This window comes from Paenisporosarcina sp. TG-14, assembly GCF_000297555.1.
Lineage (GTDB): Bacteria > Bacillota > Bacilli > Bacillales_A > Planococcaceae > Paenisporosarcina > Paenisporosarcina antarctica.
The window spans coordinates 1-57,671 of the sequence record NZ_AMGD01000017.1 but is presented as its reverse complement, the minus strand read 5'-3'; the positions used below and the strand labels follow the sequence as shown (position 1 = coordinate 57,671).

Annotated in this window: 59 protein-coding genes and 1 pseudogene (1 of these 60 running past the window's edge); 21 read left to right on the top strand and 39 right to left on the bottom strand. The window is 36.8% G+C overall.

The window, feature by feature from the left end:
• On the top strand, positions 1-1,012 hold the 3' portion of the coding sequence (locus tag C406_RS0105925; protein ID WP_017379680.1) for a Glu/Leu/Phe/Val family dehydrogenase. 368 nt of this gene lie to the left of the window's left edge; 1,012 of the gene's 1,380 nt are visible here — the last part of the coding sequence; its start codon lies off the left edge, out of view; its stop codon occupies positions 1,010-1,012.
• A gap of 49 nt (positions 1,013-1,061) precedes the next feature.
• Complete coding sequence (locus tag C406_RS0105920; RefSeq protein ID WP_017379679.1) at positions 1,062-1,895, top strand: SDR family oxidoreductase; 834 nt, start codon at positions 1,062-1,064, stop codon at positions 1,893-1,895.
• A 90-nt stretch (positions 1,896-1,985) separates the two neighbouring features.
• Here the strand turns inward: C406_RS0105920 and C406_RS0105915 are convergent, their stop codons facing one another.
• Both C406_RS0105915 and C406_RS0105910 read right to left on the bottom strand, forming a co-directional pair.
• Positions 1,986-2,240: a hypothetical protein gene (locus tag C406_RS0105915; protein WP_017379678.1), complete on the bottom strand. Its 255-nt coding sequence runs from the start codon at positions 2,238-2,240 to the stop codon at positions 1,986-1,988.
• A 195-nt stretch (positions 2,241-2,435) separates the two neighbouring features.
• Positions 2,436-3,710: an acetyl-CoA hydrolase/transferase family protein gene (locus tag C406_RS0105910; RefSeq protein WP_017379677.1), complete on the bottom strand. Its 1,275-nt coding sequence runs from the start codon at positions 3,708-3,710 to the stop codon at positions 2,436-2,438.
• Between the two features lie 316 nt (positions 3,711-4,026).
• Here C406_RS0105910 and C406_RS0105905 point away from each other — a divergent pair, with 316 nt between their 5' ends.
• Positions 4,027-5,046: a fatty acid desaturase gene (locus tag C406_RS0105905; RefSeq protein WP_017379676.1), complete on the top strand. Its 1,020-nt coding sequence runs from the start codon at positions 4,027-4,029 to the stop codon at positions 5,044-5,046.
• 255 nt (positions 5,047-5,301) lie between these two features.
• Here C406_RS0105905 and C406_RS0105900 read toward each other — a convergent pair whose 3' ends face one another.
• A complete protein-coding gene (locus C406_RS0105900; protein WP_017379675.1) occupies positions 5,302-6,036 on the bottom strand; it encodes an urease accessory protein UreH domain-containing protein in 735 nt (244 codons plus the stop codon).
• A 543-nt stretch (positions 6,037-6,579) separates the two neighbouring features.
• On the opposite strand from C406_RS0105900, the gene C406_RS0105895 reads away from it, so the two are divergent.
• The 4 genes from C406_RS0105895 (at position 6,580) to C406_RS0105880 (ending at position 10,181) form a co-directional block, all read left to right on the top strand.
• The gene (locus C406_RS0105895; protein ID WP_017379674.1) at positions 6,580-6,918 is read left to right on the top strand and encodes a hypothetical protein; all 339 of its coding nucleotides are present in this window, start codon (positions 6,580-6,582) and stop codon (positions 6,916-6,918) included.
• A gap of 654 nt (positions 6,919-7,572) precedes the next feature.
• Entirely contained in the window at positions 7,573-8,238 is a 666-nt protein-coding gene (locus C406_RS0105890; protein WP_017379673.1) for a haloacid dehalogenase type II, read from the top strand.
• A gap of 207 nt (positions 8,239-8,445) precedes the next feature.
• Positions 8,446-9,582, top strand: coding sequence for a sensor histidine kinase (locus C406_RS0105885; RefSeq protein WP_017379672.1), 1,137 nt, complete (start codon positions 8,446-8,448; stop codon positions 9,580-9,582).
• Positions 9,579-10,181 carry a response regulator transcription factor gene (locus tag C406_RS0105880; protein WP_017379671.1) on the top strand — a complete coding sequence of 201 codons (603 nt, stop codon included), beginning with the start codon at positions 9,579-9,581 and terminating at the stop codon, positions 10,179-10,181. The genes C406_RS0105885 and C406_RS0105880 overlap by 4 nt, the downstream gene beginning before the upstream one ends.
• 43 nt (positions 10,182-10,224) lie before the next feature.
• Here the strand turns inward: C406_RS0105880 and C406_RS0105875 are convergent, their stop codons facing one another.
• Positions 10,225-10,908: a GNAT family N-acetyltransferase gene (locus C406_RS0105875; protein WP_155966702.1), complete on the bottom strand. Its 684-nt coding sequence runs from the start codon at positions 10,906-10,908 to the stop codon at positions 10,225-10,227.
• Between the two features lie 180 nt (positions 10,909-11,088).
• Between C406_RS0105875 and C406_RS0105870 the strand changes: the two genes are divergently transcribed.
• The gene (locus tag C406_RS0105870; RefSeq protein WP_017379669.1) at positions 11,089-11,391 is read left to right on the top strand and encodes a hypothetical protein; all 303 of its coding nucleotides are present in this window, start codon (positions 11,089-11,091) and stop codon (positions 11,389-11,391) included.
• 295 nt (positions 11,392-11,686) lie between these two features.
• On the opposite strand, the gene fumC is transcribed toward C406_RS0105870, so the two are convergent.
• Positions 11,687-13,069 (bottom strand): class II fumarate hydratase, encoded by a 1,383-nt coding sequence (fumC, locus tag C406_RS0105865; RefSeq protein ID WP_017379668.1) that lies wholly within the window; start codon positions 13,067-13,069, stop codon positions 11,687-11,689.
• A 125-nt stretch (positions 13,070-13,194) separates the two neighbouring features.
• On the opposite strand from fumC, the gene C406_RS0105860 reads away from it, so the two are divergent.
• Complete coding sequence (locus C406_RS0105860) at positions 13,195-14,157, top strand: calcium/sodium antiporter (protein WP_017379667.1); 963 nt, start codon at positions 13,195-13,197, stop codon at positions 14,155-14,157.
• 122 nt (positions 14,158-14,279) lie between these two features.
• On the opposite strand, the gene C406_RS0105855 is transcribed toward C406_RS0105860, so the two are convergent.
• From C406_RS0105855 to C406_RS0105845, 3 genes are read right to left on the bottom strand one after another with little or no spacing between them, the layout of a single operon-like run.
• Positions 14,280-15,014, bottom strand: a complete 735-nt coding sequence (locus tag C406_RS0105855) for an amino acid ABC transporter ATP-binding protein (RefSeq protein ID WP_017379666.1) — start codon at positions 15,012-15,014, stop codon at positions 14,280-14,282.
• Positions 15,015-15,049: 35 nt separating this feature from the next.
• Positions 15,050-15,751 carry an amino acid ABC transporter permease gene (locus C406_RS0105850; RefSeq protein ID WP_017379665.1) on the bottom strand — a complete coding sequence of 234 codons (702 nt, stop codon included), beginning with the start codon at positions 15,749-15,751 and terminating at the stop codon, positions 15,050-15,052.
• Positions 15,738-16,562: an amino acid ABC transporter substrate-binding protein gene (locus C406_RS0105845; protein ID WP_017379664.1), complete on the bottom strand. Its 825-nt coding sequence runs from the start codon at positions 16,560-16,562 to the stop codon at positions 15,738-15,740. The genes C406_RS0105850 and C406_RS0105845 overlap by 14 nt, the downstream gene beginning before the upstream one ends.
• A gap of 270 nt (positions 16,563-16,832) precedes the next feature.
• Between C406_RS0105845 and pepF the strand changes: the two genes are divergently transcribed.
• Entirely contained in the window at positions 16,833-18,653 is a 1,821-nt protein-coding gene (gene pepF / locus C406_RS0105840; RefSeq protein ID WP_017379663.1) for an oligoendopeptidase F, read from the top strand.
• A 56-nt stretch (positions 18,654-18,709) separates the two neighbouring features.
• On the opposite strand, the gene C406_RS0105835 is transcribed toward pepF, so the two are convergent.
• A complete protein-coding gene (locus C406_RS0105835; protein ID WP_017379662.1) occupies positions 18,710-19,663 on the bottom strand; it encodes a DMT family transporter in 954 nt (317 codons plus the stop codon).
• A 184-nt stretch (positions 19,664-19,847) separates the two neighbouring features.
• Between C406_RS0105835 and C406_RS0105830 the strand changes: the two genes are divergently transcribed.
• Entirely contained in the window at positions 19,848-20,339 is a 492-nt protein-coding gene (locus C406_RS0105830) for a winged helix-turn-helix transcriptional regulator (RefSeq protein ID WP_017379661.1), read from the top strand.
• Between the two features lie 142 nt (positions 20,340-20,481).
• On the opposite strand, the gene C406_RS0105825 is transcribed toward C406_RS0105830, so the two are convergent.
• Together C406_RS0105825 and C406_RS0105820 are read right to left on the bottom strand one after the other, a co-directional pair.
• Positions 20,482-21,108, bottom strand: a complete 627-nt coding sequence (locus tag C406_RS0105825; RefSeq protein ID WP_017379660.1) for an AarF/UbiB family protein — start codon at positions 21,106-21,108, stop codon at positions 20,482-20,484.
• Between the two features lie 306 nt (positions 21,109-21,414).
• Positions 21,415-21,864 (bottom strand): hypothetical protein, encoded by a 450-nt coding sequence (locus C406_RS0105820; protein WP_017379659.1) that lies wholly within the window; start codon positions 21,862-21,864, stop codon positions 21,415-21,417.
• Positions 21,865-22,097: 233 nt separating this feature from the next.
• Here C406_RS0105820 and C406_RS0105815 point away from each other — a divergent pair, with 233 nt between their 5' ends.
• Complete coding sequence (locus C406_RS0105815) at positions 22,098-23,108, top strand: EAL domain-containing protein (RefSeq protein ID WP_017379658.1); 1,011 nt, start codon at positions 22,098-22,100, stop codon at positions 23,106-23,108.
• Between the two features lie 75 nt (positions 23,109-23,183).
• Here C406_RS0105815 and C406_RS0105810 read toward each other — a convergent pair whose 3' ends face one another.
• Positions 23,184-23,447 (bottom strand): hypothetical protein, encoded by a 264-nt coding sequence (locus C406_RS0105810; protein WP_017379657.1) that lies wholly within the window; start codon positions 23,445-23,447, stop codon positions 23,184-23,186.
• Positions 23,448-23,740: 293 nt separating this feature from the next.
• Here C406_RS0105810 and C406_RS0105805 point away from each other — a divergent pair, with 293 nt between their 5' ends.
• A complete protein-coding gene (locus C406_RS0105805; protein WP_017379656.1) occupies positions 23,741-24,724 on the top strand; it encodes an NAD(P)/FAD-dependent oxidoreductase in 984 nt (327 codons plus the stop codon).
• Between the two features lie 65 nt (positions 24,725-24,789).
• Here C406_RS0105805 and C406_RS0105800 read toward each other — a convergent pair whose 3' ends face one another.
• The 4 genes from C406_RS0105800 to C406_RS0105785 form a co-directional block, all read right to left on the bottom strand.
• Positions 24,790-25,434: a YczE/YyaS/YitT family protein gene (locus C406_RS0105800; RefSeq protein WP_017379655.1), complete on the bottom strand. Its 645-nt coding sequence runs from the start codon at positions 25,432-25,434 to the stop codon at positions 24,790-24,792.
• A 257-nt stretch (positions 25,435-25,691) separates the two neighbouring features.
• A complete protein-coding gene (locus C406_RS19840; RefSeq protein WP_017379654.1) occupies positions 25,692-26,159 on the bottom strand; it encodes a hypothetical protein in 468 nt (155 codons plus the stop codon).
• Between the two features lie 19 nt (positions 26,160-26,178).
• Entirely contained in the window at positions 26,179-26,400 is a 222-nt protein-coding gene (locus C406_RS0105790; RefSeq protein ID WP_017379653.1) for a type II toxin-antitoxin system Phd/YefM family antitoxin, read from the bottom strand.
• 962 nt (positions 26,401-27,362) lie between these two features.
• Complete coding sequence (locus C406_RS0105785) at positions 27,363-28,019, bottom strand: type 1 glutamine amidotransferase domain-containing protein (protein ID WP_017379652.1); 657 nt, start codon at positions 28,017-28,019, stop codon at positions 27,363-27,365.
• Positions 28,020-28,508: 489 nt separating this feature from the next.
• On the opposite strand from C406_RS0105785, the gene C406_RS0105780 reads away from it, so the two are divergent.
• Positions 28,509-29,570 (top strand): YkvI family membrane protein, encoded by a 1,062-nt coding sequence (locus C406_RS0105780; RefSeq protein WP_017379651.1) that lies wholly within the window; start codon positions 28,509-28,511, stop codon positions 29,568-29,570.
• A 70-nt stretch (positions 29,571-29,640) separates the two neighbouring features.
• On the opposite strand, the gene C406_RS0105775 is transcribed toward C406_RS0105780, so the two are convergent.
• Positions 29,641-31,113, bottom strand: a complete 1,473-nt coding sequence (locus tag C406_RS0105775) for a SulP family inorganic anion transporter (RefSeq protein WP_026045621.1) — start codon at positions 31,111-31,113, stop codon at positions 29,641-29,643.
• Positions 31,114-31,267: 154 nt separating this feature from the next.
• On the opposite strand from C406_RS0105775, the gene C406_RS0105770 reads away from it, so the two are divergent.
• Positions 31,268-31,810 (top strand): recombinase family protein, encoded by a 543-nt coding sequence (locus C406_RS0105770; protein ID WP_017379649.1) that lies wholly within the window; start codon positions 31,268-31,270, stop codon positions 31,808-31,810.
• Positions 31,811-31,861: 51 nt separating this feature from the next.
• On the opposite strand, the gene C406_RS0105765 is transcribed toward C406_RS0105770, so the two are convergent.
• The 3 genes from C406_RS0105765 to C406_RS0105755 form a co-directional block, all read right to left on the bottom strand.
• Positions 31,862-32,281: a universal stress protein gene (locus C406_RS0105765; protein WP_017379648.1), complete on the bottom strand. Its 420-nt coding sequence runs from the start codon at positions 32,279-32,281 to the stop codon at positions 31,862-31,864.
• A 288-nt stretch (positions 32,282-32,569) separates the two neighbouring features.
• A complete protein-coding gene (locus C406_RS20480; protein ID WP_017379647.1) occupies positions 32,570-32,746 on the bottom strand; it encodes a hypothetical protein in 177 nt (58 codons plus the stop codon).
• A 34-nt stretch (positions 32,747-32,780) separates the two neighbouring features.
• Positions 32,781-33,398, bottom strand: a complete 618-nt coding sequence (locus C406_RS0105755; protein ID WP_017379646.1) for a class I SAM-dependent methyltransferase — start codon at positions 33,396-33,398, stop codon at positions 32,781-32,783.
• Between the two features lie 338 nt (positions 33,399-33,736).
• On the opposite strand from C406_RS0105755, the gene trhO reads away from it, so the two are divergent.
• Entirely contained in the window at positions 33,737-34,711 is a 975-nt protein-coding gene (gene trhO, locus C406_RS0105750; RefSeq protein WP_017379645.1) for an oxygen-dependent tRNA uridine(34) hydroxylase TrhO, read from the top strand.
• Positions 34,712-34,798: 87 nt separating this feature from the next.
• On the opposite strand, the gene C406_RS0105745 is transcribed toward trhO, so the two are convergent.
• Positions 34,799-35,686, bottom strand: a complete 888-nt coding sequence (locus tag C406_RS0105745) for an EAL domain-containing protein (RefSeq protein ID WP_017379644.1) — start codon at positions 35,684-35,686, stop codon at positions 34,799-34,801.
• 385 nt (positions 35,687-36,071) lie between these two features.
• Complete coding sequence (locus C406_RS0105740) at positions 36,072-36,800, bottom strand: SGNH/GDSL hydrolase family protein (RefSeq protein WP_237740519.1); 729 nt, start codon at positions 36,798-36,800, stop codon at positions 36,072-36,074.
• A gap of 654 nt (positions 36,801-37,454) precedes the next feature.
• Between C406_RS0105740 and C406_RS0105735 the strand changes: the two genes are divergently transcribed.
• Entirely contained in the window at positions 37,455-38,150 is a 696-nt protein-coding gene (locus tag C406_RS0105735) for a TraR/DksA C4-type zinc finger protein (protein WP_017379642.1), read from the top strand.
• A gap of 124 nt (positions 38,151-38,274) precedes the next feature.
• Here C406_RS0105735 and C406_RS0105730 read toward each other — a convergent pair whose 3' ends face one another.
• The 9 genes from C406_RS0105730 to C406_RS0105685 all read right to left on the bottom strand — a co-directional run bounded on the left by C406_RS0105730 (position 38,275) and on the right by C406_RS0105685 (position 46,918).
• Positions 38,275-38,682 carry an organic hydroperoxide resistance protein gene (locus tag C406_RS0105730; RefSeq protein ID WP_017379641.1) on the bottom strand — a complete coding sequence of 136 codons (408 nt, stop codon included), beginning with the start codon at positions 38,680-38,682 and terminating at the stop codon, positions 38,275-38,277.
• Between the two features lie 249 nt (positions 38,683-38,931).
• Positions 38,932-40,068: a glycerate kinase gene (locus C406_RS0105725; RefSeq protein ID WP_017379640.1), complete on the bottom strand. Its 1,137-nt coding sequence runs from the start codon at positions 40,066-40,068 to the stop codon at positions 38,932-38,934.
• Positions 40,069-40,594: 526 nt separating this feature from the next.
• On the bottom strand, positions 40,595-41,014 hold the full coding sequence (locus C406_RS0105720; protein ID WP_017379639.1) for a universal stress protein: 420 nt from the start codon (positions 41,012-41,014) through the stop codon (positions 40,595-40,597).
• A 291-nt stretch (positions 41,015-41,305) separates the two neighbouring features.
• Entirely contained in the window at positions 41,306-42,148 is an 843-nt protein-coding gene (locus tag C406_RS0105710) for a DegV family protein (protein WP_017379637.1), read from the bottom strand.
• A 319-nt stretch (positions 42,149-42,467) separates the two neighbouring features.
• Positions 42,468-43,112 (bottom strand): SDR family oxidoreductase, encoded by a 645-nt coding sequence (locus C406_RS0105705; RefSeq protein WP_017379636.1) that lies wholly within the window; start codon positions 43,110-43,112, stop codon positions 42,468-42,470.
• A 102-nt stretch (positions 43,113-43,214) separates the two neighbouring features.
• Positions 43,215-43,397: a hypothetical protein gene (locus C406_RS0105700; RefSeq protein ID WP_017379635.1), complete on the bottom strand. Its 183-nt coding sequence runs from the start codon at positions 43,395-43,397 to the stop codon at positions 43,215-43,217.
• A 274-nt stretch (positions 43,398-43,671) separates the two neighbouring features.
• Positions 43,672-44,571: a homoserine kinase gene (thrB, locus tag C406_RS0105695; RefSeq protein WP_017379634.1), complete on the bottom strand. Its 900-nt coding sequence runs from the start codon at positions 44,569-44,571 to the stop codon at positions 43,672-43,674.
• Positions 44,568-45,629 (bottom strand): threonine synthase, encoded by a 1,062-nt coding sequence (thrC, locus tag C406_RS0105690; RefSeq protein ID WP_017379633.1) that lies wholly within the window; start codon positions 45,627-45,629, stop codon positions 44,568-44,570. Before thrC ends, thrB begins: the two co-directional genes overlap by 4 nt.
• Positions 45,626-46,918, bottom strand: coding sequence for a homoserine dehydrogenase (locus tag C406_RS0105685; RefSeq protein ID WP_017379632.1), 1,293 nt, complete (start codon positions 46,916-46,918; stop codon positions 45,626-45,628). The genes thrC and C406_RS0105685 overlap by 4 nt, the downstream gene beginning before the upstream one ends.
• 125 nt (positions 46,919-47,043) lie before the next feature.
• Between C406_RS0105685 and C406_RS0105680 the strand changes: the two genes are divergently transcribed.
• Positions 47,044-48,408, top strand: coding sequence for an aspartate kinase (locus tag C406_RS0105680; RefSeq protein WP_017379631.1), 1,365 nt, complete (start codon positions 47,044-47,046; stop codon positions 48,406-48,408).
• 637 nt (positions 48,409-49,045) lie between these two features.
• Here C406_RS0105680 and C406_RS0105675 read toward each other — a convergent pair.
• The 5 genes from C406_RS0105675 to pxpB are packed head-to-tail and all read right to left on the bottom strand — an operon-like array spanning position 49,046 to position 53,531.
• Positions 49,046-49,822, bottom strand: coding sequence for a putative hydro-lyase (locus C406_RS0105675; protein ID WP_017379630.1), 777 nt, complete (start codon positions 49,820-49,822; stop codon positions 49,046-49,048).
• 15 nt (positions 49,823-49,837) lie between these two features.
• A complete protein-coding gene (locus tag C406_RS0105670) occupies positions 49,838-51,043 on the bottom strand; it encodes an NRAMP family divalent metal transporter (RefSeq protein WP_017379629.1) in 1,206 nt (401 codons plus the stop codon).
• Between the two features lie 19 nt (positions 51,044-51,062).
• A complete protein-coding gene (locus C406_RS0105665; RefSeq protein ID WP_026045619.1) occupies positions 51,063-51,833 on the bottom strand; it encodes a LamB/YcsF family protein in 771 nt (256 codons plus the stop codon).
• Positions 51,834-51,835: 2 nt separating this feature from the next.
• Entirely contained in the window at positions 51,836-52,846 is a 1,011-nt protein-coding gene (locus C406_RS0105660) for a biotin-dependent carboxyltransferase family protein (protein WP_017379627.1), read from the bottom strand.
• Positions 52,833-53,531: a 5-oxoprolinase subunit PxpB gene (gene pxpB, locus C406_RS0105655; RefSeq protein WP_017379626.1), complete on the bottom strand. Its 699-nt coding sequence runs from the start codon at positions 53,529-53,531 to the stop codon at positions 52,833-52,835. The genes C406_RS0105660 and pxpB overlap by 14 nt, the downstream gene beginning before the upstream one ends.
• A gap of 297 nt (positions 53,532-53,828) precedes the next feature.
• Between pxpB and C406_RS20665 the strand changes: the two genes are divergently transcribed.
• Positions 53,829-53,987, top strand: a complete 159-nt coding sequence (locus tag C406_RS20665; RefSeq protein ID WP_017379625.1) for a hypothetical protein — start codon at positions 53,829-53,831, stop codon at positions 53,985-53,987.
• A gap of 195 nt (positions 53,988-54,182) precedes the next feature.
• On the opposite strand, the gene C406_RS0105645 is transcribed toward C406_RS20665, so the two are convergent.
• The gene (locus C406_RS0105645; protein ID WP_017379624.1) at positions 54,183-54,368 is read right to left on the bottom strand and encodes a YfhE family protein; all 186 of its coding nucleotides are present in this window, start codon (positions 54,366-54,368) and stop codon (positions 54,183-54,185) included.
• A gap of 143 nt (positions 54,369-54,511) precedes the next feature.
• Here C406_RS0105645 and C406_RS20135 point away from each other — a divergent pair.
• Positions 54,512-54,646: pseudogene (locus C406_RS20135) on the top strand (winged helix-turn-helix transcriptional regulator); the annotation flags it as partial.
• A 68-nt stretch (positions 54,647-54,714) separates the two neighbouring features.
• Here C406_RS20135 and C406_RS0105640 read toward each other — a convergent pair.
• Positions 54,715-55,830, bottom strand: coding sequence for an NAD(P)/FAD-dependent oxidoreductase (locus C406_RS0105640; RefSeq protein WP_026045618.1), 1,116 nt, complete (start codon positions 55,828-55,830; stop codon positions 54,715-54,717).
• A gap of 283 nt (positions 55,831-56,113) precedes the next feature.
• On the bottom strand, positions 56,114-56,302 hold the full coding sequence (locus C406_RS0105635; RefSeq protein WP_017379622.1) for an aspartyl-phosphate phosphatase Spo0E family protein: 189 nt from the start codon (positions 56,300-56,302) through the stop codon (positions 56,114-56,116).
• Positions 56,303-56,515: 213 nt separating this feature from the next.
• Here C406_RS0105635 and C406_RS0105630 point away from each other — a divergent pair, with 213 nt between their 5' ends.
• Positions 56,516-57,595: a saccharopine dehydrogenase family protein gene (locus C406_RS0105630; RefSeq protein ID WP_017379621.1), complete on the top strand. Its 1,080-nt coding sequence runs from the start codon at positions 56,516-56,518 to the stop codon at positions 57,593-57,595.
• Positions 57,596-57,671 lie beyond the last annotated feature (76 nt).

The window sequence follows — 57,671 nt, the reverse complement described above, 5'->3', positions numbered from 1 at the left end:
TAAAGAATTTTCAGAAAAAGAATTACAACTCATTTGTGTAAATTACGTACGCTATTTCAATAACGTATTAGGACCAGATAAAGATATTCCAGCACCTGATGTTGGCTCAGGAGAACGTGAAATGGATTGGATGATGGCTGAGTATAAAAAAATTAATCCAGGAAGTCAGTACCTAGGCAGTTTCACAGGAAAAAGCATTGTAAATGGCGGCTCTTTAGGTCGTCGTGAAGCTACAGGGAAAGGCGTATACTTTTCATTCCGCTATTTATTGCATGACTATGTCATAGCAAATGAAAAGGCATTGGCAACTTCTACAAATATATTTGCCAAAACTGCTCTCGATTTCATGAATCGTCCCTTGACTGTGGCCGTCCAAGGATTTGGGAACGTCGGTTCAGTTACTGCATTAGAAGCATCTCAGTGTAAGTATATTCACAATAAAGTTGTCGCTGTTAGTGACCGCAATGTGACTTTATTTAACGCTGATGGACTAGATATCCCTGCACTTATTGACTTTATTGCGAAGAATCAAGGCGACTTGCCAACATCTGTAGAACAGCTGACAGAAATAAGCGTACATGCCGAAATTCAATCTCGCGAAGATATTTTAACAATGAATGTCGATGTATTATTTTTAGCAGCACTTGAAAACCAATTACATGATCATAATAAAACAGAAGTAAAAGCGCGCATCATTGTTGAAGGTGCAAATGCTCCAACTACTCAAGAAGCTGATGATTATTTAAGTAATAAAGGAGTAATTATCATACCTGATATTTTAGCGAATGCAGGTGGTGTCATTGTTTCTTATTTAGAATGGTTACAAGGTCGCGAAACACAATTTTACACAGAGGAACAAGTGCATAATCAATTATTCGACAAAATGAAGCACACTTTAGATGGTATTCTTCCACAATATTTCGGTGATCCTTTCCCACTTCGTCAAAATTGCTATATTCACTCAGTCACTCGCCTATCTACCGTTTTATACAAACAAGGGCAGCTATATTAAACGTCTATTTTAAGTACCTGCTCTTCCCTAATAATGAGGTGAACTTGAGATGAAGAAAATTGCTATTGTAACTGGCGCAAACTCTGGAATGGGTCTTGCCACAACGATTGAACTTGCTAAACAAGGATTTCATGTCGTAATGATGTGCCGTAACGAGCAAAAAGGACTTATAGCATTAAAAGATGCAATCTCACAAAGTCAATCAAGTTCAATCGAACTTATCCATGGAGATCTTGGTTCATTCGAAAGCATTCGGAAATTCACAGATACTTTCCATGCAAAGTTTGATCATGTAGATGTCCTCATTAATAATGCAGGTGTCGTAAATATAAAGCGTGAAATCACTTCAGAAGGACACGAAGCCCAGCTCGGGGTAAATCACTTAGGTCATTTTTATTTAACAAAATTACTGCTGGATGACTTGAAACTCTCAACACAAGGACGAGTTATCGTGGTCTCTTCTGGTGCTCACAAATGGGGTAAAATCGATATACAGGATATGGACATGTCCCGTGGATATAATGTAATGAAAGGATATGGTCGATCTAAATTAGCAAATTTACTCTTTATGCATGAGTTCACTAAACTACTAGAAGGAACAAACGTAACGATAAATGCGGTACATCCTGGAGCTGTTTCAACAAATATAGGGATTGATCGAAGGACAGATTTCGGACGCGTTCTAGTCAAATTGTTAAAACCCTTCTTTTTGACTCCAACACAAGGTGCACGTACAGCAGTTTTTTTAGCAACTAGCGAAGAGCTATCTACTGTAAGTGGACGGTATTTTTATCAAATGAAAGAAGCTCCTATGTCAAAGCTCGCACAAGACCCACATCTCGCAAAAGGTCTGTGGTTATGGAGTGAGCAACAAATTCGCTGATTTTCAATACAATATGTATCACGGTGACCTTAATAGTAAAAATGACTCAAAACGTCGTTGTATAACGATGTTTTGAGTCATTTTATTTAATTACAACATTTTTGTTTTATCTTGTTGTATCGCTAACATCACTGGATCTTCCGTCTTCGTATAATCCAATTTCATTTTTTCTAGTTCTAGTCTCATTTTTTCAGTTTCTACAACAAAATTCTGTTGCTTCACCTTTTCAAGTTCTAACTCCACATTTAGCATTTTAGCTTTCACCTTATTATTGTCTTTCATGTATTCCGTAATAATTCCAAAAATTGTAATTATAGAGAACATAACTATCGCGACGGTTACCATATTTCACCCCTTTTACTATTTCAAATAATTTCTGTGTCATAATTTGTTTTCACTTTTAAAATATCTTTACTTATTACTTGTATTTACATTTTTAATTGGAAATGGTTTCAAAAAGATAAATAAAGTGCTAGGCAAATTAGTTTACTTAACTCCAAGTTGCCTAGCACTTTATACTTCTATAAATAGTCATACTTTTTACTTTCTAATAATGCCTCTTTCAAGTGCTTGTTCAGTTAGTTCGTCTCTGAATTTTGGATGTGCGATACTAATTAATTGCTTCGCTCGATCACTAATAGATCGACCATGAAGACGCGCGATACCGTATTCGGTTACGACGTTATCAACATCATTTTTACCAGTTGTCACAACCGAGCCTGGTGTCAAATCCAGTTTAACTCTTGAAATCGTGTCATTTTTGGCTGTGGAATGCATGCAAATAAAGCCTTTTCCATTTTCCGCAAAACGTACTCCTCGCGCAAAATCAATTTGTCCACCACTGGATGAATAATATTTTCCACCGACCGTTTCAGATGCACATTGACCAAATAAATCAACTTCTGTAGACGCGTTAATGGATACAATATTCTCTTCTTTGGCAATTTCACGAGGATCGTTGACTAAACTTACAGGTAAAAACTCTACAGAAGAGTTGTTATGAATAAAGTCATACAAACGCTTTGTTCCATATGCAAATGTTGCAACAATCTTACCTTTATTGGTGAATTTTTTCGTGCCATCAATAGCACCTGCTTCGACTAAGTCTACAATTCCGTCTGGCAACATTTCTGTATGTATACCGAGATTTCTATGGTTTTTCAATAAACTCATGACTGCATTTGGAACCGATCCTATTCCGATTTGAAGTGTGTCTCCATCTTGAATATCAGCAGCTACTTTTTCCGCAATGCGCATATCATTTTCCCCTATTTCAGGAACTACTTCTTCAGCTAATGGCGTATCATGCTCCACGTATCCAGCAATTTGACTAATATGAATTTGGTTATGTCCAAAAGTACGCGGCATATTGCGGTTAACCTCTAATATGAAGGGAACTTTTCCAATAAACTCGGCTATATAATCGGCTTGTGTGCCTAGCGAAAAATAACCATGCTCGTCCATTGGCGTTGCTACTGAAAAAATCATCGACATCTTAGTTACTTTTGACAGCATGCGTGGAACTTCATGAAAATTGTTTGGTACTAAGTCTATTTTAGCTTGTTGGTAGGTTTTTCGCGTTGCTCCACTTAAAAAATACGACACATGTGTAAGTTGTCCTGGCATCTCGCCCATAATATATTTCCGAGGGTGCAACGCCAACATTTGATGAATTTTCACACCATTTAATTCACTTGCATGTTCTTCTAAAATATCCAATAAGCGAATTGGTTCACCATTTGCAATTGGAATAATGATGTCAGCTTCCTTTTCAATTAACCCAATAAATTTTTTCACATTTAATAATTTAGTCAAAATTGTTCACTCCTATCTAAACTCTATGTATTACTGTAGCATACGTACGTTACATTTTTTAATCCTAAATAACTTAAGAAAAGTAGGGAAACTTATCTAATAAGTTTGATTATCTCAAATATTTCGTATCGATTAGTGATAATTACAAAAAATATGGTTAAGTACCTTCTATCTACTAAACAACATGACCTATATGACACTTGTCATGGTTGTCACTTGACGTTTATGTCTTTTATTATCTGCTCCTAATCCCTATTCTTAATGTAACAAGATTTTTAGTGAAAAAATTCAAATATATCTTTTCCAGGAGGACGTTATGAGTAAAGAAAAAACAATGCAGTTACGAAAATTAATAGCACCATTTGAAAAATCTGATACGACAGCAAGTGTAAAACAAATCATTAACTCGATTCCCCCATTTTTCATCCTTTGGTTTTTGGCTTATCAGAGTTTAGAAATTTCAGTATTCCTTACAGTAGCATTAGCGATAGTAGCATCAGGATTTGTCATTAGAATTTTCATCATTTTTCACGATTGTACGCATGGTTCATTCTTTAAAAGTAAAAAAGCAAATGCAATTTTAGGAAGCATTACTGGAATCATTACCCTTTTCGCCTTTGAAAAGTGGAAACGTGATCATTCAATTCATCATGCAACAAGCAGTAACTTAGACAAACGCGGAACTGGCGATGTATGGGTTATGACGATTGACGAGTATATTGAAGCTTCACCAGGTCGTCGATTCGGTTACCGTTTATATCGCAATCCACTTGTGATGTTCGGTTTAGGTCCATTATTTTTATATTTAGTTTCAAACCGTTTCAATCGTAAAGATGCACGTAAAAAAGAAAAAATGAATACGTACTTAATCAACGTAGCAATCGTTGCTTTGTATGGCTTCATGATTTGGTTAGTTGGCATTCAAGCATTCGCAATCATTCAAGGAACTCTATTGATTGTTGCAGGATCACTTGGTATTTGGTTATTTTATGTTCAACACCAATTTGAAGATTCATACTTCGTAGAAGAAGAAGAATGGGATTACGTAAAAGCTGCGGTTGACGGCAGTTCATTTTATAAATTACCAAAAGTACTTCAATGGTTAACTGGTAACATTGGTTATCACCATGTGCACCATTTAAGCCCACGTATTCCGAACTATAAATTAGAAGAAGCACATGAGTCTTCACCACCACTTCATCAAGCTACAACTATTAACTTGAAAACAAGTTTGAAATCGTTTAATTTCCGTCTATATGATGAATCGAAGAAGACGTTCGTTACATTTAAAGATGTTAAGCATTTGATAAATGCTAAAACTTCTAATCAAAATTAAACAAAACCTTTATAAGACACCGATTGAAGTGACAATGTCACTCCAATCGGTGTTTTTCGTATTTTTAGACAATCCTTCAAATTCCCTTCCGCGTGTGTGTGCCCGTCGCTAGCTTGAGCTCTTTCCATTATTCGTCGCAAGGAACCTTGCAACCTTAAACCTTTTCCAAATCTCAATTATAAAAAAGTGCTCATTTTTATTACCTATTTTTAAGCACTACACTTGCAAAAATATTTCGTAGACCTGGTGGACTTTTTAAAACCCCCAATAAGTAATCGTATCAAGTATTCCAATAATGATAAGTAGGACTCCAGCAGATTTTTGAATAATTAATCCGATTTTTTTAGTATTCTTAATTGAATGTTTATCTATTTCCAGGAACCACATGACGGCAATAACTATCAATAAAGGTAAGGTTGTTGCGATTCCAAACACTGCTGGCAATACAAAACCGTAAGATGAAGTTAAAACTAATGGCATGAGTGAAACAAAGAATAGAACAAACATCGTTGGACAAAAAGCAATTGAAAAGCTGACTCCCATTAAGAAAGAACCTAGTCTTCCCTTTCGAAGTCGAAGTGGAATTGTACTTGTAAGTTTATTAATCAGGTTAAGCTTGAAAACACCTAGCAATACGAGACCTACAAAAATGATTAATGGCCCTACTATTTTTCTCAAAAAAGGAAAATAGGTTATGATGCTTTGTTCAAACGTTTGACCAAACAGCCAAACGAATAAACCCAATACGCTGAACACAAAAATTTTTCCGAACATAAAAGATAGAACATCTAGCCAATCTGTTCGATTTTGTATGGTACGGTTTCCATAGTAAGTAATAGCACTTATATTTCCTGTTAATTGACATGGAGCCACGGCTCCAATAATTCCCAGAAAAAAGGTGACCAACAATGGATAGTCAGAAAATGATTGTACAAAAACGAAAAAGGGTTCACTAATGGTCGTGCTGATTTCAGACAATAAACTATACATGCTTCTTTAACGTCCTTTCTATTATTACAATGTCCTTGTCATAGCTTTCAAGAAAGAAACTTATATCTCTATATGGTAATGGCCCCACGGTAGTTTCCTATTTCATACTAAATAACCTTTATGCTACACTTCCTGTTTCTTTCAAATCCTTTTATAAGGCTAACAAGAAAATATGTGGAAAGTATGAAGGAATATATTTAAATTTTCGGTCAACCATTGTAATATGTTTTATCGATAGGATCTAATCTCTTTTTTCAATTCTTCAGTGATGTGAGCAATTACACGATTCTCAAAACCGTCGCACATAAAAAATTGATTTTGGGGTATAGTAAAAAAGGAATGCCATCTATTTGAGGGCGTCCATTTAATCTATTAATTATTATCAACAAAATTCATCATATAATAACTTCTATCGATAGCTTAATATTCCACCATTTTTCAGCCTTACTTTCCTTTTTTAGGAATATGTATGAAAAATATTCGAATTATAAAAGACAATTGTACATCATAATAATTTTTCTTTAGAAAGGAATTAGAATTGAAATGAAGAAAAAAGTTGGAATGACACTGGCTTTATTATTGGTAGTTGGGGGATTCTTTTATTACACAACGTTTTTTGCGTATCAGCCATTGGAAGAGTTATCTAACTTCCCAATCCCTAAAACTGCTGTACTGCTTATAGAGATGGAAGATGTTAAGTTTTATGATTGGTCCCGAGCAACTGCAGGAAGTGGTATACCATTTGGATATGAAATTGTCCTCAAAGCAAATGGATGGAAGCAGGGAGAGGTAGAAGGCGCTTCGGTTTCTTTCACAAAAGGAGATCACCAAATAAGATTGATTTCTCAAACTGGTCTCTTTACACTAATTAAAATAAAATAACTAGGAAAATTCTCTCATGATTTATTATTACTAGTTGGTTTTGTAAAAGAATGATGCCAATCTCTTATTTGACTAATTGTGAAGATTTATCGTAGACTGATAACTTCTAATTTTGTCGAATGTAATAGAAATCTGATGATGGGTATTCATAAGAAAATATTTGCATTATCCTATTTCAAATTTCACACACCCATATCGAGCAAGTGCATCTGTTTGCAAATACCTGTTGTCACCTGTACATAGTTCCAGATTTAAAATACTATTAAAAATAACTACCTGAATATAATCATGGTCTCGTCTAGGGGCAGAAGATAATAAACGCTTCTTTGGCTTACCCATCAGGGATTAACCATCATAACGGGGTTATTACTCGTATACGTTTAGCAGTTCTGTGTCAGAATGTCATCGTCATCTCCCGGATTTAAATCCATGGAAATGAACAAGTGGATGTATTCTTTACATTACGTAATCTGTTATCAGCATCCCATTCACACAAGAACTATCAATAATCCAGAAGCAATGTCTTTTCATGGAGATACACGATGGAAAGTCAAACAAAGCATTGACCAATAGTTTATGAATCAGTATAAACGGTTATATGAATAGACTTAGGTTAAAAATCTATTAAAATTTATAATGAAAAGGAGGGATTATATGAAAACTTCTATTAAAGCCTTTATTTTTGACGTATACGGTACACTTTTTGACGTTCATTCTCTTAAGAAAGTATGTAATGATCTATATCCTGAAAAAGGGGATGAAATTAGTCAATCCTGGCGTGCAAAGCAAATCGAATACTTTTTCTTACGACAATTAATGGGGAATTATGAACCCTTTCTCAAAATCACGCATGATGCCTTAAAGTATGCAATCAAAGAACATCATGAACAATTAGATGAGCAAAACGAGAAACAGTTGCTCGAAGCCTATTTACAGCTTTCGCCTTATCCGGAAGTGCAAAGTGTGCTGAAACAATTAGGACATAAACAATTAGTTGTATTTTCTAATGGATCCCATGATATGTTAGATCCCCTTATTCAAAATTCAGGGCTTTCTAATTTCTTTGATTACACGATTAGTATCGATGAAGTTAAACAATACAAGCCTACACTCACCTCCTATCGTCATGCACTTGATACATTAGGAGTAAAGCGAGAAGAGGTCTTATTCATGTCATCAAATGGTTGGGATATTTCGGGAGCTAAAAACTTTGGTTTTCAAACAGCATGGATTAATCGCAACAACTTGCCAACTGAAGAACTTAATTTAGTCCCAGATAGCATTTATTCGGATTTGACTGGTATTTTGGAGTGGAAATAAATATGTGACTAATAAAGATAATTTGGAATTAGTTATTTTCTGTTTAGAATAGAATTAATACCCATCAAAGATTAAACCTTATATATAAAAAGAAGCATCCATATTAAGTAAAATTATATACTCGAAAAACCATTCCGCTAAAGGAATGGTTTTTCTGTCTGTTATACTATTCTCAAGTCAATCGTTCATGAAATTTTGGAGGTATGTATGCAAAGCTGGTATCAAATTTTCCCTAAAAACCCTTATGTCAGTATTTATATTTGGATTATATTTTGTGTTTTGCCATTGTTTTATATTTTCAAATCGTATTCACCATCGGAAAGTTTTCTAGGATTACTTTTAGTAGTAGCATTCTTTTTAACCTATCGCCAATCATTCATTTCTAGAGGCTGGCGCATGTACGTTTGGATTGCTTGTCAAATTGCCATTAGTATTACGTTAATCATCTTGTTTGGATACCTTTACTTTTCTTTATTCTTAGCCTTTTTTATCGGCAACATTCGGAACAAAGCAGGATTTATCACGATGTATGTCGTTCACCTCGTCACAACGATTGTGTCTGTTAGTATTGGCTTTTTTACTCAGTCCGACATATTTGTATCTCAGTTCCCTTTTATTCTAATCGGTGTAATTGGCGTTATTTTATTGCCTTTTAATTCGTACAATCGTAATAAACAAGAGCAGCTTGAAGGCCAATTAGAAGATGCTAACAAACGGATTTCCAAATTGCTTATCATTCAGGAACGTCAACGAATTGCGCGTGATTTACACGATACATTAGGACAAAAGCTATCTTTAATAGGGTTGAAAAGTGATTTAGCGAGCAAAGTCATCGAAAAAGATCCTCTTCGAGCAAAAGCTGAGCTTCGTGATATTAACTACACCGCCCGTATTGCGTTAAAAGAAGTTCGTGAACTCGTTTCTAATATGCGCGCAGGTAAATTAGAAGATGAACTTTTACGTGTACAACAAATCTTAAAAGCAGCTGAAATTGATTTTCGTGTAAAAGGAAATCCAGGGTTAAGAGATACACCTTTGCTCGTTGAAAATGTGTTAAGCATGTGTTTAAAAGAAGCGGTCACTAATGTTGTAAAACATAGTAACGCCACATTTTGTCATGTATTGATTAAACAAACACAAAATGAATTATTTCTTCAAATACAAGATGATGGAATTGGATTTGAGGCGCATACCCAATTTTCAGAAGGAAACGGTTTACGCGGAATGAAAGAACGTTTAGAGTTCGTTAACGGGGTATTAGAAATTTCGGGAGTTGGTGGCACAACCCTTAATATTCGAATCCCACACGTCATCTTACAATCGGTTAAGGAGGAATTATCATGATTCGTATTGTACTAGCAGAAGATCAACGTATGTTACTTGGTGCACTTGGTTCATTACTCGATTTGGAGGATGACATGGAGGTTGTAGGAAAAGCTTCTAACGGAGTTGAAGTTCTTACTTTGGTTCACCAACTAAATCCAGATGTCTGCATCATGGATATTGAAATGCCTTCTAAAACTGGTTTAGATGCAGCTGAAGAGTTAAAGGAACATGATTGCAAAGTAATCATTCTCACTACTTTTGCACGTTCAGGGTACTTTGAGCGAGCACGAAAAGCAAATGTCATGGGATATTTATTAAAAGATAGTCCGAGTGAAGATTTAGCTAAATCCATCCGTAGTATTATGGAAGGTCGTCGCGTCTATGCTCCTGAACTTATAGACCTTGCTTTTAGTGGAGAAGATAACCCTTTAACTGAGCGTGAGCACCAAGTTCTAGAACTCATTGCAGACGGAAAAAACACGAAGGAAATTGCGAGTCAAATGTACATTACAACTGGAACTGTCAGAAACTATATTTCCGTAATTTTAGATAAATTGGACGTCAGTAACCGTATTGAAGCGATTTCAAGATTTAAAGAAAAAGGATGGTTTAAGTAAGCACTTCCTTTTGGATGTGCTTACTTTTTCTTTATTCCTTACTTTAACAACTCTTACGGTATTGAATGAACCATCCATTTTCGTTTACCATACTTACTCCAATAAAACCTTCACTCAAAGTCTGTTGTTGCATCTGGTTGTCATCCATCGCAATTAGTCGTCCTTCTATACTAGTGTCGACAAGTTGCTCTTCATGTAACTTTTTCATAAACACATAACGAAGTTTGCCTTCGTATTTTAGTTTCAATGCAACAATGTGCAGGCCTAACGCAAATTTGTCTTTAAGACTTGGAATGTTAAACGGTGCAACTGTTGCACATACATAATCAAAGCGAGATGGATCCACTTTAGCCATCACCATCTCACCCATCTTCTTTTGAAGCCCTTTTCCACGATAATCTGGATGTACAATAGACAAGTCCTGATAAATGACCCGTTCCAACGTCTCACTAGATAGCCCAGCATCTAATCCCAAATGTTCTGCATCAAATGGAAGAACGACCATGACACGAAAAGCAATTAATCTTTTCCCGTCAAACAATCCCAGTATGAACCCGTTACCACTAAAAATAAATTCAAATTCCTCTACCGTTGAAGGCTGCAGTACATCTTTGGACTCCAAATGAGCTATCGCAACTTTTTGCAAAGCTAGTAAATCTGGTAGATCCTTTAATTCTACTATTCTTGGTTTTAAATCGTGTAAATTACTATTTGTATGTTCCTTCATTTCTTCACCCATTTCAAACTGATATTATCTTATCTTACCCTTTTTCTTGTAACACCGCACTCAAAGGTTTGAGCCCCTCCCCCCAAAAATGATACGATGTACGAATTACGGGTACAAACTCATTCTTTATCGTTTTTTTCTCATATATAACATTATCTCAAACTAGAGGAGTACGTGACAATGGATCAAAAAAGCATAACGGAATATATTATTCAAAAATATCAAGAAGATGAACAAGTCATGATCCAACTATTTGTGCAATGGTGCCAAAATCATGACATTGACCCCTTTTCACTTTATCAAAAAGCTTACCCAGCTCAAGGACCCAATGAAGCCATCAAAACAATTATCGAAAACAACGAACCTATGGATTTAGATATTGAGTCAAGCACACTCATTGAAGTACTCCAATTATTCGGCAATGATGATCTCGCATTTGTCGTTTCTGAAGAAGCACAGAAATTTCCAACTGATTTAAATTAACAATCATCTTAGTAATCTCGTTCTGGTGCACATAAGTTTCCAGGTCTCTCTATAAGAAGCCTACTTGCTGTCTAAAGAATAATGAGGATGGTCTAAGTGACACCTCGTCACTTAGACCACCCTCTTTTGTTTATTCCTGTTTAATTAAGTTTATTCCTGTTTAGGAATGCTTTATTCCCGTTCGATAGTAGTTTATTCCGTTTCAAATTGATTTAATCCCGTTCAAACATGATTTATTCCTGTTCACCCTATTTTCCCCATTTTAAAAAATCATCGAAAGATTTCCAATGCGAGTTTATTTAATCATTTTGGCAGGGTCGACTATGCGGTTAAAATCTTCTTCTGTTATCAATCCACTTTTAAGTGCAGACTCTTTTAATGTAGTTCCATTTTCATGTGCTTGCTTAGCAATTTTCGCTGCATTTTCATAACCGATATGTGGATTTAATGCAGTTACCAGCATTAATGAATTGCTGACGTTATGTGAAAGTTTCTCCATATTTGGTTTTATCCCACTAACGCAATGATCATGGAAGCTTCGCACACTGTCACTTAGTAAACGTACTGATTGTATAAAGTTATAAATAATAACCGGCTTAAATACATTCAGTTCAAAGTTTCCTTGGCTTGCCGCAAATCCGATTGTCGCATCATTACCCACGACTTGTGTCGCAACCATCGTTATCGCTTCACTTTGTGTTGGATTGACCTTTCCTGGCATAATGGAACTACCAGGCTCATTTGCAGGTATCGTAATTTCTCCAATCCCACTTCTAGGTCCACTCGCTAACCAACGAACGTCATTTGCGATTTTCATCATATTAGCAGCCAATGCTTTCAGTGCACCGTGCGAATACACTAATTGATCGTGACTCGTTAGCGCATGAAATTTATTCTCCGAAGACACAAACGTAAAGCCAGTTTCAGCACTCACTTCAGTAGCTACGCGTATACCAAACTCTGCATGTGCATTAATACCAGTACCAACAGCTGTCCCACCAATGGCAAGTTCAGACACATGAATAAGGCTTTCGCGAATCATCTCTTCACTTTTAACCACCATATGGTTCCAGCCACTGATTTCTTGACCTAACGTTAATGGTGTGGCATCTTGCAAATGTGTTCGACCAATTTTAATAATGTCCTTAAATTCCTCTTCTTGATTACTGAATGTTTTTCGAAGACGTGTTAGCTCCGGCAACAACATGGTCTGAACAACTTTTACAGCCGCAATATGCATGGCTGTAGGGAAAGTGTCATTTGAACTTTGGGATTTATTCACATCATCATTTGGATGAAGTCTCTCGTCACTTCCATCGTCTTTCAACAATTGATTTCCGCGATACGCAATTACTTCATTCACATTCATATTTGATTGTGTACCACTTCCCGTTTGCCAAACGACTAACGGAAAGTGTTCATCCCATTTCCCATGTTGAATTTCATTAGCCGCACGTGAAATCGCCAGCATTTTTATTTCGCTTAAATTACCTAAATCATGATTCACTTTCGCACAAGCTTTCTTCAAAACAGCAAATGCATGAATTAATTCTATAGGCATCAATTCAGTACCAATTACAAAATTTTCTTTACTACGTTGTGTTTGTGCACCCCACATTTTATCAGCGGGTACTTGAATCTCACCTATGGAATCGCGCTCTACTCGAAATTTGTTCATAATAGAAACTCCTCCTTTCTCAGTAGTTTAAGCAATAATTGCCTACTGATTCAAATCAAACAGCTTATCAATGGCATAATGGACTCACAATTTGATAACATTAAATAAAAAAAGTAGGTTTTATGATGACATATCTATTATTAGTAGTGGGTTTTGCTTTACTTATCATAGGGGCCGACTATTTTGTAAAGGGCGCTTCAAATATTTCGGCGATCCTTCGTGTACCACCTATCCTTGTTGGTCTGACCATCGTGTCTTTCGGAACAAGTTCTCCTGAGGCGACGGTCAGTATTATTGCTGCGTTAAATGGCAACGATGATGTGTCACTTGGGAACGTAATGGGAAGTAACATGTTTAATACGCTCTTTGTGTTAGGTATGACTGCATTTATTGCACCCCTGCTTGTAAAAAGCCAAACAATTCGGAAAGAAATTCCGTTCTCATTCCTGGCCGGCATCACTTTACTAGTGTTAATGGCCGACACCTTTTTACAAAACTTTACTTCGAACCTTTTGACTCGCAGTGACGGCATTATTCTTTTATTAATCTTCGCGGTCTTTCTTTATTATGTTTACGAACTTGCACGAAAAAGCAGAAATGATGTGGAAGAGATACAACCTCACATTGCTGAAAAAGATAAAAGTTGGTTCAAAAATGGAACTTTCACTTTAGCCGGTCTTGCAGCGATTGTATTTGGAGGAGATTTGGTCGTTAAAAATAGTACAGACATCGCCCTTTCTCTTGGTATGAGTGAAGCCCTTGTTGGCTTAACGATTGTGGCAGTTGGTACATCTTTGCCTGAGCTTGTCACATCCATCATTGCTGCCTTGAAAAAAGAGAGTGAAATTGCGCTTGGTAATATAATCGGTAGTAACATATTCAATATTCTTTTTGTGCTGGGGGCTTCTGCTACTATTTCTCCAATCGGTGTGAACAGCGCATTATTTACAGACATGATCCTTCTAATTGCCTTTACCGTGATTGTATTAATTTTCGCTCTAACTCATTTTACAATCGGAAAACGAGAAGGATTATTCCTAGCTCTTTCCTACATTGTGTACATGGTCTATATCATCCTTCGCAACTAAATATGTAAGAGTTGGTCGAAGCACTTCTACTACTGACAATCTAACCGCTATGCTTCCTACATATACAAAAAAGAGATTGTTCTCTATGAACAATCTCTTTTTTATTTATTAAATTGAAATTCCTATTGAATCAAGTTTAAGAATTGTCTTGTGCGTTCTTCTTTCGGATGTGTAAACATATCACTAGGCTTACTGCGTTCAATAATTTTACCTTGATCCATAAAGATAACTTCGTCAGCTACGTCCTTGGCAAATCGCATTTCGTGTGTGACAACGATCATCGTAATGCCTTCGCCAGCTAAGTCTTTCATTACTTGTAACACTTCTCCTACAAGCTCTGGGTCTAATGCAGAAGTTGGTTCGTCAAATAACATCACTTTCGGTTCCAATGCTAGCGCTCTCGCGATTCCGACACGTTGCTGTTGCCCTCCAGACAATTGGTGAGGGAAAAAATCATGCTTGTCACCAAGCCCAACTTTGTTCAACAACTCCTGAGCTTTCTTTAGGGCTTCAGCTTTTGGCGTCTTCTTCACGATAATCGGACCTTCCATGACATTTTGAAGAGCGGTCATATGAGGAAATAGATTATAGTGTTGAAAGACCATCGCAGACTCTCTTCTTAGTAAATCTACTTTTCTTTTACCTACTGCTTTAGAGAAATCCGCTGTTTGATCATCAATTTTAATGCTACCTGATGTTGGAACTTCTAATATGTTCAAACATCTTAGTAGTGTCGTTTTACCTGATCCAGAAGGGCCAATGACAACAATTACTTGTCCTCTGTTGACTTGTAAATCAATACCCTTTAACACTTCAAGCTCACCAAATTGTTTGTGTAATCCATTTATTGAAATCATCTTATGCTCCTTTCTTCTTCATCCATTCAGTTGATTTAGCTCGATACATAGCGATCGAAGCGATGTTCCAATCGACCTTGGATAAGCGAAAGGAAGAAACAAATAATCCAATAAATAATTGCTACCTGCGTGTACAAAAGTAAAAATTCATAGTTAGTCGCTGCAATTTCTTGTGCCCGTCTAAACATCTCCGTCACAAGGATTAAGGAAGCCAAAGATGTATCCTTCACTAAACTAATGAATGTATTTGATAGAGGAGGAATAGAAACCCTCGTCGCTTGCGGTAAAATAACGCGTCGCAAAGATTGAGAATATGACATCCCAATCATATGTGCAGCTTCCCACTGCCCTTTTGGAATGGATAAAATAGCTGCACGAATAACTTCAGAAGCGTAAGCCCCAACGTTTAATGTAAAGCCAATAACAGCCGCAGGAAATGGATCAATGACAATTCCAACAGATGGCAACCCATAAAACAGAATAAATAGTTGAACTAACAAAGGTGTACCACGAATCGCAGAAACATAAAAACGTGCAATCCATTGCAAAGGTTTAACTGTTGATATGCGGGCTATAGCTGTGAGTACAGCTAATATAAGTCCCAAAACGAAAGTAATAAGTGATAAAGGAAGCGTATATACAAGAGCACCCTCCAGCAATGGCAGGAGGGATGATTGTGCGATATCTAAGTATCGCTCCGTTTTTTCAGGATCGATGGAGAAATTATTCCAAAACATTTTCGCCGAACCATTTATCTGAAATTTTATCGTATGTGCCGTCTTCAATCATTTCGTTTAACGCTTCATTTACTGCTTCTACTAAAGTTTCGTTCCCTTTATTAAACATCAATCCACTTTGTGCTGCATCGTCAGCTTCGTCGACTATTTGGATGGCTGCATCTGGTTTTTGTTTTAAGAAATCTAAAACTGATAAATTATCATTAATCGTTACATCTACGCGTTTTGAGTTTAACAATTCTATTGCTTGATTAAAACCATCAACACCTACTAATTCAGCACCATTTGATTTAGCAATTTCTGCATAGTTACTTGTCAAAGATTGTGCTGATTTTAAACCTTCAATATCTTCAAAGCTTTTTACATCTGCATTATCTGCATGTGTTACTAAAACAGCTGCAGATGAAATATATGGGTCAGAGAAATCATATTTCTCCATACGTTCTTCATTAATACCTACTTGGTTGGCAATCATATCAAAACGTTTTGAGTCGAGTCCTGCAAACATTGCATCCCATTGCGTTTCCATAAATTTAGCTTCAACGTCTAATCGCGAAGCAATTTCTTCAGCAATTTCAACGTCAAAACCAGTTAATTTACCAGTTTTATCATGGAAAGTAAATGGCGGGTACGTTCCTTCTGTACCAATTACTAACTCCCCATCTTCTTGAACTTTAGCTAATAAATCACTTTCTGTGGCTCCTGTATTGTTGTCTTCTTTTGTTGCCTTATCTTCTTTTGCAGCTCCACAAGCTGATAACACGAACACAGCTGTAAGTAGCAATAATAGTAAATAACTAATTTTTTTCACTTTCATTCCTCCTAATTCAGATAAACTTACTTGGTTTTAATAATCTTATAGTATTGATAACCGTCCGTCAAAATAAATAGCTCCAACTATTAATACCCGAATAATTTAGAATTATCACATTTTTATAAAACCTATATTAATTCCCATTCCCTTCTCTTACTTTCAGATGGAATAAAATTCCTCTCCAAATTGTTAAAAAGAGTGAATTTTTCAATAAATATAGCTATACTTATTAATAGTTCGATATCCGTTATAATGAGGAGAGATATTATGGTTCAAAGTTTACCTACGCGTTCACAAGTTAATACAGATGAAACGTGGAATTTACAAGATTTATTTATATCAGAAGAAGCATATCAAGCTGCTCTTGTAAATCTTGAAAAAGTAGTGGATTCTTTCTACAATCAGTTTAAAGGCAACATTAAAAACGCTCAAGCTGCTGAAAATGTGCTCATACAATATGCAAAAATATATGAAAAATTTGTTCCGGTGGGTACTTATGCAAGTCTTGCATACAGCACGGACCAAACAGATAGCGATGCGCAAATGCGCTCAGCAAAATTTGGTTCAGTAGCAGCAAATTTAAGCAGTAAATTATCGTTTGTGGATAGCGAACTACTAGAATTACCAGTAGAAGTTTTAGAATCTGCAATGAAAAACTCGAGCGAATTTGGTTTTTACTTACAAAAATTGATTCGCCGCAAGCCTCATCAGCTTCATTCTGAGGTCGAAAAAACATTAGCCGCTTACTCTTCTTCATTCGCAGGTCCATATGAATTGTATAACACAACTAAAATGGTTGATTTATCATTTGAAGATTTTGAAGTAAACGGCAAGAAATACCCGTTAAGCTATGTGTTATTTGAAGGCGACTGGGAAGCAGAAATAGATACGGATGTACGTCGAGAAGCATTCAAAGCATTCTCAAATCAATTGAAAAACTACCAACATACAACAGCAAAAACATATGATATGAAATTACAAATCGAAAAAACTACTGCCGACTTACGTGGTTTTGATAACATTTTCGATTCTTTATTGTTCGGTCAAGAAGTCGATCAATCATTATATAATCGTCAAATTGATTTAATCATGAGCGAACTTGCTCCACATATGCGTAAATATGCAAAACTCCTTCAAGGCGTTCACGGCTTAGAGGAAATGACATTTGCAGATTTAAAAATCCCTTTAGATCCGTCATATGAACCAAAAATTACGATTGAAGAATCAAAAAAATACATGAACGATGCACTTGCGATTATGGGTGACGACTATTTAAATATGGTCAACCGTGCATTTGATGAACGTTGGATTGATTTCGCACAAAATAATGGCAAATCTACGGGTGCTTTTTGTTCAAGTCCATATGGCGCACACCCTTATATTTTGATTTCATGGTCAAGTCGTATGAACGAAGTGTTTGTATTAGCACATGAACTTGGGCATGCAGGTCATTTCTATAATGCCCATAAAAAACAAAATGTCTTTAATTCTCGCCCATCGTTATACTTCATTGAGGCTCCATCTACGATGAATGAAATGTTAATGGCTAACCACTTACTTAAAAACTCGGACGACCCTAAATTTAAGCGTTGGGTCATCTCTTCAATCGTAGCTCGCACGTATTATCATAATTTCGTGACACATTTACTCGAAGCAGCTTACCAACGTAAAGTTTACGAAAGAGTCAATGCTGGTCATAACGTCAATGCAGGTATTTTAAATGACATCAAACGTGGTGTCTTAGAAGAATTCTGGGGAGATGCTGTCGTAATCACACCAGGTGCTGAACTGACTTGGATGCGTCAACCTCATTACTACATGGGTTTATATCCTTACACGTACAGTGCAGGGTTAACAATTTCAACTGAAGTATCAAAACGCATATTGAATGAAGGCGAACCTGCAGTTGCTCAGTGGTTAGAAGTTCTTCAAGCAGGTGGAACTAAGTCACCAGTTGAACTTGCTCAAATGGCAGGGGTCGATATCACAACTGAACAACCGCTTCGCGACACAATTGCTTACATTGGTGATTTAGTTGATGAATTAGTGAAATTAACTGCAGAAATTGATGCATTAGCAACGAAATGATATAAAGCAAAACGAACCTCAGTTACTGTATATGACTGAGGTTCGTTTATTTCTTCTTATATTTTTATTTGATCATTTACTAAAGGAACAGGAAGATTCTTATTTCTATATATTCTAGGTAAAGTCAGGAACGATTTAGGCTTCTGTTTAAAGTAAGTAAACAAAAAGCTCCCAGCAATTACAACCAGACTTCCTACACCTTGAATCCAAGTCATTTTCTCCCCTAACCATATAAAAGCAATAATAGCCGTGAAAATAGGATTGAAATTCAAGAAAATCCCTGAAGTCGTTGCACCCAGTTTTTGGACGCCGATGTTCCATAACAACATACATACTACCGTCGACACTACTCCAGTATACAAAATCGATTGGATAAATGAAGCATCCACGTTTGTAATGGTAAAGTCACGCACATTAAAAGGAATTAACACAATCACTCCGAAAACCCCAGAATATAGCGTCGCCTTTAATGGCGTCGTTTCTTTCATTGCCCACTTACTAAAGACCGAATACAATCCAAACACACATACTGCTGCAAGCATCAATAAGTCCCCTTTATTGAAGCCAATTGAAAACAGCACTTTGATATGTCCATTAGAAAGGACTAAAAGTACACCTGTAAATGAAATAAACATTGAACCAACCTGCAAAGCATTAATTTTTTCTTTTATAAACAGGAACGAAAACAGCGCAATTGAAAACATATTTAACGTTGAAATCAACCCAACATTGGTTGCTGACGTGAAGTCTAACGCAAGAAATTGAAATATATTAAATAACACAACCCCCGTTATCCCCATTAATATTAATGGAATAACGGCTTTTCTTGAAGGCAGTAGGCTTTTTTCTTTCCACCAAACAATTGGAATAAGACAAATAACTGCAATCAACCATCTTAATGTTGTTAACGTCACAGGAGAAGCGTGCTCCACTAAGGATTTTCCAACAACAAAGTTTCCTCCCCATAACAAACTTGTAAATAACAATAAAAGATAATATATATATGGCAAGTCATCCAACTCCTTCAATACGATAAACTAATTTTATCATTGAAGTTGAATTCACCATACATTATTTCGCGATTCACATTGATTTCAAAACAATTGAAAGTATATAATTAAAATAACTTATTTTATTCTGTTTCAAGTAATCATAAGCAGGTTATTTGGAATAAACATGAAAGGGATTACTTATATGGAACCACTATCTAGTAAATTGCTCGATACAATCGACCTTCAAATTCTCGATATTTTGCAAAGACAAGCGAATATCAGCAACGCCGAACTTGGACGACGCGTCAATTTATCTCCCCCCGCCACACATGCACGCATTAAACGATTGGAAACTGAAGGATTCATCATAAGACAAGTCGCTATTTTGGATCAACAGAAATTAGGTTTTGACCTTTTATGCTATATTTTCATTAGTACAGATATCCACCAAGCTGAACAACTGGAAATACTAGAAAACAACTTAGAAACCATGTCAGAAGTGTTGGAGTGCCAGTGTCTAACAGGCGAATATGATTATTTATTAAAAGTAGCGAATAAAAATCGTCGTGAACTTCAAGAATTCATTCGGAAACTTAATAAACTAGGCATCTCTCGCATCCAAACAAGCCTTGCTCTGCGTGAAATTAAACACACCACAGTCTTGCCAATCCTAAATTCCAAACCTCTTGGTTAACTTGAGAATCGACTTATTTTATCTATAGAAAAAAGCGGCAGTTGTTGAAATAACTGCCGCTCCTGCATTATACACATTTAATAATTTTACAATTTCACACTTCGTTAGGAATCATACCTCGTTAATAGCACTTTACTTTACTCTAACCTATTTTAGAAGATGATAAATAACTGGGTAGCAAGTGTTTTTTATATAAAAAAGCCATGATATTTAACATAGTAGTCGGAATTTTCTTTGGAAAAAACCGTTTGAGATATAGTTGATGGTAAACTAATTTAAGATCATGCCACTGGGTACAATCTTTCGTTTGTCTAAAACGGGCTACATCAATAAGCTTTATCTCTTGATTAGGTGTAATAATAATATTTCTCAAGTGAATATCAGAAGGATTTAATCCTCTATTGGAAGCTGTTAATAACGCGGCATCAATTTCATTAATATGATCTGTCGTTATGGATACTCCATGATTTATGCAATCATAAAGAGTTCTTCCCTCAATAAAATCCATTACAATATAATTCTGACCCGACTCATAAATCGTTGGAAAATAGGAAATATTTTGTAGCGTATTATAAATTTCAGCCTCTTCTTTTGCAACATGAATAAAATCAGGGAAAAAGATCTTAATTGCTTTATTTGAATACTTAATTCGAAAGGCAAATGCACTTCTTCCTGTCCCTACAAGTTCTAACGAATCATCATAATCAAGAAGTCGATTTTTCTTGGTGGAAATAATCACTGTATTTGCAAGCTCTTGATAAGTCTTCAAGCTTAAACCTCCTTCTAAATTATAATAAATTTAAAGAGACGTTATAACCAACAAATGGTTACAACGTCTCTTTTAAAATAAAAGACCTTACCAAATAATTGGTAAGGTCTCGCAAACAACTACTGTTGCCAACAAAACCGAGGATTGTGATCCTGTATTGACGACTTTGCTGTATAGCTACTCCCCTTATCGGAAGTTACGTATTTAATTTATTAGGTATAGTATAAAATTTATTGATTAAACCGTCAATTTATTGTGCTCACAATATGCTTTTTAATACATCATATCTTGTTCAATCGCTGTATCCTATGCTTGATCTGAGCCGCCTAAAAAATCCATTACTCCAATTGCAACAGCACCAATTGCCACGGTCGTTACAATTCCTTTTAAACCGCTTTTCATTCGCTCATTATCTTGATCTACATACCCCGTGTAAATATCTTTTCCATTTTCTACGGTCATTTTGGCAGTAGACCTAACTCCTTTAGCCGTTTTGTTAACAGCATCACTTAAATCATTCATACCTTCTTCACTTTTTACTGAATCCTTTGTTACATAACCCACAGACGTGTTTACTACACCATCAGCCACTTGTCCTACTGTGTCCCCCGCAAACTTACTTGTTTGATTTACACCTTTTCCAATTGAAGAAATAGTGTTGCTATTTGTCATATGCCCTAAAAATTCAATTGGTTTTCCAAGTACCCAACCGGTAGCTTCCCCAGCAATTTTCCCTACGTCTCTAAACATTGCCATCTTTACACCTCATTCTATAAAATTTTCTTTGATTAAACATTTTACCTTTTTTTGAATCTACTTTTCGTTTGTGTTCATTCCTTAAGTAGTATTCGATACTATTGATCAATGTTCCTTTTAAAAGGAAATAATTCATAATTAATTCCAAAAAACGTGCATGCATTATTGCGGAAACCGGAATTTATTGTGATACTAAAGTTAACTAATTACTGATTGGATTGAGGTGTTTTTTTTTGAATAGTTGCATTCACTGCGGAATTTCATTTGACTTTTATAAAGAAGGATTTTTATTCATTGAATCCAAACAGATTCAACAACATATAACAAGTGCATATCAATTAATGAATGATCATGTTGCCTTCGCTCCATATTCCTCATTAGACATGGTTGAAGATGAATTAATAAGACTTAACCACTCAACTGACATAAAAATGGGACTGTCTCGTACGAAACGACTTGAGAGAGTCATTGATATACAAACATTTAAACTACGTTTTTATGAAAAAGATACCGTCAACTTTATTCAACATGGACAAATGGTTAGCCATTTACAACCAATTATTAATTTACACTCAAAAGAAGTGTATGGGTACGAATCCTTACTGAGAACAAAAGACTCAGATGTAACATTTTCACCTATGAAATTATTTGATATTGCAGCTAAAACTGGCCTTCATTCTTTGCTCGATCAACGTGCTCGTGAAGAAGCAATAAAAGTGCGTCAAGGTAACGTTCCTGTTGGCACAAAAAGCTTTATAAATTTCTTACCTTCTACCATTTATAATCCCGACTTCTGCTTACAACATACATTTAAACTAGTAGAAAAATATCAAGTAAACCCGGAAGACTTAGTTTTTGAAGTAGTAGAAACGGAAAAAATTGTTGACATAGGACATTTAAAGAAAGTATTAGATCGTTACAAAAAAGAAGGTATAAAAGTCGCTTTAGACGATGTTGGATCTGGATTCTCAACCCTAGATATGTTGGAATTACTCAAACCAGATTATGTGAAAATCGATCGCTCTTACATTTCCAATTGCGACCAAGATCAAAGCAAACTAGACTTCTTAAAAGAAGCGAATGAGCGTGCACATGCACTTGGAATTATTACACTTGCAGAAGGAATCGAGAGAATCGAAGAAGCGCAAGTTTGTAAAAGTTTAGGCTATGATTTAGGACAAGGTTACCTCTTCGGAAAACCTTCCAAGACGACAAAATCGTCCGTCACAGTCACGTCTCCTTAATCACGTGTTAGAAAATAAGTAAACCCGAACTTCACAATCCATCGAAGTTCGGGTTTACTCGAAATTAAAAGCATCCTAATTAAAATTACGGCCTTGTTTATTGGCAATATCGTGAGTTAAATCATTTAAATGTTGCTCGTTTTCATTTTCAGTCGATTGATTGTTTAAATCTTTCTCAACCTGATAATCCTGCTGTTGATTATTTAGACTTTGTTCTGGACGATTATCATGCATTTTTTGATTTTGTTTCAATTCTTTTTCATTTTCTTCTTGCTGTTTCTGACGTTTTTCTACTTTCGTATGCTCTGACTCAATTTCAGGTTTTTGGAATTCACTCATTATTCATTTCCTCCTTAAGATTTGGTTTCCTTATTTGTATTATTCCCTTAAGGTCATTGAACAAACATAAAAGATTTTTAAAAATTATGGATTTAACATCAATATCACGTTATGAATTCAATAAACGCCAAGATTCCATTAATTTACATAATTTAAAAAACGTATGTCATATGTGACAATTTATTTACTTTCAACTACACCTTTCGACTGAATTATGTCCAAATTTGCTTACATATACCTTGAAAGTGGTAGAATCAATTTAGATAATACAAGGACAAAGGAGCTCGATTCACATGAAAATTTATGATCTTACTATAGTAGGGGCAGGACCAGTTGGATTATTCACCGCTTTTTACGGCGGTATGCGTCAAATGTCGGTTAAAATAATCGAAAGTCTACCAAATGTCGGGGGCCAGTTAACTGCCCTCTATCCCGAAAAATACATTTATGATATTGCTGGATTTCCAAAAGTACGAGCAAAAGATTTAGTCGATAATTTATCAGAACAACTTTCCATTTTTTCACCTACCATCATCACTGGTGAATCTGTGGAGGACATGACTCGCTTAGAAGACGGAACATGGAAACTAACCACTGAAGCAGGTACACACCTTACAAAAACAGTTATATTCACAACAGGAAATGGTGCATTCGAACCTAAACGCTTAGAACTTAAGGAAGCAACTAAATACGAAAGTACTCAACTCCATTACTTTGTTAATGACATGGGAACCTTTGCTGGGAAAGATGTAGTGTTATTTGGAGGCGGCGATTCAGCTGTTGACTGGGCACTTATGCTCGAACCAATCGCTAATTCGGTCACGCTTGTTCATCGAAGAGATTCGTTCCGCGCGCATGAGCACAGTATAGAGTTGCTTCATCAATCTTCCGTTATTGTCAAAACACCTTATGTTGTAGACCACTTTGAACCTGAAGGGGACACTTTTACACATATCGCAGTGAGAAAATCAGACGGAGAAGTCGAATTACTGAAGGCAGATCATGTAATCGTAAACTATGGTTTCCGTTCACATATCGGCAACATGAAAAATTGGGGCATGGATATGGAACGCCAAGCGATACAGGTTAATTCTCAAATGGAAACGACACTTCCTGGCGTTTATGCTGTTGGTGATAGCAATATCTACAAAGGTAAAGTTAAACTTATCGCGTGTGGATTTGGCGAAGCACCTATTGCCATTAATGCTGCGAAACACTTTGTCGATCCAGAAACGAAAAACCATGTGAAGCACTCGACAGACTTGTTTTCACATTAAAAATTAACGTAAGTCAAAACAAAAAGAGTTGAGGAATTCTCTAAGAATTCCTCAACTCTTTTTGCTTATGAATTAACTTTGACTGGACCTCTATTAGCATCCTCACATAGACGATGACGCAACTTCGTAACCGGACTATAGAATAACTGTATCATGGGGCCAATCAACAGGGTGACAAATATTGTACCCAGACCAATTGGACCTCCAAGTATGAATGCAATGATTAGCACCCCAAGTTCCATCATCGTTTTTGAGACAGCCATGCTTTTCCCTGTGATTGTTTGGATGGCTATCATTAATGTGTCCATGGGGTTGCGAGCAATTTTAGACTGTAAATAACAAGCAATTCCCACAGCAATGATCGCCACTCCCCCAACTAACATAGCTACTTGAATCGCAAGCACAAGAGCCTGAAAATCATCAAAAACAAATAAAAGCCAAAAATCAATTAAAAACCCAATAGTGACTACGGGTATTACCGCAGAAACATCAATTCGTTCTTTTAATAGAAGCGCATTAACGAAAATCAGTAAAATCCCGACAATAAAAATCCACGTACCTATACTAAGGCCAAAATGTTCATTTAACCCCACATACATGGCATCCCAAGCACCAGCACCTAAATCCGCCAAAATGATCAAACTAATTCCCAAAGACAAAAACGTTAACCCAACTAAATAAAATAAAGCAATAATTAATCGATTTTTCATTTAAACGCCTTCTCAATCTATACGAATTTTATATTAAAACATCTTATCATAATAAAATGAAATTTATTTAATTTTGGAATTTATAGAAAATAGCTTTTTCACTTATATTTGTGAAAAAGCTATTTTGGATTTGTTAAGGGATTACAATTAATTTACGTAACTACATTCAAATACTTCTCAGTACATCATGATATTTCGTCACCGTATATAAGTATGAATTATGAATTATGAATTATGAATTCAATTCATTTACTTACTTACACTCGTTTCAAACGTAAATCATGTTCAACAGATTTGACTGTTAAGTAATCTAGCATTTCTTGATGATCCGATAGAACTTTAAAAATTTGTTGATCATTTTCTTTTAATTCTTTAATATCTACCTTCATTTCAGAAACATCTACTTGAACAGTACTCAATTCTACTCTCATTTCTAAAATCGCTTGTTTTATCGCAGGAATTTCTTTTACATCATCTTTAGTAGCCATGACTTTGCGTATTTCAATTAAATCATCTTTTGTCGCCATGACTTGACGTATTTCATTCAAATCATCTTTTGTTGCCATCATATTGCGTAGTTCATTTAAATTATCTTTTGTTACAAAGTTCTTTAAATCATCTTTTGTCGCAAAGTTCTTAAAATCATCTCTTGTTACCATGTTAGTACGAATTTCATTTTCAAGACTATCGAAACGCTTTAAAATTTGATGAAATACTCCTTCCATTACGTATTCCTCTCTAAAATTAAGTAGTCTCATTCGTTTGATACGTTACTTTCGATTCTGCTGCCGTTAAGATGGTGTCCTTCTTTTGGTTAACAATCTTTTCGTAAGTTTCCATACTCATTATTACAAGATCGCCTTTTCCGTTCTTCGTAATGAACACTGGTTCTTCGTGCTGATGACAATATTCAGCAATTTCACTATATCTGTTTCTTAAATCCGAGCTTGGACGTATAGATGGCATTCTTGTGCACCCCCATAATATTATCTTAATAATATCATAATAAAGATAATATTTGGTCACTTTTTTAATTATCTATTACAAGAGTCAATTTCATAATTAATAAGACCGGATGTAAACACGAACATTCTAAAAACAGAGATTCTGTCGATTTCCGTTACGGACGGACGCTTTCCGCGGGTGGTCCGTGTGCCTCCTCGTTAATTGAAAAACCTATGCTCCTGCGGTTACTCGTTGCAAACGAATTGTGTACAATTCGTTCGCTATGCTCTCTGTGGGGTCACACCTGGACACACTTTTCCCGCCGGAGTCGCCGCCCTTCACTCCAATCAAATTAGCGAAATTCTTAACACACTCAAAGAAATACACTTTAAATATTCGTGTATCATTCATCAAAAGGTATTTATTAAATTGACTCACAAACAAAAATAATTGATTTAACCTATCTTAATCCTGTTGTTTATAGCATTAAACATAGAAAAGGAGCTGTCTAATAAGTCCTCAATAAAAAATAAGTCTGTTTTCTGGATCTGCATTTGAACCTTGTAAACAGTTATTATTGTCTGTTTTGCAACTGATAAACTTAAGGATGATTGGAGTGGAAGACGCCAAGAAAAACATGTGCTCCTGCGTTTACTCGTCGCAAATATATTGGACGAATTAGACAGTTCGTTCAATATCTTTCCAGCGGGAATAGCATGAGCTGAAGACCCCACAGGCAACAAGTTGTGGTTGAACAACTTGTTTGCTCTTCGAGGAGGCAGGCCATGCCCGTGGAAAGCGTCCGTCTGTTTCTGTTTCTGCATCGCTGCGCTAGCTTCGAAACATGATAGTGCGCTGCATCGCTTCGTTAGCTTCGAAACATGGAAGTGCGCTGAAACGCAAATCTACCTCTACTAAAAAGAAAAAGGGAACTTCCCTTTGTCATATTTTATGACTTTAAGGAAAGCTCCCCCTTTATATATCTATATTTTCTTTAATAATTCTTTCACGACCAGTGGTGTTGATTGTGGATTTTGACCTGTAATTAACTTACCATCTACCACTGAGTGTTCAGACCAATTTGGAACAGTTTCAACTGTAGCGCCAAGTTCACGAAGTTTGCTTTCTAATAAAAATGGCATCAATGAATCAAATGTTGTCTCGCGTTCTTCTGCATCCGTGAACCCACTTACTCGTTTACCTTTCACGAGAGGTTGACCATTTGAAAGTGTTGCTCCGACTAGACCTGCTGGGCCGTGACATACAGATACTACGTACTTGTCCGCTTCATAAAATTCTCGCAATAAACTTTGTAGCTTTTTATTCTCAGGAAAATCAAACATCGTACCATGACCACCAGGAAGGAATATTACTTCGTGTTCACCCATTTCTACTTCTTCAATAGATACTGTATTCGCTAAATACTTTTCGGCATCCAAAATCTCTTGTGGTGTGTTTTCATCAATGCTACCAGGATCTACTGGGGCTTTACCACCCAAAATACTACTAACTGTCACGTCGTATCCTTGCTTCTTAAACGCCAAGTAAGCGTCTGCAAATTCAGATAACCATGTGCCTGTTGAAATATCTTCACCCATTTTATCAGTGCTAGTTAAAACCATTAATATTTTCTTTGTCATTTAATTTCCTCCTAATTGGTAATAAATTCATTCTCTAAAGATTGGAATTTATTTATTTACTATTTATTTTTTCTTACTCTTCTACATAATTATATTTACCCTCAAATTAAAGAAGAAAACGTGCAATAGCACATTCAAAATTAATAAGGATTGAACTGTAGAATTATTTTAATATGGATTCTAAAATCTCAATACGAGCATATCCTTTTAATCTATTACAAGTTATACATACTGAATTTTATTTGTATTTATTATCAATTTATCATTAAAATTTAATATTTCTTTGTCTATTACATTAATTAGTATTACAGTTCACCATATAATTTTCCATTTACACAGTCCAATTGATTCATCCTTGGTTAGGGAATTGTGATCTTCATTGAATAATGTCTTGAATCTTGTTAAGTTGTATAAGGTTCAAGATTCATTATATTAAAATACAAATTTGTGTGAATTTTCTTACTAAAGAGTCACATTCAGGGGGACATCATGAAGAAAAGTTTACAGATGGGTAGTGCCTTTATAGGCATAGTTGTTGGAGCGGGATTTGCTTCAGGACAAGAAATACTTCAGTACTTTACAAGTTTTGGATATATGGGGTTAGTTGGTGCATTGATTTCGGCAGCCTTATTTGGTTACCTGGGCATGAATTTGACGAGACTCGGCAGTAGAATGCAAACGACTTCACATAAAGAAGTTGTTTATGGCATTAGCGGAAAGTTTATTGGCAGAATTGTCGATAGCATTATTATCCTCACTTTATTTGGCGTTGGGGTCGTCATGATTGCAGGAGCGGGTTCAATTTTCTCGCAGCAATTCGGACTATCCTCTACTCTCGGCAGTACTGTCATGGTGGTAGCAGTTATTATCACCATCATGTTGAACGTCCAAAAAGTCATCGCGATTATCGCTGGTATGACGCCATTCCTCGTGCTAGCTGTTGTTTTAATTGCTGTTTATAGCATTACAACGATGGATATGACTTTTAACGAGTTAAATTTACTAGCAAATGATCAGCCTACTTCTTTACCAAACTGGTTTATTTCTTCCATTAATTATGTTTCATTTAACATCGCAGTTGGAGCATCCATGGCTATCGTTATGGGTGGAACTGAGAAAGATGAGAAGATTGCAGCTCGTGGTGGACTGTTTGGTGGTCTCGGTCTTGGAATCTTGATCACCTTGAGCTACTTGGCAATCTTTGCAAAAATTGACGTAGTGGCAGAATTCGATATGCCTATGTTAAAACTTGCTGATGATATTCATCCTATTCTTGGATTATTTATGTCACTTATCTTATTTGCTATGATTTATAACACGGCAGTAGGGATGTTTTTCTCGTTCTCAGCACGCTTCGTTAAAATGGGAACTGCAAAATTTAGAATATTCGTCATCGCAACTGGCATCATCGCATATCTTGCAAGTTTTGTTGGATTCACAAAATTAGTTAGCATGTTCTATCCAGTTGTCGGTTATCTTGGTCTGTTCTTAGTAGGAGCAATTATTTTTGCTTCATTCAAGAAACCACCTGTTAAAAATAAGAGTAAATAAAATATAAATACAAAAAGAGGCTGTCCTCAAAAGTCGGTTACATGACTTTTGAGAACGCCTCTTTTACTGTTTAATGTGCTGATACTTTTGCGTTTTCATTATTATAAACAGCAAGTTTTTCAACTAATTTCTGACTGCTTGAGTTAAGACCAGTAATTATGACATGATTATGGTTTCCTCTAAGTTTCAAAACTACTTTATCAATAGCCCCTACTCCTGAATCATCCCATACTTGAGTATTAGAAAAATCGATAACAATATTTTCTTTTTCCGTGTAATAGTCGAAAGAATCAACAAAACTTTCGACTGAAGCAAAGAATAATTGTCCCTTCACTTCGTAATATACTTCGCTTCCTTTTATCATTTTTACCACTTCAATTTTAGAAATTTTAGCAACAAAGAAAATGGCACTTAATATTACCCCTGCAATAACCCCTTTAGAAAGATCGTGAGTTAGCACAACGATTGAGACCGTAGCTACCATTACAATGGAATCGGTAATTGGTGCTTTTTTCAAATACGTAAACGAAGACCAATCAAACGTACCAATAGCCACCATAATCATTATACCTACTAAGACAGGCATTGGGATTTGAATAACTAATTCTCCTAGAACGATGATGAGGAACATGAGGAATAGACCTGCAACCAATGTTGACAATCGACCACGTCCGCCAGATTTCACATTAATAACTGATTGACCGATCATGGCGCAACCGGCCATACCACCGAAAAATCCAGTTGCAATGTTAGCAATCCCTTGTCCACGTGATTCTTTGTTTTTATCACTATCTGTTCCTGTCATATCATCAACAATTGTGGCTGTTAGAAGTGTTTCTAGTAACCCAACGATTGCTAATGCAAATGAAAATGGCAACACAATCATGATTGTTTCTAAAGAAAATGGCACATTTGGAATGAAGAATGAAGGAAGTGATTGCGTAATCGTGCCTAAATCGCCTACCGTTCTTAAATCAAAACCAGAAAAAATAGCAAGCGCTGTTAAAGCAACAATAGCAATTAATGGGGCTGGAATAGATTTCAAAAATCTAGGAAGAACATAGACGATTACTAATGTTATAGCTACAAACACATAGGTCAAATTAGAAATGCCTAAGAAGTGAGGAACTTGCGCCATAAAAATTAATATGGCAAGTGCATTAACGAAACCAATCATTACTGCACGCGGTATAAACTTCATAACTTTTGCTACTTTGAAGACCCCGAACAGGATTTGAATAACCCCAGTTAAAATTGTGGCAGCGAGTAAATATTCGACACCATAATCTTTCACTAATGGCACCATTAGTAAAGCCATGGCCCCTGTGGCAGCTGAAATCATCCCAGGTCGCCCTCCGACAAACGCTATGATTACAGCAATAAGGAAGGATGCATAAAGACCCACCATTGGATTAACCCCTGCAATAATAGAGAAGGCAATGGCTTCAGGAATGAGCGCTAAAGCTACTACAATTCCTGCCAATACATCTCCTCGTATGTTAGAAAACCAATTTAATTTTATTTTATCGATCAAACCATTCATCCCAATCATTAATTATTTTCTTATATAATCTTTCTATAAATATCTTTATTAGTAGACACGAGTTGGATTATATCATGAATCTTCCCAAAAAGGAACGATTAAAATGAACTCATATGATATAATTAATGAATTATATTAGGAGGTTTTAGACACAGTGAAATATGGATATATTCGACCTTTCGAAGAAGATGAACTAAATTCACGTCAATTTCAGGAACTAGATAATATTGAACATACTCATCTTTTTATTGAAGATCATTCAAGTGCTAAAAATCGTGTTAAATTAGATACATTACTTACAATCGTGAAAGCTGGAGATGTAATATACGTTTATAACCTCTATGTCCTAGCAGATTCAACACGCCATCTATTAGAATTATTGCAGCAATTAACTAAACGTAAAGTAACGGTACAATTTCTAGCAAATCAAATTAGTACGTCTGAGTCTTCTACTTATTCTTTTCTCACGATCTTAGAAGAATTAGCCCAATTTCAATCACAATCCATCAGCGCTAAAACTAAAATCGGCTTACTTGAAGCACAAAAAAAGGGAAACAATGCTGGCCGTCCTAAAAAATCAATGGTAAGTGTTAATGAAGCAATCGAGATGTATCATTCCAAAAAATATTCTCTTGAGGAAATCAAAGTAAAAACAGGTATTAGTAAATCTACTTTATACAGAAACTTAGAAAACTAAAAAATCCTACTTCACAAAGGAAGTAGGATTTCGCTAAAGTTTTCTTGTCGTTTATTTTACAACCATCACGGGACATTTAGCCATTTTCATCACTCTATGGCTAACACTACCCAAAACCATTTCTTGCAAAGTGCTCAAACCTCTACTACCCATAATTAGTATTTCGTGGGGATGATGATTCACAAATTTTATGATTTCAACTTCCGGGTCTCCTTTAAACATTTTCACTTCGTAAGCAACTCCATGCTTTATAAACAAATCTTCCGTTGATTGTAATTTCTCTTCTCGCTTTTGGCGGAAAAAAATCTCGTCATACTTTGAATTCGCTGGAGCTTTCTTAATTCTGTTAGGGTCCACAATATATAATAAGGTCACTTTCGTGAAATTTTCTGTAACAAGTTTAAGAGCTGATTCAGCCGCACGTAAAGCATGATTAGATCCATCTGATGCTAATAAAATTTTTGAATACATGTAGTTTCCCCCTTATAATTGTACTCCTTTTAAATTATCTGAATTATCGTACTATTAATTGTACTATTAAACTTGTACGATAATCCAGCGAAATCTTTCTCATATCCCTTGATTCTTTGTCGGAATTTAAGAGGTTTAGTATACTTTATTGAGTAAGGAACTTTGGTGGATATGGGGATTTTTGTCACTTTGAAATTAGCATCTTTATATTGAGGAATAGGAAGAGTAACCGACTATTAATTGAGGGAATTTCACGTTGTTAGTAAAAACAAAAACAATAAACCTATTTCATTCAGAAAAATCTTCAGATAATATCGTGCAGGATGCAATATCTTTATACAATACTAATTCGATATAAATGGCATGATGAACATTTTGTATCATATAAAATCCATCTGAGAATTCTTTAATTACTCGATATTGCTCATTTTTATAGAGCACGACTTTGTTTTCTAATTTCCTCATTTTTTCACCCCCAATTCTCTTCAAAGTACGATATTTAGTGTTCTTGTGTTTTACAGACCGCTAGTCCAATCGGGTAGTGCATGGAGTTACGCGGCGGCTCTATTAACACTCCTCTTTGATAATAAAATTCAGTTTGAGGAAAATCATGAAAGAGATGATGAAATTCATCAACAGTTAACTGATGATAATGAAATGGAGCGCTACATGATTCCCCTCTTCCTTTTCCAAAAGGAGTAGATAGGACAAGCGTGCCACCAGGTTTCAATCTTTTCATTAGCTGTAGAAAAAAAGAGCGGTCATTTGAAACATGTTCAATTGTTTCAAAACTTATAATCGTATCAAATAATCCTAATGATTCCATAAAATCGTCATCCTCTACACTTCCCTGTTTAAATGAAACAAGAGGATGATAATATCTTCCCTTTGCATAAGTAATCGCTTCTGACGATACATCTACTCCTGTAACAGATGAAATGTTTTCTTTACGCGCTTTTGCGATTAATTGTGCACCGTAACCCGAACCACATGCTATATCAAGAACTGCTCCTTTTCCATAATCAATTGCAAAATGATAACGAGCGATATGTTCTAATAATAAACCATTCATATTGCTCATTAAATCCGGCACGACTCTCTCATCTGTTAATTTCATCGTTTTATCATCCTTTATACTTGAGATTTTCCAAAATGGAAAATTAAATTTTTTCTATCCCTTTTCAAGAAAATTTTCAGTTTAACATACCAATAACATACCACATCTGTTATAGAACAATTGAAATATTTGGTAGGTTAGTTATCTTAAAATTTCTCCTCTATATCTACTATTTACCTATAATACACATTTTATATCATTAATTAAAAATATTAATAACAACAATTAGTTTTAATCGTATTCCAATTTATTCAAACACACTTTTTTTATAGTCAAGACACAATTTCCATGCTATAATTATTGATTGAATTAGTATAAATGTAAGGTGGTTAATTTAAATGGAAAACAAAGCTTATCAAGTCTTGTTATATTATAAATATATAGTAATTGAAGAACCTGAACTCTTCGCACAAACTCACTTAGCTGCGTGTAAAGCTATTGGCTTATTAGGACGAATTATCGTTTCTACTGAAGGCATTAACGGTACGGTTTCTGGAACAGTTGAGCAAGCACAAGCCTATATGGACATGATGAGGGACGATGAACGTTTTACCGATATGGTGTTTAAAATTGATAACGTCGAAGGTCATGCATTCAAGAAAATGCATGTACGTGCTCGCAATGAAGTTGTTCATCTTGGACTTGCGGAAGATGATATCAACCCGAACGAAATTACAGGCCAGTATTTGTCGCCTACAGAATTTTACGCAAAAATGCAACAAGATGATACGATTGTAATTGATGCACGCAATGACTATGAATTCGATTTAGGTCATTTCCGTGGTGCGGTTCGACCAGAAATCAAAAACTTCCGAGATCTACCTACCTGGATGCGCGAGAACAAAGAACAATTTGAAGGTAAAAAGATTTTAACATATTGCACAGGTGGAATTCGTTGCGAAAAATTCTCTGGTTGGTTAGTAAAAGAAGGCTACGAAGATGTAGGACAACTTCACGGCGGAATTGCTACTTATGGCAAAGACCCTGAAGTTCAAGGTCAACTATGGGATGGTCAAATGTATGTCTTTGACGAACGCATTGCGGTTCCTATTAATCATGTTGAGCACATTATCGTTGGAAAAGATCATTTTACAGGCGAACCATGTGAGCGCTATGTAAACTGCTCTAACCCAGAATGTAACGACAAAATTCTGTGTTCAGAAGAAAACGAGCATCTTTACATGCGTAGTTGTACAGATGAATGTCGTACACATCCTCGCAACCGTTATACCGTAGAGCATGGATTGACGGTTGAGCAATTTCAAAATCGATTGGAAGAACTCGAGCTTTTGAGACAAAGTACTTTAGTTTAATATAAAACAACCCCTCACTATTTCAAATCTAAAATGATTTGTCTCAGTGATGGGTTTTTCTGTTTCTATATATTAATTAAAATTGATTTAGTTTGCTCCATATATTAGATTAATTGGTCTAACAATAGGGAATTTCGTTAATGGGAAATAACCAGAACTTAAAGTGGGAGTTGGTTTTCCAAGAGCATATCCTTGCCCCATTTGAATACCAAGATTCTGTAAATATCTTAGTTCTGATAAAGTCTCTATACCCTCAGCAATTACTTCAGTTTTCGATTGTAATGCAAATTCTAATAAAAGTTCAACTAAATGCTGTTGCTCAGGTTGATCACTAATATTTCTAATAAGAGACTTATCAATCTTAATAAATTCCGGTTTTAAATAAACAAGCGTTTTTAAACTGTTATATCCCGTTCCTGCATCATCCACGGCAATCCGAAAACCTTGTTGCCTGTAATTCTCTATTATTTTTTCAAATTGATTATAATCGATTACTGCCTCTTTTTCCGTTAGTTCTAATACGATTTGATTCGGAGAGAGATTATATTTTGACAATATTTCTAGCGTTTTCCCACTACGATAAGCTGGATCAGCTAAAACCTGGGGCTGTATATTGAGGAAAATTAATCGTTTTTTATGACCTTGGGTTTGATCCAACTGTTCTGCATATCGCTCAAGAGAAAGATTACGCAAAAAACCTTCCACCATAAAAACATTATCACTTTGACCTACATAATCATAAAACTTTTCAGTTGTTGGAAATAGAGCTGTACTTTGAGGACGATTGAGAATTTCAAAACCAACTGTTTCCTCTTTATCTAATGAAACGATTGGTTGAAAGAATGTTTTTATTTTTTCAGCTTGCATAAGTCTCTTAAATTCTTCATTCTTTTTAAATTCTTGAAAATGACTAGTACGTTTAGAATTTAGAAACTCTAAATAATTTATTAGTGTAGTCAATCGATTATATTTCATTTTATCTCCTTTAGTACGTTGGCAAGTTATTTTCTGTTTCCGCCTTATTATACAGTAGAAAATTAATTTGCTATTTTAAAATATTGTAAAAATTATGTAAAGTAATTTACAAAAAAATAAATGAAAACAGGATTCTTCCACACCGTAACGATAAGAGTTTCTAGGTCACTTTGAATGGGGAAACCTGCGGCATCATAACCTTTAAGACGACGAACCAAGTGACGTTGTCACTTGGTTCGTCGTTCTTCGTAAAGGAAATCCTGCGGGTTTGAATCCGTCACTTCTTTTTTCAAACAACAATATCAATTAACAAAGAAATTTTATAGTTTTAACTTCCACATAAAAATTCAATTACGTGTTATTTGACCTTCTTCTTCTTTCCTTTTTAGTTTAACCCCAATGCTGCTAAACTAATTTCAGCCAGTTTCACATGTCCGGCAACGGTAGGATGAACTTCGCCTGCAATGACGTAATTGCCTTGATTATTATCGAAGGCCGCATAAGCGTCTGCAAGAAATACGTTATTTTCTTCCGAGACTAAGGAACTTATATTCCCGTTTATTAGCGAAAGTACACTATCTGCAAAAGCATTTACTTCTTGAATTGGATTGTAAATATTGTGAATTACAATAGGTGCATCACTCAGATTTCTGATCTCGGCTATGGTTGCATTTAGATTAGTAAAAATAGTACTGATTGCAAAGTAATCAATTAAGAAATTTTGGAACAAAGCAGGATTGCCTTCACTTAAAAAATAGGCTAGCTGTAAATCAGGTAATGCAGCTATTAAATCATTGCTCCCTATATTAAGAGTAATATAGTCTGCATGTTTGACGGCCTGACGGTATTTTTGGTTATTTTGTAATAGATTGAGCATGCCACCCGTCGTCAAACCAGGAATACCTAGATTATTGACTCTTAAATCGGCTTCTTTCCCCATTAAAAACGGAAATGCTTTTTTTGATGGGTCATCATTAGTAGCATCGAGATTGTATCCAAACGGGATAGAATCCCCTAATGAAACGAGTGAATTCTTTCCATTATCATTCTTTGCAAATGCTGAGGTAGAAAATACTAAACTGATTACTAAAAGTATCAAAAAAGATTTAAACATTTTTTTCAAATGAAACCCTCTCCCTTCGGTTCTCTAAGAAAACTATATTATGTAAACGGCTTTATTATTCATTCATATCTAAAATAAGCTGTCACAATACTCGAGAATTCTTAAATCTTGTATTTGCCAATTAGTATCGAGCGTCTCAGACAAAGTGTCTTCAACATTAAATCATAAAAAACCGTCCAACTAATGAAGTCACCCTAAAGAATGAGACAAAGAAAACAGCACCTCCCTGATCGTATTTAGGAACTACTGACATTAAAGATATTTGTCTTATGGGTACTAAAATCGAAAAAAAAAAAGTAAAGCTAGCCGTTTATTTAATAGAATTATATATTAAATAACTGAATATTACAAATACTATTTTACATATTTTTAACTTTGTTAAAAGTTCAAACTGATATTCCCTGATTGAATAACAGAGCTGAGGAGCTTATGTGCTTTTCAAGTTTCCATGAAGATTGCTATTAATCACCCAGGCACCTGTTATTTTAATATTCAGTGCTGAAAACAGTGAGAACTGTGTTGAATAGCCGCAATTTATTAAAAGAAAATATAGAAGAAAAACTCGAAATAACTTCTTACTATTTATAAAAATTGTTTAATCATGTTCTTTATTAATAAGTCTAGCTTAAAACGCTCATACTATTAATGATTAAAAATAAAGGATGTGATCGTATACTTACCGACAAACAAAAATCAGAGCTAAAGAAAGACCTGTTAGCCCAGAAAATTCAGTTGGAGAATCATGAGGACAATCCTTTCATAGAGCAAGGTAATATTCGTGATACGACAGGTGAACTTTCAACAGCTGATAACCATCCTGCTGATTTAGGTACAGAGCTTTATGAACGTGAGAAAGATATGGCAATTAAGGTTCATGAGCATTCTGAATTAGAAAAAGTGAATCATGCCCTTGAAGCCATGAAAAATGGAACGTATGGAGTTTGTGATGATTGCGGAGAAAGCATTCCTTACGAGCGCTTAGAAGCTCTTCCATATACGACCCGTTGTATTGAGCATGCGGAGAAAACGATTCCTTTAGATCGACCTTCTGAAGAACAAATTTTGATACCAGCAAACGATAACTCTTTTGCCGAACGTCATAAAAGTGATGGTGTCAGAGATTATGAGGACAGTTTTCAGGAAGTCGCCCAGTACGGTACATCTGAAACACCATCCGACCTTAAAGGTGACCATGCTAACTACAACGAATTATATGATGATGAGGACGAAGAAGGCATGGATGAAGAAGTGGATTCAATGCATATAATTACTCTCGGTGGAGACAATAAAGTAATATCACTCTCTGAACAAGAAGAAGCCATTCGAAATGATTACTTATGAATAAACGAACCAACTCATTATAATTAAAATAACAATTTAAATAAGAAATAGCTACTGAAAAAATGACCCTACTCCTTAATAAGAAGTAGGGTCATTTGTGTGCAATGTTCTCAAATAATAAGGACTACGCAATTCGACTTTCAACTTCTACAGTGACGTTATCTTTTGTTGCGCGTGAATATGGGCACACTTTATGTGCAGAATCCACAAGATTTTGAGCAACTTCCATCTCCACATCACGGACAAGTACATCTAGTTTAACGGAAAGTGAATAGCCATCAGTGTCTTGATTTAGCGTAACATGAGCTGTGACTTCCGATCCACCGTGTTCAATTTTTTCTTGTTGTGCAACCAAATTCAATGCAGAATCGAAACAAGCAGCATAGCCAGCCGCAAAAAGTTGCTCCGGATTTGTTGTCTCTTTTTTCACACCAGGCATAGCCAAGGGAATGTCCAGAACGCCATCCTCAGAACGAACGCGTCCTTCACGTCCCCCAATTGCCGTTACAGTAGACGTATATAGTTTTTTCATTTTTTATTCCTCCTCATTCTTAGTGTGGTTTCTAATAAATTGGTGTTATTTCAAAAAAATTCAGAACACACTATAGAACTATTCTTGCCCCTTTTAAGCTAACCTATCCATACATTTAGTAATGTTAGTAATAGGACATAAGATAGGATATCTTTTAAAAGCATATGATTGAAACTAGACTTCTCACGCTTCTAAATCAGCTTATTCATTTGGACAAAGTGTCGGAGGAATGAATGAAAAATAACGTTCTTATTTCTTTAATTCTATATAAGATGAAATCATTTGATGCGTATGAATTTTTATATAATGAGCCGCATGTTCCATTGATTCTTTTTGTGAAACGACATCATTTACCACACTTTCAATAATGTCGAAATGTGGAGTCAAACACTTTTTACTTGATGGTGTTAAGTAACCAGACAATAACATGACGGGAATGCCAAGTTCCCTTGCTACTTTCGCAACTCCATATGGTGCTTTTCCAGAGAGGGTTTGTTCGTCGGATCTACCTTCTCCTGTAATGATTAGATCAGCGTTTATTATGCGTTCACGAAACTCGACTGCCTCCATCACTACTTCAATCCCAGGTTTCATTATGTAAGGAAAAAAAGCTTGAATTGCGCCACCTAATCCTCCTGCTGCACCAGCTCCTTGTCGATGATGAATCGATAGGCCATTTGTTTGTTCAATTACATCTGCAAATATTTTCAAATTGTGATCTAAGAGAGAAACCATCTTTTCGGTGGCGCCTTTTTGGGGACCAAATACAAATGAAGCACCATTGGGTCCAATAAACGGATTATTTACGTCACATGCAATGATAAACTCTGACTCTTTAATACGAGAATCAAAATCTGCTAGGTCGATGTATGCCAAATTGCCGAGTGCACCTCCACCCGTCGAAAGATCTTCACCATTTTGAGATTGAAACTTCATGCCAAGAGCTTTCAGCATTCCCATGCCACCATCGTTAGTTGCGCTACCACCTATCCCAACAATAAACTTTCGAAAACCTGCATCTAATGCATTTTTTATTAACTCCCCAGTACCAAATGAAGTTGCTATAAGTGGATTTCTTTCTTCTGTATGTAAAAGGGTTATACCAGATGCTTTTGCCATTTCAATTACACATGTTTCTTCATCACCTAAAACTCCGTATTCAGCACATATTTTTCTTTCAAGAGGGTCATGTACAATGACTGACACAGTTCTTCCTTTTGTAGCACTGATTAGACTTTCTAGTGTGCCTTCACCACCATCAGCTACTGGCAATATGAGTGTTTCAATCGACTGATCAAAAGCCCTAATTCCTGCTACCATTGCTTGTGCAACTTCAACTGCTGACAAGCTTCCCTTATATGAGTCCGGACTAATAACAATTTTCACTTGATTGCCTCCTTTGTAAAGCTCTTACAAATAGTATAGTGATAATAATTGATAAATACATGTTTAAATTTAACTCAAAATAATAGTAACCCTGGAACACGCTTGTACTTTTAAGAAATTAATAGGTAATAATACTGAAAAAGTAATGATAGTTTATACACTGTTTTGGAGAACTTTGAAATTTTAATTATTACGATGCTTTTTGTTTCATGAGGAGTTTTTCAATGCCTCAATTACCAGCGAGCCGGAAGTATTAATTTCCATATTTTATCTATTCCAACTTGAACGCCAATTTTTACAACTGAGCAACAGCTCACCTTAAAATTCATTGAAAAACCGAGCAATATTAGCAATACGGCTGAAAAAGTAACACTATTTTCTTCACTTCTCTAAAATATTCTACGCATTTTGTTTAAATTTGAACTATTTTTTAGTATCGACCTGGTTTCCCGGACGCTTTTCTTAAATAAATTAAAAAGAGTGATTCGCATTAAACACGAATCACTCTTTTTAACATTTTTTCAGATTATTTCACCATGAGAACTGGACAGTCTGCGTGTTTAACCACTTTATGACTAACACTTCCTAGTACCATTTCTTGTAATGCATTTAAACCACGACTACCAATAACCAAGACTTCATATTGTTGTTTGTTAGCATACTCGACAATAGCTGGCCCTGGTTCTCCACGAAGGATTTCCACTGAATAGCTGATTTTTTCTTGCTTTAGTAAGTCCTCAACAGGCATTAGTTTTTTTCTACGTTTCATATCCAGTTCAAAAGAACTTCCACTATGAAGAACGTCACTCTTTGCATTCGCGTAATCTGCTACCAATACGACGGTTATTATAGAGTTAGAGTTAAGAGAAGCTATTTTTATTGCTTCTTTTGTTGCGCGAATTGAGTGATCCGATCCATCTGCTGCCAATAAGATTTTTTGATACATCTTATATACACCCCTTTAAATGTTTAATGCGATGATAGCTTGGCGTCTTTATACTTATAAATAGCTAATTTATCAACGAGTTTCTTACTAGTTGCATTTAAACCATTATAGTTTTGATCCTTTATTAGGGTTTTCATCATATTTTAACACTACTTTATCAATAGTGCCGACTCCTGAATTATTTCGTACATAAGTATTTGAAAAATACACTGAAATATTCTGATTTATGATGTAAAAAGACAAAAAAAAGTCGTCATCCCCTTGTCTCAGGTTATGACGACTCTATATTACTTACTCACCTAGCCATGCTAACCCTACGGTGCCTCTGCCTGCATGTGTGCCAGGTACTGGGCTCAATTCGGTAATATAAAATGCAATGTCCGGGAATTGATTTTGAAGTATGCTCTTCCAGTGAGTTGCTTCTTTTAAATTATCAGCGTGAATAACTGTAACTTCCTTTACATGATCTATTTCTGTTTCTAAATAGTCTACCATTTTTGCGATTGCGCGTTTATGGCTGCGTACTTTGTCGGAAAGTATTGCTTTTCCTTTATCAAATTTAAGCACAACTTTCATATTTAAAAGTGTAGCAATAACTGTTTGAGTTCCTGTGACACGTCCACCTTTGTGAAGTTGTTCGAGACTTCCTGGTGTCAAAAACAGACGTCCCTTTGCAGGTAGGGTCTTAATTACAGAGACAATTTCATCAAATGTTTTTCCTTGTTGTTCCAGAGCAACCGCCCGTTCCACCATCTTCCCTAACGGAAACGAGCCAATTTGAGAGTCGAGTACAAAAGCATCTACGCCCGTTTCTTTAGCTGCTGAAATCGCACCACTGTATGCTCCTGTAAGTGATCCTGTTACGTGAATGGCAATTACGTGATCATAATTTTTCTTAATTTCTTTAAAAATTTCAATCATTTCTCCTGGAGATGGCTGCGATGTTTTCGGCAATGCTTTGGCGGAGGCGAGCTTTTTGTAAAATGCTTCCGATTTAATATCGACATTTTCCCTGTAAGCGGTTTCGCCGAAGATAACATATAGAGGGACAACATAAATATGATGTTGTTTAATAAATTCTGTTGATAGAGTTGCAGTTGAATCTGTAACCCATGCAATTTTTGACTGTTTCATATGTAGTGACTCCTTTTTGAGTAAATAGACTAAATTCAGTAACCCCTTACTTCTATAGGTTTCAAAAGTAAAGTAGATTGCTGTTAGTCTACTAGTATGGGGAGGATATTAATTTTTGACTAGGGGTATGTATCATAACAGTTGTATGACACATGTCATGTTTGGGGAAATTGTCATTAAGTGTACAAAAAGGGATGCTAAGTTCTCCTGCAAAAACTACAAATTCTTTTAAATAATCTTTACTATTGAAAAATAGTTCACCCTTACTAAATAGAAAAACTCCAAGTCACAATTAGCCATGACTTGGAGTTTTGTTCTATTATAAATTTTCTAGTGCTTCTTCAATGCCTGTTTCTCCACTAATAAGGTCAAATGATTTCTTAACGGTATGTTGTGAGTTCAATGAAGCAAAAATTGTTTTTGCAACATCCTCACGAGCAATAGAGCCTCTTTCAAGGTTTTCTGAAGCCGATACCTTACCTGTACTTGGTTCATTTAAAAGGCCACCTGGACGAATAATGGTATAATCCAAACTACTTTGTTCGACCATTTTATCTGCATAATGTTTCGCTACGTAATACGGAACCATCTCTTGATTCCAGTTTTCACGCTTGTTAGCTTGAAGTGCACTGACAAGTACAAATCGAGTGATGCCTGCTTGTTCAGCAGCCTCTGCAGTTTTAGCTGCGCCATCTAAATCAATTAGCAAAGTCTTGTCTAAACCTGTATGCCCGCCGGAACCTGCAGTGAAGACTATCGCGTCACACCCTTTTGCTGCATTAGCGATATCTTGCACACTACCTTCCAAACTTGCAACTGCAGCATCAACGCCTTGTTGTCCCAACTCGTCTGCCTGCTCTTGTTTTCGGACCATTGCGCGTACTGTATGTTGCTCACTTTTTTGTATAAGGTTGATAAGATGTTTTCCAATTTGTCCAGTTGCCCCTACTACGAATATTTTCATATGCTCGAGCTCCTTTTGATCTGAATTGAAATATTTCCATCAACTTAATGGAAAACCATTCCTGCAAAAAGTCTAACATACCTGCTGTATACAATTAAGCAATTACCCTTTAAAGAGTTCTTGGTATAGTCCTTGAAACTTTCCTTCTACTACTTCGGAATGGTACATCGCTTTTAATGCTAACGTTTTTTCAAGCTCATGTTCCGTCATGATAGACTTTAAGCGTATTTTCAACTCTTCGTTCTCTTTTACAAGTTGCATCATTTTTGATTTGACAAATTTCATGCGAAAACCTCCTTTTATTGAAAACTAATTTTTATGTTCAAACCTTATTGTTTATTTTATCCAAATTATCACTTTAGGAGACAATTTGAGTAGAACAAGTAGATAGAGGAAAAGCGGGCACTTTAAAAAATTCAAACATACCCTCTACCGATAATTTTAACATAAAAAAGTACCTCTTAGTCGAATTCTTACCGACCAAGGGTACATAGTTGTTTTTATAAACTGCGATGATATTACTGTAACAATATCCTTCGTACATTTAATATTCACTGCCCTATATTTCACAAGAAACTATTCCTACTGATGAAGGTTTCGTTACGAGACATTCGTAATGGGGGAATTTGTCTCTCAATTTAATGCTAATTTCTTCTTCATTCCCTTTTTTAACAGCAATGAAAAGCGATGGTCCTGCTCCGCTTATGGCGCAACCGTATGACCCCAACACCTTACATGTATGTCGAATTGCTTCGAAATCAGGAAATCTATTTTTACGGAAAGGTTCATGGAATGTATCTTTTTCCATCATACGTCCAGCAGTTTCCCAATCACCACAAGAAAGTGCAGCTGATAACACATTACCTGCACTACTCCCACGCGTTGCAACACTATGTTCGAGTAATTCTGGTAGCAATCCTCTTGACTCCGTTGTGAGAAATTCTTCAGACGGCACCAGTATCACGACGCCTATTTCCACTTCAGGTACATGAATTACATCCAGCTCTACTCCGTCATCATACGAAATCGTCAAGCCGCCGAAAAAAGACGCCGAAACATTATCAGGATGGCCTTCCATTTCACTGCCGATTTTTACTTTTTCTTTTATTGTCAATTCCAATCCAAGCAAACGGTCTGCAATTTCGATACCTCCGGCGATGGCTGATGCGCTACTACCGAGTCCTCTACCAAGGGGGATATCTGTTACCACATAAAGTTTAGAAGCAGGGAGCTGATGATTAAACTTGTCAGCAACCACTTGGGCAGTTGACACGATCAAATTATCAGAGCCACTTGATAAATGCTGATATCCTGCATTTGCATATTCGACTGTCCACTCTGAAGCAGCCGATACATTGATCAACAAATGAAGGTCAAGCGCCAATCCTATCGAATCAAAACCAGGTCCGAGATTGGCAGTTGATGCAGGCACTGTTACTGAAAATTCTCTCCAGCTCATGCCTTCACACCTTTCTTCAAGTCCTCCCAAAAGCGATCCATATCTTCCGGCACGAGAAGATCTTTATGTTGATTAACTGAAATGGCTGTTTCTGGATCTTTCAATCCATTTCCCGTCAATATAGCGACAACTGTCGAACCTTTTTCGAGCATGCCGTTCTCTACTTGCTTTTTAATACCCGCAATTGACGCACATGATGCAGGTTCTGCAAAGATGCCTTCTGTTGAAGCTAACATTTGATAGGATTCAAGAATTTCTTCGTCCGTCACAGACAAGATTGTACCGTTTGATTCGTCTAGTGCTGTCAGCGCTAGATTCCAACTGGCCGGATTGCCGATTCGGATAGCTGTTGCGATTGTTTCAGGGTTTTCAACGACCTGATTATTGACAATTGGAGCGGCTCCTGCCGCCTGCACACCCAGCAATGAAGGTCGTTTCCCTCCTTTTTTGGCTGCGTACTCGCTAAAACCTTTCCAAGAAGCTGAAATATTTCCAGCGTTTCCAACTGGCAAAGCTAGAATATCTGGTACTTTACCCAGCTGATCGATGATTTCGAAAGCGATTGTTTTTTGACCTTCTATACGATATGGATTAACAGAATTTACAAGAGCGATGCCATCTTCCTGACCCACTTCTCTTACCATGTTAAGTGCTTCGTCAAAGTTCCCTTTAATCGCTAGAATTTCCGCTCCATACATTTTTGCCTGAGCAAGTTTTCCGAGTGCGATGCGGCCTTCTGGAATGACCACAATCGTTCTCATGCCAGCTCTTGCTCCGTAAGCTGCAGCCGATGCTGAAGTATTGCCAGTTGAAGCGCAAAGAAGAACCGTTTTCCCTTCTTCTTTTGCTTTTGCAACTGCCATAACCATGCCTCTGTCTTTAAATGAACCAGTTGGGTTTGCGCCCTCCAATTTCACATGAAGATTGATTCCCCATTGTTCAGATAATTTACCTAAATGAACCATAGGAGTATTACCTTCTTGCAAAGTCAATGAGGGTGTGTTGTCCGTCACTGGAAGCCATTCTTTATATTGTTCAATTAATCCTGGCCAATTCATACTGATTCCTCCCCTTCAATACGATAATGGCTGATGACGCTTGCAGTACCTTCTAAATTTTCAATAATGTCCAAATGCTGCTGTCTAGAAATTTTATGTGTTAATAGAATGATTTCTGCCATACCGTCATTTTTAGCCGGATGCTGCATGACCGATTGAAGGCTTGCCATATGATTACTATAAATTGACGTCAGTTTTGACAGCATACCCACTTCATCTTTTACGAGCAAACGGTGAAAATATTTTGAATATCGGCGGTTATCGGATTTCATTACTCGTTCATGCTGAGCTGAGTGCACTCGTTTACCGTTTACTTCAAGCAGCAGATTTCGGCAAGCTGCGATAATGTCCGACACGATTGAAGTTGCTGTAGGTAGCGATCCTGCTCCTGGTCCGTATAGCATTGTTTCTCCAACTGCATCTCCATAAATATATACGGCGTTGAATTCATTGTTGACCGAAGCAAGCAGATGGGAATTGGCCAAAAAGACTGGTTCCACTGTTACTTCAATGCCGTCTTCATCTTTTTTCGATGAGCCAATCATTTTGATTGTATAGCCAAAGCCTTCTGCGAGCTCCAAATCCCCGGCCTGAATGTCTTTCATCCCTCTAACCAAGACGTCATCAAGATGTACTTCCGTCGAAAATGCCAGTGACGATAAGATGACCATTTTGCGAGCAGCATCTAAACCATCTACATCTGCTGATGGGTCTGATTCTGCATATCCTAATAGTGTTGCTTCCGCCAAAGCAGTTTCATAGCTCATATTTTCTTGTTTCATTTTCGTTAAAATATAGTTTGTCGTGCCGTTAACAATCCCCATTAGACTAGAAATCCTGTCTGATGCGAGTCCGTCTTCTAATGTTCGGATAATCGGTATGCCACCAGCAACACTGGCTTCGTAAAACAAGTCACATTTTTCAAGATCAGCCAATTTTAATAGCTCGTGACCGTGTTCGGCCATCACATCTTTATTAGCTGTAACTACTTGCTTCCCTGAACGAAGTGCACTTTCAATTGCATGCTTTGCACCTTCGATTCCGCCCATCACTTCCACAATGATATCAATAGAAGGATCGTCTAATATGTCCCAGACATCCGTTGTAAATACATTTGGATCTAAAGAGGAGAGTCTTTCTTTATTTTTATCTTTAATTAGTACCTTTTTAATGGACACTTGGACTCCCAATTTATAAGTCAAGTCCTGTTGGTGTTGCTGTAATATAGTTGCAACTCCGCTTCCAACTGTTCCAAGGCCTAATAAGCCGATAGAAATTTCATTTTTCATTGACAATTCCTCCCATGATTTGTACACTGTAAAAAAACATTTGTTTTTCTCATAAAGACATTATAGTATTATATAATAATTAAAACAACCTTTTACCAATTAATATAGAGATGGGACTTGATAGAATGAAAGTGTGTAAATTCGGCGGAACATCTGTAGCAAGTGCACAACAAATCAAAAAAGTGGCGGCCATTGTAAGAGCAGATCCATCACGAAGAATAGTAGTAGTCTCAGCACCTGGCAAACGCTTTGAAGATGATGTAAAAGTGACTGATTTGCTTATCAGCCTCTCGCATGCAGCACTGCGCGGTGAAAATGTCGAAGAACAATTCAACAAAGTGATTGATCGCTATGACAATATTGCAAATGGTCTTGGTCTTGGCTGCGAAATCCAAGACATTATTAAAATGGATCTTCACAATCGTCTCGCATCAGATAAAGAAAATCCAAGGCTATTTTTAGACCAATTACAAGCTAGCGGTGAAGATAATTTAGCAAAGCTTGTTGCCGCTTATTTTAATACGGTCGGCCTTCAAGCGGAATACGTAAGCCCTAAAGAAGCTGGGTTGCTTGTTAACGACTTACCGCAACGCGCACAAGCACTTCCAGAAGCCTACACAAGACTGTCAGCTTTAAAAGATAAAGAAACAATTACTGTCTTCCCTGGATTTTTTGGTTATACAGAAGAAGGCGTACTGCGTACATTTGAGCGCGGAGGTTCAGATATTACTGGCTCGATTTTGGCTGCTGCTGTAAAAGCCAAACTGTATGAAAACTTTACTGACGTCGATTGTGTGTTCGTTGCTAATCCAAGAATTATTGATAACCCTGTGGAAATAGACAAAATGACGTACCGTGAAATGCGGGAGTTGTCGTATGCAGGTTTCTCAGTCCTTCATGATGAAGCACTGATGCCCGCATTTAAAGAATCAGTTCCTGTTTGCATAAAAAATACAAATAACCCCTTAGCTCCTGGCACAATGATTGTAGCGGAAAGAGAGAGTTCCTTCCGACCAGTGACCGGTATATCAGCCGATAGCGGATTTTCAACGCTTTTTGTCAGTAAATATTTAATGAATCGTGAAATCGGATTTGGCCGTAAACTGCTACAAATTCTTGAAGACGAAGAGATTTCCTATGAGCATACTCCCTCTGGAATAGATAATCTATCAGTCATTTTGCGCAGCTATCAGTTAACTCCCGATAAAGAAGCTCGCATTGTCGATCGTGTGAAAACCGAATTACAGGCAGACGAAGTTAATTTTCGCAGCAACTTCTCTATGGTCGTTATCGTTGGTGAAGGAATGAGAAACTCAACTGGTTTGGCCGCACGAGCTACTACTGCCATTTCACGAACTGGAGCTAATATCGAAATGATCAATCAAGGTTCATCAGAAGTTAGCCTTGTATTCGGTGTCCTTAAACAAGACGAAACGAAGATACTGAAAGAGTTGTATAAAGAGTTTTTCTCTCCTGTTTTAGTTGTGTGAAATAGAAATGAGCTAACCTCCAATAAGAGATTACCACTTACCACTGTATCGGCTCAGGTTTCCGGGTCGCTATGGATGGCCACCTATAACCTTGAGAGTACAAAGAATGGGATGTGACCTTGTCACATCACCATTCTTCTTTTTTTAAGGCAATCTTGCGGCGGGTGTACGTCCTTCGCTCACCTTCAACCTTCACGTTTACAGTCTTTGATTTTGGTTTACTAGTGAATGAACACTTACTGCTTAGAAAGGAAGCCGCCGAAGATACAATTTCGGCGGCTTGTTTCTAATTTTAAAGTATTTATTCTGCTTTATTTGAAAGAAGGGTTTTGCAGAATACACAGTATGCATCATCCGGCTTGAAAGCATACGTAGACAATTCCTTCGAAAACCCCACATTGTGTTTACATTATTATCGTCAAAACACATTCCAAAATTCAACTATTACAACGTGGATGCCTTTTTTTACAACGTCATCCTCTATAATTACAACGTCACAGCCAATAATTACAACTGAGATATCGCTCAGTCTGCTATACATAGAAATTCGGAACCTTTTTCAGAAAAAAGGACCGCTCAGTCGAATCCTGACTGAGCGGTCCTTCCAAGATAGTTAATATATAGATACTACACCAAATTAAATCACACTAATATGTTCACTTTTTAAATCAGTTATAAACATATGACCTGGTGCATGAGTAATCATTAATGGTGGTTTCATATGCATGGCGATAGCTTGGGGCGTAACACCACATGCCCAAAACACAGGTACTTCACCTTCGTTGATTGTAACGGCATCTCCAAAATCAGGTTGATTGATATTTGTAATGCCGATTGATTGCGGATTGCCAATATGAATCGGCGCACCGTGAACGGAAGGGAATCGACTTGTTACTTGAACGGCTCGGATGACGTCTTTCTCTTTCATGGGACGCATGCTGACAACCGTTGGTCCAGAGAATTTTCCTGCAGACGCTGCTTGAATCGACGTTTTATACATCGGCACATTGACGCCTTCTTCGTTATGTCTCATCGGGATACCATTTTTTATTAGCGCTTCCTCGAATGTAAAGCTACAGCCAATAAGAAACCCTACCATATCGTCAGTCCAATACTCTTTAATATCCGTTGGTTCGTCTACAACTTCCCCATTTTTATAGACACGGTATTTTGGTAAGTCTGTACGTATATCAGCATGTGGTGCAGACATCTTCGGTACATAGGAACCAACATCTGTCACATCAATAACTGGACAAGATTTCGGATTTCGTTGACAGAACAATAGAAAATCAAATGCTAAATCCTTTGGTAAAATGACTAAATTTGCTTGAATATAATCTTCACACAAACCAGAGGTAGGCAAAGTAAACTCACCACTGCGCATCTTCCCTCTTACTTCAAAAGGTGTTGTCATTTACAGGACTCCTTTTTATACAAATAGTTTAGGAATTTCATTGATTAATGTGTAACCACTCATCCAAGCCATGGCAACAACAATTATTACTCCGAATATGGTCATCCACAATGGATGCTTATAGTCTCCAACAATTTTTGTTTTGTAAGCCGCAATCAACATAACACCTAATGCAATAGGTAAAATCATACCATTTACCGATCCAACGAATATAAGAATACTGATTGGACGACCAACAAAGACAAAGACTATTGTTGAAACTGCAATAAATCCAATGATAATTTTTTGATGGTGTTTCTCTAACCATGGATGGAATGTACGAATAAAAGAAACAGACGTATACGCTGCGCCAACTACCGAAGTAACCGCGGCCGCCCACATGACAATCCCGAAAATCTTATACCCAAAATTACCAGCTGCTAATTGGAAAACAGATGCTGGTGGGTTTGAAGGATCTAGCTTAAAACCTTGAGAAACGACACCCAACACGGCAAGGAACAAGAAAATGCGCATGATAGAAGCTATCCCTATTGCAAATATGGAACCACGTGTCACTTCAGGTAATGCTTCTTTTCCTTTTATTCCTGCATCAATTAAACGGTGACCACCTGCAAATGTAATATATCCACCAACGGTTCCACCTACCAACGTAACAATCGCCAAAATATTAATATTATCTGGCACAAAGGTTTTTACAACGGCTTCTCCAACTGGAGGCGCTGCCGTAAACATTACGTAAACTGTTAATCCAATCATAAGGAAACCTAATACTTGTGCGAATTTATCCATCGCTTTGCCCGCTTCACGTACCATAAAAATACCAATCGCGAGAATACCACTGAGAATCGCTCCTAATTCTGGCGAAATTCCAAATAATACATTTGTTCCGAGTCCAGCCCCTGCGATATTTCCGATGTTAAAGGCAAGACCACCCATAACAACTAAGAATGCGAGAAAATAACCAAGACCGGGCAATAAATCATTCGCAATATCTTGTGCACGTTTTTCTGAAACGGCAATAATTCGCCAAATGTTCAGTTGAGCACCAATATCGATAATAATTGAAATCAGAATTACGAATCCAAAGCTTGCAAGAAGTTGCTCTGTAAAGACAGTTGTCTGTGTTAAAAATCCTGGTCCAATGGCTGATGTGGCCATTAAGAATGCAGCGCCGAGTAATACGCTGCGATTTGTATTTTTTAGTTTAGTTTCAGCTTTCATGAGTAACCTCCTTTGAGACTTATTTTAAATTCTGAATTTTCCGTACATCAATTTGAGAATTTTTTAATGTTTCTGAGATACGTCGAGCAAAATCAAGAGCATGTATCCCATCCCCATGAATACACACAGTGTCAGCTAAAATAGACACCTCAGCTCCAACTGTACTTGTAACAACACCTTCTTTAATCATTCGTACGACTTGTTGAATGGCAGTATCGGTGTCTGTAATTAATGCATTCGCTTCTTTTCGACTGGTCAGTGTTCCATCCGTTTGATATGTACGATCCGAGAATACTTCATTCGCTGTACGTAAACCAATCTTCGTACCTGCTTTGATAATCTCACTGCCCGATAAACCAAATAGTACTAACTCTGGATTCACCGCATACACTGCTTCGGCGATTGCTTCGGATAAAGCCGCATCTGTAGCCGCCATGTTAAAGAGTGCCCCGTGTGGCTTGACGTGTTGCATCACACCACCTTCAGCTTTTACAAACCCGTATAATGCTCCAATTTGATAAACCACGAGTTCATACGCCTCTTGTGGAGAGACGAGTAAATTTCTTCGTCCGAAGCCTGTTAAATCTTGAAATCCTGGATGTGCACCAATTCCAACGCCTTTTTCCAAAGCGAGTTTGACCGTTTTGCGCATTGTTGAGGGATCGCCAGCATGAAAACCACAGGCAATATTTGCAGACGTTACAAAATCTAAAATTTCTTCATCATTTCCCATTTTATACGTGCCGAAGCTCTCGCCCATGTCACAATTCAAATCAACACGATACTTCATATTCATTTGCACTCCTTTAATTTCAGCGCGATTGATTGGGTTAATTTCTCAATCAATCTTCGTTCCTCTATCAGTGCCTGTTGTGCTTCTTCAAGTGAAATTTTTTCAAAGCGAATGAATTCTCCAGGTTTTAATTGACTCACTTTTGGTAAATCAATTGTTGCGACTTGTCCAATTTTCGGATAGCCGCCAGTCGTTTGTCGGTCAGCCATTAATATTATGGGTTGCCCATCAGGTGGAACTTGAATCGAACCAAAAGACACCGCTTCAGATATCAACTCTTTTGGTTCGATTAAAGCAAGTTCAGGTCCTTTCAAGCGATACCCCATCCGATCAGAATCTGAAGAAATTTGAAAAGCTTGATTCAAGAAAGCGTCTCTACTTTTTTCATCGAATAAATGTACTTGTCTTCCATCCATTACTCGCACAGATGTTTCCGATTTATAGATTGGAATAGCTTGAGCCATTAACGTCCAGTCCACTTGAATAAAGGAAGATTTATTCGCTCTTTTAGATAAATTCTCCATGCAACCTTTTATAAACTCTGAAGTTTCACCAATAGGAATGACGTCGCCTTTTTTTAGAGGTCGTCCATTAAATCCACCAATTCCAGCTCGCAAGTAAGTAGAACCACTGCCCATGACTTCAGACACAGCAATTCCACCAGCAACCGCTAAATAGCTACGACACCCTGAAACAGGCTTTCCGAAAGATAGCTTGCATCCTTTTTTCGCGAAAATGGGACGCCACATTTTAATTGGTATTCCATCTATTGCAGGTGACAAATCTCCACCCGTCAGCGCGAATAAACAATCAGCGTGAAACGTCTTATGCGATCCGAGTAACGTAATTTCAATCGTGGGCTCAGTTTCTTGATTGCCTACTAAAATGTTCGCAAGACGATGTGCATATGGGTCCATGACGCCACTTGCAATTACTCCATATTTTTGAAAACCGCTTCTTCCAAGATCTTGTACAGTCGTTTGTAACCCGTCTTTATCAAACTGTAGCATGGGTTGTCCCCTCCCATTGGTCATACTCTGCCTTAGAAATCGGCTTAAAGACAATCTGGTCTCCCGCTTGTAATAAACTTGGTATCTTTTCATTTGGGAGGAAAAGTTCCATTGGCGTACGACCAATCAATTGCCAGCCACCTGGTGTTTCAATTGGATAGACACCCGTCTGCATGCCCGCAATACCAACTGACCGTGCAGGAATTCGAAGCCTAGGAGTCGCTCTACGAGGAGCTGCAATCTTTTCAGACATTCCGCTAATAAACGGAAATCCTGGCGCAAAGCCAATCATATTCACTTCATAAGTACCTGTAGAATGTATCTCAATCACTTCATCAACAGTTAACTGATTATGTGACGCCACATATTCAAGATCTGGCCCATGCTCTCCACCATAACAAACCGGAATTTCAATGGTGCGTGGTTGTATTGAATCCAAATCTTTAATCCCGACTATATATTTAGTTAATAGGTTCTTCATATCATCATATTGACATTTAGCGCTAACTTTATAAAAAACAGTGACTGTAGTAAATGCAGGAATTACTTCAACTACCGAGTCAATCGAAGCCTCTTCTACTAGTTTAGTAATTGCTCTTACTAGGTTAGTTGCCTCTTTCGTAATCTCTTGCCCAACCTCAATTACAATTGCTTCATCACCAAGTGGTGAATATGTTATCCTCATCATCACACTTCCAAACATTTTCTGAATTATAGCGTAATTATAAAGAAGAAACTACGGGGATACAACCGTTTAAAATAAATATGCAACAATTGGATTAAAAATACATTGGACTTCATACTAAAATTAGTTGCTAATAGAACTACTAGACTAAGCTTTACTTATAATTCTAGGATTTTTATGTCATTTTAAATATCGTTTACACTGTATATAAATTTAATTTTTTCTAATAAAATCGATTAATTTTTTATATTTGGGACACTATACAAATGTGACATATAAAATTGGAGGCGTTTTAAAATGAACCGAAATACTATGGCAATGGCAGCACTTGGACTTGGCGCAGCTTTTCTAATGCGTAATAAAGATTCTCGCAATAAACTTAAAGGACAATTAAGCGGATTAACAAAAAATGGTGCAGGCAAAAGCATGATGGATTCAAACAACATGCCTCTTTAAGTACAACTCACCCCGAAATTTATTTATGTAGATGATAAAAGAGGCAACTCCCAAAGTTGGGTTTGCCTCTTTCCTATTCATTTTGATTTAATCCTATTCGGAAGTGATTTATTCCGGTTCGCAGGCGCGCTTTATTCCAGTTCAAGCTGCATATATTTTTGTCAATCTAGAGTTTAATCCCGTTCGCCCGATTTTTTAGTTTCGATATTTATCATTGTCTTTCTTGTCTTTCTTGTCTTTCTTTTTGATGCCTTTTACTCCTTCGAGTCCTAATGCTTTATCTGCTTCGTTAAATTCTTCGTTGTATAAAACTTCTTGTGCATCAGTCAAACCATTATTCTCTTCAGACATTTGTTGATGTGGCGGTTTTCTTTCACTCATTTTAGAATTCTCCTCTCATGATTTTATAGTGAATATAACTAAGCATTCCCTTGTCATTAACACTTTACTCTAAAAGAAATAACACTTATATTTCCAACAAAAGTTCACCATTTTAAAATTGAGTATAGAATTATGTGAAGTAGAAAGTTCCACCGCAAGTCATTTATTCCTCGACTGAATATGGTTGGTCATTTCGTCCGATTTTGGATGCCATGTGTGCTTGGGGAGAACATCATATTGAGACAGTTGAAGACGTAGAAAAGAACCGAGAAGTCTAATTAGACTCTTCGGTTCTTTAAGATGAATAACTATTAACTTACTCATTTTTGTGCTCTACTTTTTAGAATTACGAGATTGCAGCTCCAACATCGTAAAGTGCCAAATCAATTGCAACAGCTTCACCAAGTGCGAGCTTCGCTAGTTGAGTACCAAGAAACGGCCCCACCGTTAAACCTGAAGCCCCAAGTCCGTTTGCGAGGAGAAGACCTTTGTATCCTGGCACCTCACCAATGATTGGTAGAAAATTGGGTGTGAATGGACGAAAACCAACACGCGTTTCAACAAACGTACTATCAGTTAAACCTGGTGCAATGGATAATGCTTTGTCTAAAACTTCATGTAGTCCTCCTGCAGTGACACGTAAATCGAAATTTTTATTATCCTCATGTGTGGCACCAATTACTACTTGGCCATTATCAAAAGTAAGAATGTATTGATCATTTGGTGGCATTACTACCGGCCAATCACCCGTTTGCACATCTTCCAACCGAAGATGAACAATCTGTGCTTTTTGAGCAGTTAGTTGTAAGTGAATACCAAGTGGAGTTAAAAGTTCATCTGCCCATGCTCCTGCTGTAACAATTACACAATCTGCAGCGTAACTCTCTTGGTTGACGCGAACACCTGTTACAGTTTTATCGCTATGTTCAATTTCAGCTGATCCATAAACGAATGTTGCGCCGTGCTTTTTTGCTGCATTAACTAGGGCTTGTCGAAGGGCTCTGCCATTTACCCGAGCAGCTCCACTAACATAGACTGAAGCGTATTTCTCTGATACCGGTGGAAATAATATAGCGGTTTCATCGGGTGTGATTTGACGCACGTAACCAATTTCAGGAGCGTCTTGCCGTCTTGAAATTGCACGTTCTTCCATTTTAAGAAGTTTCTCTTTATCTGAATGGAGATTAATGGCCCCTACCTGCTTATAACCAGTATCCGCCTCTCCATCTTCTTCAAGGTCTCTAATCAACGTTTCATAATAGGCGGCCCCACTTTTCGCAAGAGAATACCATGCTTGATTGCGCCTTTGAGAGAGCCATGGACAAATGATTCCTGCAGCTGCGTCAGTTGCCTGTCCTACGTCTTGCCTGTCCACAACTAAAACGTTCGCACCAGATTTAGCTAAATAATATGCGGTTGATGCCCCTAGAATTCCAGCACCTATGACGATATATTGTTTCATGTATGCACCTTTTTTCAATTATATTTCTACACCCATTTTACACATAACAATGCAGAGACTCAAAATGATGGTGATACATTCATAGCACTCGAAGAAATACTTACGGACAGAATATTGATTTGATAGTAGTAAAGTGGTTCTTACATTCTCATTGAATTTTCTTTCCTTAGTGAACGTCATTTCTTCAATATCAGTTCAGTGGTGATTTATAAAGCGAATGAGGTAATCTAGAAGAGTAGTAAAAGTAGTTTCACATAGTTATTTTCAAATATGAACTAAGAAATCATCCTGCTCGTTTAAACGAAAATATACCTTGGTACTTATTTAACAATTGATCAAGCTCTTGACTACACGCTACGACAAGAGTATGTGTAAAACCTAATTGTTTTGCTTTGTTATACATGTCTTTCTTTTTTAGATTAATTTGTTTGAGTAGTAAATATTGTTTATAAACCGTACTTGTTCGTGACATTTTATAACCTCCCATTGATTTGGTAGCTTCTAGAGATGAAACAATATTTACATTTATAAAGATCCATATCAATAATAAAACTGACTGATATGAATAAAATACTTATTTAAGTACTACCTGTTTAACCAAAAATTTAACCTATTAAACGTACTTTGAAAGATTTTATCAAAAATTTATTTGTTTTTGCCACATATTCAAATAGGAGGATTAAAAATGAATCAGACATGGATGATTTACGGAGCAAATGGATATACCGGGGCACTAATTGCACGCACGGCCGTTGAACGTGGTTTAAAACCGATTTTAGCAGGACGTAACTCAGGAGAAATCCAATCTCTAGCGACTGAACTGAAACTTGAAGGTCGTGTGTTTTCATTGGAAGAACCAACACAGATTGAGTCAGGCCTTACAGGAGTTGACTTGGTGCTTCATTGCGCGGGTCCATTTTCAATCACGAGCGCTCCAATGATCGAAGCTTGTCTGACAGTTGGTGCCCATTATCTTGATATTACTGGAGAAATCGGTGTATTTGAACATGCACATGAGCAGGATAAACGAGCTGTCGAAGCCGGTATCGTTATTTGTTCAGGAGTTGGTTTTGATGTAATACCGACAGATTGTGTGGCGCTTAAGTTAAAGGAATTACTTCCAAATGCCACACATCTTTCTCTTGGGTTTGAATCCGATTCAGGCATTTCACCAGGTACATTTAAAACAATGATACAAGGTCTTTCATCCGCTAGTTCAGAGCGTCAGGACGGTGTAATTACCGAATTCCCTCTTGGCAAAAAGCATCGTACCATCAACTTTGGCAAAGGACCTAAAACAGCAATGGCCATTCCATGGGGAGATGTCTCGACCGCGTTTTATACGACCGGAATTCCAAATATTAGCACATGGATTCCGATGCCTACTTATAAAATAATCGGGGCTCGTTCTCTGAAATGGATGCGCCCAATTTTTTCTAATTCATTTGTACAAGCAACTTTACGAAAATGGGTGGATCGCTCAATTAGTGGACCTGATGAAGAGGTTCGACAAAATTCTCGAGCTTATATTTGGGGTGAGGCAAGAAATGCGACTGGCGAATCGCGGACGGTGCGTATTGAAACGGCGAATGTATATAGTTTGACTGTTTTTGGTGCCCTCGCTGTTGTAAATCGTGTACTTAATACGGACATACCAGGAGGTAGTTATACGCCAGCTAGTTTGTTTGGTGCTAATTTGATTGAAGAATTACCTGGATCAGGGACGTTTCAGATAAAACAGGAGAAAGGGATGGAATTTCACTAATGTCATTTTTTTATTAATATCTATTAAACTAAAAATAAGACTGATACACGCTAATTTCCGTTCCGAGCGGACGCGT

Coding starts and splice junctions, on each gene's coding strand:
- C406_RS0105790 (WP_017379653.1), bottom strand. CDS start 26,400: ATGCCATCTATACGTCCAAGCTCGGATTTAAGAAACAGATATAGTGAA.
- C406_RS0105875 (WP_155966702.1), bottom strand. CDS start 10,908: ATGAAGGAACATACAAATAGTAATTTACACGATTTAAAACCAAGAATA.
- C406_RS0105635 (WP_017379622.1), bottom strand. CDS start 56,302: ATGTCACGAACAAGTACGGTTTATAAACAATATTTACTACTCAAACAA.
- C406_RS20480 (WP_017379647.1), bottom strand. CDS start 32,746: ATGAGGAAATTAGAAAACAAAGTCGTGCTCTATAAAAATGAGCAATAT.
- C406_RS0105700 (WP_017379635.1), bottom strand. CDS start 43,397: ATGAAATTTGTCAAATCAAAAATGATGCAACTTGTAAAAGAGAACGAA.
- pepF (WP_017379663.1), top strand. CDS start 16,833: ATGGTTCAAAGTTTACCTACGCGTTCACAAGTTAATACAGATGAAACG.
- C406_RS0105720 (WP_017379639.1), bottom strand. CDS start 41,014: ATGTATCAAAAAATCTTATTGGCAGCAGATGGATCGGATCACTCAATT.
- C406_RS0105920 (WP_017379679.1), top strand. CDS start 1,062: ATGAAGAAAATTGCTATTGTAACTGGCGCAAACTCTGGAATGGGTCTT.
- C406_RS0105630 (WP_017379621.1), top strand. CDS start 56,516: ATGAATCAGACATGGATGATTTACGGAGCAAATGGATATACCGGGGCA.
- C406_RS0105900 (WP_017379675.1), bottom strand. CDS start 6,036: ATGTATAGTTTATTGTCTGAAATCAGCACGACCATTAGTGAACCCTTT.
- C406_RS0105855 (WP_017379666.1), bottom strand. CDS start 15,014: ATGATTTCAATAAATGGATTACACAAACAATTTGGTGAGCTTGAAGTG.
- fumC (WP_017379668.1), bottom strand. CDS start 13,069: ATGAACAAATTTCGAGTAGAGCGCGATTCCATAGGTGAGATTCAAGTA.
- C406_RS0105895 (WP_017379674.1), top strand. CDS start 6,580: ATGAAGAAAAAAGTTGGAATGACACTGGCTTTATTATTGGTAGTTGGG.
- C406_RS0105820 (WP_017379659.1), bottom strand. CDS start 21,864: ATGGCAATGTTTAGAGACGTAGGGAAAATTGCTGGGGAAGCTACCGGT.
- C406_RS0105755 (WP_017379646.1), bottom strand. CDS start 33,398: ATGAAATTAACAGATGAGAGAGTCGTGCCGGATTTAATGAGCAATATG.
- C406_RS0105670 (WP_017379629.1), bottom strand. CDS start 51,043: ATGAAAGCTGAAACTAAACTAAAAAATACAAATCGCAGCGTATTACTC.
- thrB (WP_017379634.1), bottom strand. CDS start 44,571: ATGAGCTGGAGAGAATTTTCAGTAACAGTGCCTGCATCAACTGCCAAT.
- C406_RS0105830 (WP_017379661.1), top strand. CDS start 19,848: ATGGAACCACTATCTAGTAAATTGCTCGATACAATCGACCTTCAAATT.
- C406_RS0105745 (WP_017379644.1), bottom strand. CDS start 35,686: ATGAAATATAATCGATTGACTACACTAATAAATTATTTAGAGTTTCTA.
- C406_RS0105710 (WP_017379637.1), bottom strand. CDS start 42,148: ATGAAACAGTCAAAAATTGCATGGGTTACAGATTCAACTGCAACTCTA.
- C406_RS0105775 (WP_026045621.1), bottom strand. CDS start 31,113: ATGAATGGTTTGATCGATAAAATAAAATTAAATTGGTTTTCTAACATA.
- C406_RS0105740 (WP_237740519.1), bottom strand. CDS start 36,800: ATGTTTAAATCTTTTTTGATACTTTTAGTAATCAGTTTAGTATTTTCT.
- C406_RS0105640 (WP_026045618.1), bottom strand. CDS start 55,830: ATGAAACAATATATCGTCATAGGTGCTGGAATTCTAGGGGCATCAACC.
- C406_RS0105880 (WP_017379671.1), top strand. CDS start 9,579: ATGATTCGTATTGTACTAGCAGAAGATCAACGTATGTTACTTGGTGCA.
- C406_RS0105705 (WP_017379636.1), bottom strand. CDS start 43,112: ATGAAAATATTCGTAGTAGGGGCAACTGGACAAATTGGAAAACATCTT.
- C406_RS0105730 (WP_017379641.1), bottom strand. CDS start 38,682: ATGAAAAAACTATATACGTCTACTGTAACGGCAATTGGGGGACGTGAA.
- C406_RS0105850 (WP_017379665.1), bottom strand. CDS start 15,751: ATGTTTTGGAATAATTTCTCCATCGATCCTGAAAAAACGGAGCGATAC.
- C406_RS0105735 (WP_017379642.1), top strand. CDS start 37,455: ATGATTAAAAATAAAGGATGTGATCGTATACTTACCGACAAACAAAAA.
- pxpB (WP_017379626.1), bottom strand. CDS start 53,531: ATGAGGATAACATATTCACCACTTGGTGATGAAGCAATTGTAATTGAG.
- C406_RS0105660 (WP_017379627.1), bottom strand. CDS start 52,846: ATGCTACAGTTTGATAAAGACGGGTTACAAACGACTGTACAAGATCTT.
- C406_RS0105890 (WP_017379673.1), top strand. CDS start 7,573: ATGAAAACTTCTATTAAAGCCTTTATTTTTGACGTATACGGTACACTT.
- C406_RS0105765 (WP_017379648.1), bottom strand. CDS start 32,281: ATGTATTCAAAAATTTTATTAGCATCAGATGGATCTAATCATGCTTTA.
- C406_RS0105665 (WP_026045619.1), bottom strand. CDS start 51,833: ATGAAGTATCGTGTTGATTTGAATTGTGACATGGGCGAGAGCTTCGGC.
- C406_RS0105915 (WP_017379678.1), bottom strand. CDS start 2,240: ATGGTAACCGTCGCGATAGTTATGTTCTCTATAATTACAATTTTTGGA.
- C406_RS0105870 (WP_017379669.1), top strand. CDS start 11,089: ATGGATCAAAAAAGCATAACGGAATATATTATTCAAAAATATCAAGAA.
- C406_RS0105885 (WP_017379672.1), top strand. CDS start 8,446: ATGCAAAGCTGGTATCAAATTTTCCCTAAAAACCCTTATGTCAGTATT.
- C406_RS0105785 (WP_017379652.1), bottom strand. CDS start 28,019: ATGACAAAGAAAATATTAATGGTTTTAACTAGCACTGATAAAATGGGT.
- C406_RS0105685 (WP_017379632.1), bottom strand. CDS start 46,918: ATGAAAAATGAAATTTCTATCGGCTTATTAGGCCTTGGAACAGTTGGA.
- C406_RS0105780 (WP_017379651.1), top strand. CDS start 28,509: ATGAAGAAAAGTTTACAGATGGGTAGTGCCTTTATAGGCATAGTTGTT.
- C406_RS0105645 (WP_017379624.1), bottom strand. CDS start 54,368: ATGAGTGAAAGAAAACCGCCACATCAACAAATGTCTGAAGAGAATAAT.
- trhO (WP_017379645.1), top strand. CDS start 33,737: ATGGAAAACAAAGCTTATCAAGTCTTGTTATATTATAAATATATAGTA.
- C406_RS0105905 (WP_017379676.1), top strand. CDS start 4,027: ATGAGTAAAGAAAAAACAATGCAGTTACGAAAATTAATAGCACCATTT.
- thrC (WP_017379633.1), bottom strand. CDS start 45,629: ATGAATTGGCCAGGATTAATTGAACAATATAAAGAATGGCTTCCAGTG.
- C406_RS19840 (WP_017379654.1), bottom strand. CDS start 26,159: ATGGAAGGAGTATTTCATCAAATTTTAAAGCGTTTCGATAGTCTTGAA.
- C406_RS0105800 (WP_017379655.1), bottom strand. CDS start 25,434: ATGAAAAATCGATTAATTATTGCTTTATTTTATTTAGTTGGGTTAACG.
- C406_RS0105805 (WP_017379656.1), top strand. CDS start 23,741: ATGAAAATTTATGATCTTACTATAGTAGGGGCAGGACCAGTTGGATTA.
- C406_RS0105860 (WP_017379667.1), top strand. CDS start 13,195: ATGACATATCTATTATTAGTAGTGGGTTTTGCTTTACTTATCATAGGG.
- C406_RS0105675 (WP_017379630.1), bottom strand. CDS start 49,822: ATGACAACACCTTTTGAAGTAAGAGGGAAGATGCGCAGTGGTGAGTTT.
- C406_RS20665 (WP_017379625.1), top strand. CDS start 53,829: ATGAACCGAAATACTATGGCAATGGCAGCACTTGGACTTGGCGCAGCT.
- C406_RS0105810 (WP_017379657.1), bottom strand. CDS start 23,447: ATGAGTGAATTCCAAAAACCTGAAATTGAGTCAGAGCATACGAAAGTA.
- C406_RS0105680 (WP_017379631.1), top strand. CDS start 47,044: ATGAAAGTGTGTAAATTCGGCGGAACATCTGTAGCAAGTGCACAACAA.